The 43,356-nt window shown below is 72.8% G+C and carries 35 protein-coding genes and 2 pseudogenes; 9 read left to right on the top strand and 28 right to left on the bottom strand.

Going from position 1 to position 43,356, the window contains the following annotated elements; genetic code table 11:
- Positions 1 to 186 precede the first annotated feature (186 nt).
- Complete coding sequence (locus ACWC94_RS40450) at positions 187 to 2,154, top strand: N-acetylmuramoyl-L-alanine amidase (protein WP_450802553.1); 1,968 nt, start codon at positions 187 to 189, stop codon at positions 2,152 to 2,154.
- A gap of 16 nt (positions 2,155 to 2,170) precedes the next feature.
- On the opposite strand, the gene ACWC94_RS40445 is transcribed toward ACWC94_RS40450, so the two are convergent.
- From ACWC94_RS40445 to ACWC94_RS40405, 9 genes and pseudogenes are all read right to left on the bottom strand, one after another.
- On the bottom strand, positions 2,171 to 2,668 hold the full coding sequence (locus tag ACWC94_RS40445) for a hypothetical protein (protein WP_449197099.1): 498 nt from the start codon (positions 2,666 to 2,668) through the stop codon (positions 2,171 to 2,173).
- Between the two features lie 86 nt (positions 2,669 to 2,754).
- A pseudogene (locus ACWC94_RS40440) lies at positions 2,755 to 4,194 on the bottom strand (3-hydroxybutyrate oligomer hydrolase family protein); the annotation flags it as partial.
- A gap of 134 nt (positions 4,195 to 4,328) precedes the next feature.
- On the bottom strand, positions 4,329 to 5,483 hold the full coding sequence (locus ACWC94_RS40435; protein WP_450802552.1) for an extracellular catalytic domain type 1 short-chain-length polyhydroxyalkanoate depolymerase: 1,155 nt from the start codon (positions 5,481 to 5,483) through the stop codon (positions 4,329 to 4,331).
- Positions 5,484 to 5,690: 207 nt separating this feature from the next.
- Complete coding sequence (locus ACWC94_RS40430; protein WP_450802550.1) at positions 5,691 to 6,593, bottom strand: universal stress protein; 903 nt, start codon at positions 6,591 to 6,593, stop codon at positions 5,691 to 5,693.
- Between the two features lie 138 nt (positions 6,594 to 6,731).
- Entirely contained in the window at positions 6,732 to 6,974 is a 243-nt protein-coding gene (locus ACWC94_RS40425; protein ID WP_450802549.1) for a DUF397 domain-containing protein, read from the bottom strand.
- 82 nt (positions 6,975 to 7,056) lie between these two features.
- On the bottom strand, positions 7,057 to 8,223 hold the full coding sequence (locus ACWC94_RS40420; RefSeq protein ID WP_450802548.1) for a thiolase domain-containing protein: 1,167 nt from the start codon (positions 8,221 to 8,223) through the stop codon (positions 7,057 to 7,059).
- Entirely contained in the window at positions 8,220 to 9,269 is a 1,050-nt protein-coding gene (locus tag ACWC94_RS40415; protein ID WP_450802546.1) for a thiolase domain-containing protein, read from the bottom strand. The genes ACWC94_RS40420 and ACWC94_RS40415 overlap by 4 nt, the downstream gene beginning before the upstream one ends.
- A complete protein-coding gene (locus ACWC94_RS40410; protein ID WP_450802544.1) occupies positions 9,266 to 10,207 on the bottom strand; it encodes a Zn-ribbon domain-containing OB-fold protein in 942 nt (313 codons plus the stop codon). The genes ACWC94_RS40415 and ACWC94_RS40410 overlap by 4 nt, the downstream gene beginning before the upstream one ends.
- A gap of 151 nt (positions 10,208 to 10,358) precedes the next feature.
- Positions 10,359 to 11,159 (bottom strand): crotonase/enoyl-CoA hydratase family protein, encoded by an 801-nt coding sequence (locus tag ACWC94_RS40405; protein WP_450802542.1) that lies wholly within the window; start codon positions 11,157 to 11,159, stop codon positions 10,359 to 10,361.
- Positions 11,160 to 11,357: 198 nt separating this feature from the next.
- On the opposite strand from ACWC94_RS40405, the gene ACWC94_RS40400 reads away from it, so the two are divergent.
- Positions 11,358 to 12,974: an acyl-CoA synthetase gene (locus ACWC94_RS40400; RefSeq protein WP_450802541.1), complete on the top strand. Its 1,617-nt coding sequence runs from the start codon at positions 11,358 to 11,360 to the stop codon at positions 12,972 to 12,974.
- 178 nt (positions 12,975 to 13,152) lie between these two features.
- Here the strand turns inward: ACWC94_RS40400 and ACWC94_RS40395 are convergent.
- Together ACWC94_RS40395 and ACWC94_RS40390 are read right to left on the bottom strand one after the other, a co-directional pair.
- A pseudogene (locus ACWC94_RS40395) lies at positions 13,153 to 13,857 on the bottom strand (alpha/beta fold hydrolase); the annotation flags it as partial.
- 38 nt (positions 13,858 to 13,895) lie between these two features.
- Positions 13,896 to 14,762 carry an alpha/beta fold hydrolase gene (locus tag ACWC94_RS40390; protein ID WP_450802540.1) on the bottom strand — a complete coding sequence of 289 codons (867 nt, stop codon included), beginning with the start codon at positions 14,760 to 14,762 and terminating at the stop codon, positions 13,896 to 13,898.
- Positions 14,763 to 14,971: 209 nt separating this feature from the next.
- Here ACWC94_RS40390 and paaK point away from each other — a divergent pair, with 209 nt between their 5' ends.
- The 3 genes from paaK (at position 14,972) to ACWC94_RS40375 (ending at position 17,663) form a co-directional block, all read left to right on the top strand.
- Entirely contained in the window at positions 14,972 to 16,276 is a 1,305-nt protein-coding gene (paaK, locus tag ACWC94_RS40385; protein ID WP_450802538.1) for a phenylacetate--CoA ligase PaaK, read from the top strand.
- Between the two features lie 81 nt (positions 16,277 to 16,357).
- On the top strand, positions 16,358 to 16,690 hold the full coding sequence (locus ACWC94_RS40380; RefSeq protein ID WP_450802537.1) for an ArsR/SmtB family transcription factor: 333 nt from the start codon (positions 16,358 to 16,360) through the stop codon (positions 16,688 to 16,690).
- 97 nt (positions 16,691 to 16,787) lie between these two features.
- Positions 16,788 to 17,663: a TIGR03620 family F420-dependent LLM class oxidoreductase gene (locus ACWC94_RS40375; protein WP_450802535.1), complete on the top strand. Its 876-nt coding sequence runs from the start codon at positions 16,788 to 16,790 to the stop codon at positions 17,661 to 17,663.
- On the opposite strand, the gene ACWC94_RS40370 is transcribed toward ACWC94_RS40375, so the two are convergent.
- Positions 17,660 to 19,156 (bottom strand): acyl-CoA synthetase, encoded by a 1,497-nt coding sequence (locus ACWC94_RS40370; protein WP_450802534.1) that lies wholly within the window; start codon positions 19,154 to 19,156, stop codon positions 17,660 to 17,662. The genes ACWC94_RS40375 and ACWC94_RS40370 overlap by 4 nt on opposite strands.
- A gap of 209 nt (positions 19,157 to 19,365) precedes the next feature.
- Here ACWC94_RS40370 and ACWC94_RS40365 point away from each other — a divergent pair, with 209 nt between their 5' ends.
- The 3 genes from ACWC94_RS40365 to ACWC94_RS40355 all read left to right on the top strand — a co-directional run bounded on the left by ACWC94_RS40365 (position 19,366) and on the right by ACWC94_RS40355 (position 24,899).
- On the top strand, positions 19,366 to 20,799 hold the full coding sequence (locus ACWC94_RS40365) for a cytochrome P450 (RefSeq protein WP_450802532.1): 1,434 nt from the start codon (positions 19,366 to 19,368) through the stop codon (positions 20,797 to 20,799).
- A complete protein-coding gene (locus ACWC94_RS40360) occupies positions 20,774 to 21,790 on the top strand; it encodes a (-)-alpha-amorphene synthase (protein WP_450802531.1) in 1,017 nt (338 codons plus the stop codon). Before ACWC94_RS40365 ends, ACWC94_RS40360 begins: the two co-directional genes overlap by 26 nt.
- A gap of 199 nt (positions 21,791 to 21,989) precedes the next feature.
- Positions 21,990 to 24,899, top strand: coding sequence for an ATP-binding protein (locus ACWC94_RS40355; RefSeq protein ID WP_450802530.1), 2,910 nt, complete (start codon positions 21,990 to 21,992; stop codon positions 24,897 to 24,899).
- 32 nt (positions 24,900 to 24,931) lie between these two features.
- Here the strand turns inward: ACWC94_RS40355 and ACWC94_RS40350 are convergent, their stop codons facing one another.
- The 9 genes from ACWC94_RS40350 to ACWC94_RS40310 all read right to left on the bottom strand — a co-directional run bounded on the left by ACWC94_RS40350 (position 24,932) and on the right by ACWC94_RS40310 (position 36,094).
- Positions 24,932 to 26,482: an acyl-CoA synthetase gene (locus ACWC94_RS40350; RefSeq protein WP_450802528.1), complete on the bottom strand. Its 1,551-nt coding sequence runs from the start codon at positions 26,480 to 26,482 to the stop codon at positions 24,932 to 24,934.
- Positions 26,479 to 27,591 (bottom strand): nitronate monooxygenase, encoded by a 1,113-nt coding sequence (locus ACWC94_RS40345; protein WP_450802527.1) that lies wholly within the window; start codon positions 27,589 to 27,591, stop codon positions 26,479 to 26,481. Before ACWC94_RS40345 ends, ACWC94_RS40350 begins: the two co-directional genes overlap by 4 nt.
- 77 nt (positions 27,592 to 27,668) lie before the next feature.
- Positions 27,669 to 29,234 carry a phytoene desaturase family protein gene (locus ACWC94_RS40340; protein ID WP_450802526.1) on the bottom strand — a complete coding sequence of 522 codons (1,566 nt, stop codon included), beginning with the start codon at positions 29,232 to 29,234 and terminating at the stop codon, positions 27,669 to 27,671.
- Between the two features lie 133 nt (positions 29,235 to 29,367).
- Positions 29,368 to 29,649 carry a hypothetical protein gene (locus tag ACWC94_RS40335; RefSeq protein ID WP_450802524.1) on the bottom strand — a complete coding sequence of 94 codons (282 nt, stop codon included), beginning with the start codon at positions 29,647 to 29,649 and terminating at the stop codon, positions 29,368 to 29,370.
- Between the two features lie 9 nt (positions 29,650 to 29,658).
- A complete protein-coding gene (locus tag ACWC94_RS40330) occupies positions 29,659 to 30,996 on the bottom strand; it encodes a S8 family serine peptidase (protein ID WP_450802554.1) in 1,338 nt (445 codons plus the stop codon).
- 248 nt (positions 30,997 to 31,244) lie between these two features.
- Positions 31,245 to 33,434 carry a protein kinase domain-containing protein gene (locus ACWC94_RS40325; RefSeq protein WP_450802523.1) on the bottom strand — a complete coding sequence of 730 codons (2,190 nt, stop codon included), beginning with the start codon at positions 33,432 to 33,434 and terminating at the stop codon, positions 31,245 to 31,247.
- Between the two features lie 119 nt (positions 33,435 to 33,553).
- Positions 33,554 to 34,417 carry an oxygenase MpaB family protein gene (locus tag ACWC94_RS40320; protein ID WP_450802522.1) on the bottom strand — a complete coding sequence of 288 codons (864 nt, stop codon included), beginning with the start codon at positions 34,415 to 34,417 and terminating at the stop codon, positions 33,554 to 33,556.
- A gap of 9 nt (positions 34,418 to 34,426) precedes the next feature.
- Positions 34,427 to 35,605 carry an acyl-CoA dehydrogenase family protein gene (locus tag ACWC94_RS40315; RefSeq protein ID WP_450802521.1) on the bottom strand — a complete coding sequence of 393 codons (1,179 nt, stop codon included), beginning with the start codon at positions 35,603 to 35,605 and terminating at the stop codon, positions 34,427 to 34,429.
- 117 nt (positions 35,606 to 35,722) lie between these two features.
- Positions 35,723 to 36,094 carry a ferredoxin gene (locus ACWC94_RS40310; RefSeq protein ID WP_450802520.1) on the bottom strand — a complete coding sequence of 124 codons (372 nt, stop codon included), beginning with the start codon at positions 36,092 to 36,094 and terminating at the stop codon, positions 35,723 to 35,725.
- A gap of 188 nt (positions 36,095 to 36,282) precedes the next feature.
- Here ACWC94_RS40310 and ACWC94_RS40305 point away from each other — a divergent pair, with 188 nt between their 5' ends.
- Entirely contained in the window at positions 36,283 to 36,648 is a 366-nt protein-coding gene (locus ACWC94_RS40305; protein ID WP_450802518.1) for a DUF6479 family protein, read from the top strand.
- Positions 36,649 to 36,713: 65 nt separating this feature from the next.
- Here ACWC94_RS40305 and ACWC94_RS40300 read toward each other — a convergent pair whose 3' ends face one another.
- The 7 genes from ACWC94_RS40300 to ACWC94_RS40270 all read right to left on the bottom strand — a co-directional run.
- Positions 36,714 to 37,169, bottom strand: a complete 456-nt coding sequence (locus tag ACWC94_RS40300) for an RpiB/LacA/LacB family sugar-phosphate isomerase (RefSeq protein ID WP_450802516.1) — start codon at positions 37,167 to 37,169, stop codon at positions 36,714 to 36,716.
- A gap of 228 nt (positions 37,170 to 37,397) precedes the next feature.
- Positions 37,398 to 38,933: an ANTAR domain-containing protein gene (locus tag ACWC94_RS40295; protein WP_450802514.1), complete on the bottom strand. Its 1,536-nt coding sequence runs from the start codon at positions 38,931 to 38,933 to the stop codon at positions 37,398 to 37,400.
- Between the two features lie 122 nt (positions 38,934 to 39,055).
- Complete coding sequence (locus ACWC94_RS40290) at positions 39,056 to 39,520, bottom strand: STAS domain-containing protein (protein ID WP_450802513.1); 465 nt, start codon at positions 39,518 to 39,520, stop codon at positions 39,056 to 39,058.
- 127 nt (positions 39,521 to 39,647) lie between these two features.
- Positions 39,648 to 40,556, bottom strand: a complete 909-nt coding sequence (locus ACWC94_RS40285; RefSeq protein ID WP_450802511.1) for a glycosyltransferase family 2 protein — start codon at positions 40,554 to 40,556, stop codon at positions 39,648 to 39,650.
- Positions 40,553 to 41,494, bottom strand: coding sequence for a glycosyltransferase family 2 protein (locus tag ACWC94_RS40280; protein ID WP_450802510.1), 942 nt, complete (start codon positions 41,492 to 41,494; stop codon positions 40,553 to 40,555). Before ACWC94_RS40280 ends, ACWC94_RS40285 begins: the two co-directional genes overlap by 4 nt.
- Positions 41,484 to 42,482 carry a glycosyltransferase family 9 protein gene (locus tag ACWC94_RS40275; protein WP_450802509.1) on the bottom strand — a complete coding sequence of 333 codons (999 nt, stop codon included), beginning with the start codon at positions 42,480 to 42,482 and terminating at the stop codon, positions 41,484 to 41,486. The genes ACWC94_RS40280 and ACWC94_RS40275 overlap by 11 nt, the downstream gene beginning before the upstream one ends.
- A gap of 274 nt (positions 42,483 to 42,756) precedes the next feature.
- On the bottom strand, positions 42,757 to 43,356 hold a 600-nt coding region (locus tag ACWC94_RS40270; RefSeq protein ID WP_450802507.1), incomplete at its 5' end, for an adenylyltransferase/cytidyltransferase family protein.

Genomic DNA, 43,356 nt, shown 5'->3' with positions numbered 1-43,356 from the left:
CACTGGTGTACGCCAGTGACGCCCCGCAGGCCCGTGCACCGCCGCCGCGAAACTCGCCGAAACCCCTCCGTGACAAGGCAAATCGCCGCGGTGACGGCATCATTGACGGATCGTCGGCAAGCCGGTACCACTGACCCAGCTCGGCGCCGCACGCCCCGCCACGCCCGCCCGTCACAGGAGGCCGCTTTGCGAGGTTCCGCCACCGACCCCACGTCCACCCCCGGCCACAGACACCTGCGGCGGGCAGCCGTCCCCCTGGCCTCCGCGGCTCTGCTGCTGCCACTGCTCGGCGCGGCTCCCGCCCCGGGCGCCCCGGGCCCCACCGACCAGTTGCAGCAGGCGTTCGCCGCCGCGGCGGCCGACTACCACGTGCCGCAGAGCGTCCTGCTGGCCGTTTCCTACCTCCAGTCCCGCTGGGACTGGCACGCGGGCGCGCCGAGCGTGACCGGCGGCTACGGCCCGATGCACCTCACGGACGCCCGGACCGCGCTCGCCACCACGGAGCACCTCGCCGAGGGCACGGGGGACGCCCGTGGCGACACCGCCCGCGCCGCCCTGCACCCCGACGTCAGGGTGCCGGCTGCCTCGACGCTCCCGCCCCGCCTGAAGACGCTTCCGAAGGCGGCGGAGCTGACCGGTCTCCCGGCCGAGAAGCTGCGCACCGATCCGGCGGCGAACGTGGCCGGCGGTGCCGCCCTGCTCGCGGCCGCGCAGAAGGAGCTGGGCGAGCCGCTGAGCGCGGACCCGGCCGACTGGTACGGCGCGGTGGCCCGTTTCTCGGGCGCCGACGACACGGCGACCGCGGCGGCGTACGCGAACGACGTGTACGACGTCCTGCGCACCGGCGAGGAGCGCACCACGGACGACGGCCAGTTGGTCGCACTCGTCGCCGAACCGGGGCTGACCGCCGACACCGCCCAGCTGAACCGGGCTGGCCTGGGCACGCTGCCCACGGACGGCGTCGAGTGTCCGCGGTCGGTGTCCTGCGAGGCGGTCTGGGCGCCGTACGCGCAGTTCGGAAACGACGACTACGGCAACCACGACCTCGGCGACCGTCCGGTGTCCCAACGCATCAAGTACATCGTCATCCACGACACGGAGGGAGCCTGGGACGGGGTGCTGAACCTGATCCAGGACCCCACCTATGTGTCGTGGAACTACACCGTGCGCTCGACGGACGGTCTGATCGCCCAGCACGTCAAGGCGAAGGACGTGGCCTGGCACGCGGGCAACTGGGACGTCAACGCCCGGTCCGTCGGCATCGAGCATGAAGGTTTCCTCGCCGACCCGGACGCCTGGTACACGGAGGCGATGTACCGGTCCTCGGCCCGGCTGGTGAAGTACCTGAGCCAGAAGTACGACGTCCCGTTGGACCGGCAGCACATCCTGGGCCATGACAACGTGCCCGGTCCGACCGCGTCCACCATCCCCGGTATGCACACGGACCCGGGTCCGTACTGGGACTGGCGGCACTACTTCCAGTTGCTGGGACACCCGTTCAAGCGCACGGCCGGCCGGTCGGCCGGGCTGGTGACGATCCTGCCGGACTACGCGGCGAACCAGCCGGCGTACACGGGCTGCACCCCCGGCGGTGCCGTGTGCCCGGCGCACGGCTCCAGCGAGGTGCGCCTGTACACGGACCACGACGTGAACGCGCCGCTGGTCAGGGACATCGGTCTGAAGAAGGACCCGACCACCGACGTGAACGACTTGTCCTCCCGGGTGTCCACGGGCCAGCAGTACGTGGTGGCCGACCGCTGGGGCGACTGGACCGCGATCTGGTACCTGGGCCAGAAGGCCTGGTTCGAGAATCCGGGCAAGGCACCGGCGGCGGTGCCCGCCTGGGGCCTGGTGATCACGCCGAAGGACGGCCTGGCGAGCGTCCCGGTGTACGGCCGCGCCTACCCGGAGAAGGAGGCGTACCCGGTGGATGTCCCCGCCCAGTCGGTCGTCCCGCTGCCGTACACGATCCCGGCCGGGCAGAAGTACGTGGTCGGTGACGCGGTGCCGGGCGAGTACTACTACTCGGTCACCTTCACCACCGACTCACACCGGGTCGTGGTGGGCAAGGACCTGTACTACGAGATCCAGTACGGTCACCGGGTCGGGTTCGTGCGTGCCGCGGACGTGACCGTGGAGGGCTCGATGGGGTAGCCGCGCGCCGCCGGCGTCAGCCCTGCTGGAAAAGCTCCGCCGGGAGCGGCTTCAGCAGGGCGTACAGGTCGTCGGTGATCGGACGGTCCCAGGCGGCGATGGTGACGAGGACGCCGTCGCTGCGGTCGAACTGGACGCAGGAGATCCGGGACTCGGACAGCTTCAGCCGCCGCACGATCAGGAGGTTGTCACCCTGGAGGACGGGGGTGTCCTCGACACCGACGACGGTGACCTCCTCGTCGTTCTCCAGCGCCAGCAGCAGCTGGCCCACTTCGAAGGGGATCTCGTCCTCGGCGACCTCGCGGGCCGGGGAGCCTTCCGGCAGATTGCCGATGATCATGGCGGGGCCGCGGCCGCCGAAGAGGTCGTAGCGCAGGAAGACACCCTGGCAGGTGCCGTCGGGGGCGGGCAGAAGGCCCGCGCCGAGGTTGCCCGGCCAGTCGCCCGGGTCCATGGCCAGCACGTCGAAGTCGGGTCCGGCGGGAGTGGCGCTGCGGCGGCGGAGGAACGACATGCGGCCATGGTACGTGGGCTCCGCCGGAAGTGCGGTGCGGGTCCCGGTGGGCGCCGGGGCGGGTCGTCGTTCGACTGCGCAGCCTCGTGTCGGCCCGGCTCCGCTGTCGGTCGGCTCAGGGGGCACCCGGCGAGGAGCGTGGCCGGGGTGGCGTCGGGCGGGCGCGGGACGGTGTGGTCGGCGGGCGGGAGCGCATCCCCGTCGATCCAGCGCTCCAGGGCCTCGAAGGCCGAGCGGTGGCAGGGCACCATCGGACGCAGCCGGTCGGGGAAGGCGTCGACGAGGGAGTCGGTGTGGGTGCCGTCCTCGATGCGGTAGTAGCGCAGCAGGGAGCCCCGTCCGGCCGCGTGGACCATGTGGGCGTAGACGTCGGAGTCCTCGCTGATCGGCAGCAGCACGTCGAGGGTGCCCTGGAGGGTGATCAGTGGCTTGCCGATGCGTCCGGTCAGGGCGATCCGGTCGACCGCGCGGTGGACGGCGGCGGGCCGGGTCGCGTAGTCGTAGTCGGCGTCGCAGGCGGGTGCGCCGGAGGCGCAGAAGGGGGAGCCGGCCTCGGTGGCGCCGTCGTAGCCCGGGTCGAGTTCCTCCCGGTAGATGCGCTGGGTGAGGTCCCAGTAGACCTGGTGGTGGTACGGCCACAGGAATTCCGAGCCGGCCGGGAAGCCCGCCCTGTGCAGGGCGTCCTCGGCGTCGGCGGCCGCGGGGCCGCCGGCGGCGTAGGCGGGGTAGTGGCGCAGCGCGGGCGGCAGGAAGGTGAGCGGGTTGGGTCCGGCCGTACGCCAGAGGGTGCCCTCCCAGTCGACTCCGCCGGCGTAGAGCTCGGGGTGGTTCTCCAGCTGCCAGCGGACCAGGTAGCCGCCGTTGGACAGGCCGGTGGCGAGGGTGCGGGCCGTGGGCCGGTGGTAGCGCTGGGTGACCACGGTGCGGGCCGCACGGGTGAGCTGGGTGAGGCGGGTGTTCCATTCGGCGATGGCGTCGCCGGGCCGCCGGCCGTCGCGGTAGAAGGCGGTGCCGGTGTTGCCCTTGTCGGTGGCGGCGTAGGCGTAGCCGCGGGCCAGCACCCAGTCGGCGATGGCCTTGTCGTTGGCGTACTGCTCACGGTTGCCGGGGGTTCCTGCGACGACCAGGCCGCCGTTCCAGTGGTCGGGAAGGCGGATGACGAACTGGGAGTCGTGGTTCCAGCCGTGGTCGGTGTTGGTGGAGGAGGTGTCGGGGAAGTAGCCGTCGATCTGGATGCCGGGGACGCCGCGGGGTGTGGGCAGGTCCTTGGGTGTGAGACCGGCGTAGTCGGCGGGGTCGGTGTGGCCGGAGGCAACGGTGTCCGCGGTGGTCAGTTCGTCCAGGCAGTCGGCCTGTTGGCGGGCGGCGCCGGGGACCCGTAGGTGGGTGCGGCCGGCGCAGTGGTCGCCGGGGGTGCCGGTGGATGCGGCCGTGGCCGGTGTGGTCAGGAGCAGCCACGCCGCGGTGAGCGACAGCGCGTGGAGAAGGGTTCGGCGTGGGGGCCGTCCGGGCGGTGCGATGGGCATGGGGTTCCTCCGGCTGTGTGTGGACGCGCTGGAGGTTAGGGGTGGCGTGGGCGTGCCGGACATGTGTGGGGCCGCCATGAAGGCGGCCCCCAAAGCGTTGTCGTCCCCCATCGTCGAGCGGGGCTGACCCTCTGTCAGGGGCAGCCGTGGTCGGCGATGGTGTAGTAACCCGTGGGTGACTCCTTCAGTGTGTGGGTGATGAAGGTGTTGTACAGGCCCATGTTCTGCTGGGATCCCTTGGCGTAGGTGTAGCCGCCGCTGGTGGTGGCCCGTCCGGCTTGCACGTGGGCGTGGTTGGTCGCCGTGGAGCAGATCGACTCCGGGAAGTAGGGGGCTGTGGTACTGCCGCACTGCTCGGTGCCGGTGCCCGGGTCGACCGGGGTGCCGTGGCCGATGCCGGGGACCCGGTCGACCTCGACGGCGACCGTGCCGTCGGCGGCGAGGTACTGGTCCTGCCGCGTGGCGTCGGGGCCGATGGTCGTGGTGCGGCTCGGGGTCTGGGAGAGGCCGTGCAGGGCCGTCCACTGGTCGCGCAGCTCCGTGGCGTCGCGCGGGACGACGGTGGTGTCCTGGTCGCCGTACCAGACGGCGGTGCGTGGCCACGGCCCGGTGTACGACGGATAGGCGTCCCGCGCTCGCTGGGCCCACTGGTCCGGGCTGAGGTCGACACCCGGGTTCATGCACGTGTAGGGGCTGTTGCCCTTGGTGCAGTCGTAGGGCAGGCCGGCGACGACCGCACCGGCGGAGAAGACGTCGGGGTAGGTGGCGAGCAGGACGGCGGTCATGGCGCCGCCCGCGGACAGACCGGTGACATAGACCCGCCGGGGGTCGGCGCCGTAGGAGGTCACGGCCCGGCTCACCATCTGCCGGACGGACAGCGCCTCGCCCTGTCCGCGCCGGTTGTCCGTGGTCTGGAACCAGTTGAAGCACTGGCCCGGGTTGTTGGCCGAGCTGGTCTGCGCGAGCACCAGCAGGAAGCCGTCGCGGTCGGCGAGCCGGGGCAGTCCGGAGTTGTCGGCGTAGACCTGTGCGTTCTGGGTGCAGCCGTGCAGGGCCACGACGACCGGCGGGTGCGCGGGCAGGGAGGCGGGCCGGTACACGTACATGGTGAGGGCGCCCGGATCGGACCCGAAGTCACTCACCTCGGTGAGCGTCACGGAGGCCCGGGCGGCGGGCACGGGCCCGGCGATCGCGGTGCCGAGGACGACGGCGGCGACGGCGAGGAGACGGGACAGGAGACGGGCGCGGGGCGGCGCTCCGGGCGCCCTTCTGAACGGTGGCAGCGGCATGGGCGGCTCCTTCGCAAGGACATGTGTCCCGGCCGCTCGTGCGCGGGGCGGCGCACGCAGCGCCGGGCGTGGCGGAACCGTATGTACGTGTGTGGGTCGCCACCATGGCGCGGGACACCACAGCCGGGTCCGTGCCGGTCGGCGCCGCACGGATTGCGGAGTGCCGTGCGCTCTGGTACGCCGATTCGGCCCGCGTCGCTGCCGGGCTCACCCCTGCGGCGGTCCCGGCGGCACCACCGCGATCGGGCTCGCGGCGTGCAGCAGGACGGCCTGGGTGACCGAGCCCATCATGCGGGCCGGTGCGAGCAGGCGCCGCCGGTGCCGGCCGACGACGACCAGATCGGCGTCCTTGGAGGCGGCGACGAGGTGGCCGGCCGCGTCGCCGGGCAGCGCCTCGGCGTCGGCGCGGACGTCGGGGTGCCGCTTGCGGTGCGGGGCGAGGAAGCCCTCGGCGAGGGCCCGGGTCTCGTGCTCGACGGCGTCCCGGTCGGCCTGGGGCGGCACCAGCTGGCCGGGGACGGACCAGGTCTGCACCGGCCACGGGTAGGCGGCGATCACCTGGACGCGGGCCGCTCGCAGGGCGGCCTCGGCGAAGGCGAAGGCGAGGGTGGCCTCGTCGGGGCTGTCGGCGTGCAGGCCGACGACCACCCGCGGCCCGGGCTCGGCCGGGCCGCCGCCGTGCACCTGACGGCCGGGCCGGGGTACGACGACCACCGGGCACCCGGAGTCCCGGGCGGCGGCCAGTCCGTTGGAACCGAGCAGCAGGCTGGCGAAGCCGCCACGCCCCCGGGAGCCGAGGACCAACAGCTGGGCGTCGGCGCCGAGTTCCGGCAGCACGGCGCCCGGTACGCCCTCCAGGGCGACGTACTCCACGGAGGGCTGTGCGGCACGGTCCGCGAGCCGGCTGTGCACGTCGTCCAGGACCGGATCGCCCTCCGCCTCGGGCGGCCCGGCGACCAGCACGTCGGCCTGGCCCCAGGCGGCGTACTGCCGTACGTGCACCACCCGCAGCGGCGCGGCGCGGCGGCGGGCCGCGTCGAAGGCCCACTCCAGCGCGCGCAGGCTGTCGTCCGAGCCGTCGACCGCGGCGATGACCGGTGCAGTGCTCATCGTCCCTCACCTTCCGGAACACGGCCTTCCCCGTGCTGGGGCCAGCCTGACGCAGGCTGCGGTTCCAGCGGGGTCCTGCTGGTCGCGTGTCCGGAAATCGGCTCGGAACACCCCCGGTTCAGTTCATGTGGATCCGGGTCAGGTGAGGTCGAACTCCCCTTCACGGGCTCCGGTGACGAAGGCACCCCATTCCGCCGGTGTGAAGATCAGGGACGGGCTTTCCGGACGGCCGCTGTTGCGCATCGCGATGAAGCCCTCGACAAACGCGATCTGGACATCGCCCAGACCCCGGCTGCTGGACTGCCACTCCGCCCTGCTGAGGTCCAGCTCCGGCTTGTCCCAGCCCGTGAGCGGCTGCTGCTGGATCGTGCTCTCGGCCACGTCCGTGCTCCTCCCGGTTCGTCGTCCGCGGGTCAGCCTAGCGACCGCTCACGATGCCCGACAGGCCACGTGGGGAGGACTTTCAGGACTCCGGTGGACGCGCTCCCACGAGCCACATGGAGAAGAACTGGGAGCCGCCGCCGTAGGCGTGTCCGAGCACCCGGCGGGCGCCGTCCACCTGGTGTTCCCCGGCCTGGCCGCGCACCTGGAGGGCGGCCTCGGCGAAGCGGATCATGCCGGAGGCGCCGATGGGGTTGGTGGACAGCACACCGCCCGACATGTTGACGGGCAGGTCCCCGTCGAGTTCGGTCACCCCGGACTCGGTGAGCTTCCAGCCCTCCCCTTCCTCGGCGAAGCCCAGGTTCTCCAGCCACATGGGCTCGTACCACGAGAAGGGCACGTACATCTCGACGGCGTCGATGTCCCGGCGGGGGTCGGCGATGCCGGCCTGCCGGAAGACGTCGGCGGCGCAGTCCTTGCCGGCCTGCGGGGAGACGAAGTCCTTGCCGGCGAACAGGGTCGGCTCGCTGCGCATGGCGCCGCCGAGCATCCAGGCGGGTGGGCGGGGCGCGCGGGCCGCTCCGGCGCGGTCGGTGAGGACCATGGCGCAGGCGCCGTCGGAGGACGGACAGGTCTCGGAGTAGCGAATGGGGTCCCACAACATGGGCGAGGCCTGGACCTTCTCCAGCGTGATGTCGTGCTCGTGGAGGTGGGCCCAGGGGTTCTTGAGGGCGTTGCGCCGGTCCTTGTAGGCGACGAGGGAGCCGATGGTGTCGGGGGCACCGCTGCGCCGCATGTAGGCGCGCACATGCGGGGCGAAGAAGCCGCCGGCGCCGGCGAGCAGGGGCTGCTGGAAGGGGATCGGCAGGGACAGGCCCCACATGGCGTTCGACTCGGACTGCTTCTCGAAGGCGAGGGTGAGGACGGTGCCGTGGACCCGGGCGGCGACCAGGTTCGCGGCCACGAGTGCGGTGGAGCCGCCGACGGAGCCGGCGGTGTGCACCCGCAGCATGGGCTTGCCCACGGCGCCCAGCGCGTCCGCCAGGTACAGCTCGGGCATCATCACGCCCTCGAAGAAGTCGGGCGCCTTTCCGATGACGACGGCGTCGATGTCGGCCCAGGTCAACTCCGCGTCGTCCAGGGCCCGCCGGGCCGCCTCACGGACGAGTCCGGCGATCGACACGTCCCGGCGGGCGGCCACGTGCTTGGTCTGGCCGACGCCTATCACGGCCACGGGCTCCTTGCTCATCGTGGATCCCCTTCGAGTACGGCGACCAGGTTCTGCTGGAGGCAGGGGCCGGAGGTGGCGTGGGCGAGGGCGCGGTCGGACGCGCCGCGGTGGATGCGGGCGGCGGCCTCGCCGATGCGGATCAGGCCGGCGGCCATGACGGGGTGGGCGGCCGGCGCCCCGCCGGAGGGGTTGACGCGCACGTCGTCACCGAGGCGGAGCGCCCTGCGCAGGACCACTTCCTGGGAGGTGAACGGCGCGTGCAACTCGGCGGTGTCGACGGGCCGTTCGAAGGCACCGGCGTGCTCGGCGGCGAGCCGGGCGGAGGGCGAGTCGGTGAGGTCGCGCACGCCCAGGCCGTGCGCCTCGATGCGGTGGTCGATGCCGCGGATCCAGGCGGGCCGCTCGCACAGCCGGCGGGCCCGCTCCCCCGCCGCGAGGACCACCGCGGCGGCGCCGTCGGACACGGGCGGGCAGTCACCGGTGCGCAGGGGCCGTACGACGTAGTCGCCGTGCGGGACCGGTCCCTTGAGCTGGGCGTGCGGGTTGGCGGTGGCGTCGGCACGGCTGCGGGCGCCGACGGCGGCGAGGGCCGGTTCGTCGGTGTGGCCGGCGTCCATGAGCGCCTGGGCCTGGAGTGCGGCGAGGGCTATGGAGTCGGGCCACAGGGGTGCGACGTAGTACGGGTCCAGCTGGCGGGTGAGGACGTCCCGCACCGAGCCGGGCGAGCACTTGCCGTAGGAGTAGACGAGCGCGGTGTCGGCGTCGCCGGTGCGCAGCTTGGTCCAGGCCTCGTACAGCGCCCAGGCGCCGTCCATCTCGACGTGGGACTCGGAGATCGGCGGCCAGGCGCCGACGCCGTCCAGGGCGAGGGTGAAGGAGAAGGCGCGGCCGGCGAGGTAGTCGCTGGAGCCGGAGCAGGTGAAGCCGATGTCGGCGGCCCTCAGTCCGGTCTGCGCGAGGACCTGGTGCAGCACCGGCATGAGCATCTCGACCTCGGAGGACTCCTCGGTGGAGCGCCGGTGGTCGGTCTGGGCGAAGGCGACGACCGCGATCTCCCGGGTCACAGCAGCTCCTTGAAGGTGTCGTAGTCGGCGTCGGGTTCCCCGGTGGGCCGGTAGTGGTCGGGGTAGTGGGCGCCGTCGGTCCACACGGGCTCGACGCGCAGGCCCATGCGCACCTGGTCGTAGGGGATGCCGCCGATCCGGGCGTGCAGGGCGAGGTCGGCGCCGTCGAGGGCGATGTGCGCGTAGACGTAGGGCACCTCGATGTCGAGGTTCTTCGCCTTGATGTTGACGATGCAGAAGGTGGTGACTGTGCCGCGCGGCCCTACCTCGACCCGTTCCGCTGTGGCGACGCCACATGTGGGGCACGCACCCCTGGGCGGGACGTACACCTTGTGGCAGGAGGGGCAGCGTTCGCCGACGGTCCGCCGGTCGGCAAGGGCGTGGATGTAGTCGGACTGGGCGCGGCCGGGTGAGTAGGTGTAGTCGAGGCGGGCGGGGGCGACGATCCCGGTGAGGGGGTCGGCGAATTCCCCGCTGCGGCCGCCCGGTTGCTCCGGCTCGCCGTCGTACGGCTCGAAGCAGGCGATGTCGGTGATGTCGCCGGTGCGGTCCCCGGCCCAGCGGACGCGGACCCGCATGCCGGTGCGGACGGCGTCGGGGCCGGGGGCGTCGAGGGCGTGGAGCAGGGCGGTGTCGGCACCGTCGAGCCGGACCAGGACCCAGGCGAAGGGAGTGCCGAGGGGCTGGCCGCGGCGGGGTTCGTGGTTCCAGGCCCAGGTGGTCACCGTACCCGTGGGGGCGACCTCCACCAGGTCGCGGATCTCCTCGGCGGTGACGGGGTCGTACTCGACGGGCGGGACGAGGACGCGTCCGTCGGTGGTCCGCACGCCGAGGACGACGCGTTCGCGCAGGCCGGTGAGGAAGGCGCTCTGGACGGGGCCGAGGGAGCGGGTGAAGGGGAACTCGACGACGAGGGGGGCTTTGAGGACTTCGGGCATCGGCTGCCTCCTTGGGAGGTCGGCGGTGAAGGCGTGCCCCGTGCGGGGCGCGGGGCGGTGGCGTGTGCGGCTCCGCCGCGTGGGCACGACCGGTCCACGGCGGCCCGCGGCCTGCGAACGGCGTCTGCCGCCCGGCTCACCCCGCGGAGCGTCATGCGCGCTTGTAGACGGGGGGCCGCTTCTCCGCGAAGGCGCGGGCGCCTTCCTTGGCGTCGGCGGTGTCGAAGACCGGCCAGCCGCGCGTGAGTTCGGCCGCGAGTCCGTCGGTCTCCGTCATCTCGGCGGTCTCGTACACCGACGCCTTGACGGCCTCGACGGCGAGCGGGCCGCAGGCGTTGATCTGCCCGGCGATCTCCAGGGCCTTGTCGAGGGCGGTTCCGTCGGGGACGACGTGGCCGATCAGACCGATGTCCGCGGCCTCCCGTGCGCTGTACGGCCGTCCGGTGAGCAGCATCTCCAGGGCGTGGGTGCGCGGGATCTGGCGTTGCAGCCGGACGGTGGAGCCGCCGATCGGGAACAGCCCGCGCCTGACCTCGAACAGGCCGAAGGTGGCGGACTCGCCCGCGACCCGGACGTCGGTGCCCTGGAGGATCTCGGTGCCGCCCGCGACGCAGTACCCCTCGACGGCGGCGATGACCGGTTTGCGCGGGCGGTGGTGGCGCAGCATCGCCTTCCAGTGCAGGTCCGGGTCGGCCTTGAGCCGGTCGCGGTAGTGCTCCCCCTCCATGCCGTTCCCGGCGAGCGCCTTGAGGTCCATGCCGGCGCAGAAGGAGCCACCGGACCCCGTCAGCACGACGGAGCGGATCTCGTCGTCCGCGTCGGCCTCGAGCCAGCCGTCGTACAGGCCGACGAGCATCGGGAGCGAGAGCGCGTTCCTCGCGTCGGGCCTGTTGAGCGTGAGCACCAGTGTGGCGCCCTCGCGCCGCACGGTGAGGTGTTCCGTCCCGCCCATCGGCTTTCTCCCCTCGGTGAGAACGAGAACAGGTTGCAGGAGGCGGTGAGGCACTTCAAGGGATCTCCCAGGGTTTTCTGACAGCCAGTCAGATTTATGGGCGCGGGGCCTTCACAGTTGCCGCGCGCTTTGCTCTGATGACCGGCGAACCGACCGATGCGCCTTTGGTCGTCAGGACTGCCGGGGTCAGGAGGAGCGGTGGAGTACAACCTTGCCGACCTGTTCGAGTCGGTCGTCGACGTGGTCCCGGACCGCGAGGCGCTCGTGTACGCCGACCATCCCGGCACCGGCGCGGAGCGCCGCCTGACGTACGCGGAGCTGGACGCGGCGGCCAACCGCATCGCCCACCACCTCACCGACACCGGGATACGCCCCGGCGAACACCTGGGCCTGCACCTGTACAACGGCGTCGAGTACCTGCAGACGGCGCTGGCCTGCCTGAAGGCGCGGATCGTCCCGGTCAACGTGAACTACCGCTATGTCGAAGACGAGTTGGTGTACCTGTACCGGGACGCCGATCTGGTCGCGCTGGTCTTCGACGCGGAGTTCGCGGACCGGGTGGCGGGTGCGTTGCCGCGGGTGCCGAAGCTGCGGCATCTCCTGCGGGTCGGTCCGCAGACGGCCGGGGTGCCGGGCGCGGTGGCGTTCGCCGGCGCGGAGGCCGCCGGGTCGGCCGGCCGGGACTTCCCGGTCCGCTCCGGTGACGACCAGTTCATCATCTACACCGGCGGCACGACCGGCATGCCCAAGGGTGTGATGTGGCGCCAGGAGGACCTGTTCTTCGCCGGGCTGGGCGGCGGGGCGCCGACCGGGGAGCCGGTGAAGACGCCTCAGGAGCTGGCCGAGCGGGTCGCCGCGGGCGGCTCCGGGATCACCTTCTTCCCCACTCCCCCGCTGATGCACGGCACCTCCACGCTGACGGCGTTCATCGGCTTCAACTTCGGCCAACGTGTGGTCCTGCACCGCAAGTTCGTCCCGGAGGAGGTGCTGCGGACCGTCGAGAAGGAGAGGGTCACCAGCATGTCGCTGGTCGGCGACGCGATGCTCCGGCCGCTGATCGACGCGCTGAGCGGACCGATGAAGGGCACGGACTGCTCGGCCCTGTTCAGCGTGTCCTCGTCGGGCGCGATCATGTCGGAGACGGTGCGCCGGCAGTTCCGGGAGCTGGTCCCGAACGCCGTGCTGCTCAACAACTTCGGCTCCTCCGAGTCCGGTTTCAACGGTACGGCGACGGAGGACTCGGGGCCGGAGCGCGGTTTCCGCATCCGGGTCAACTCCCGGACCCGCGTGGTGGACCCGGCGACGCACGAGATGGTCACCCCGGGCGAGATCGGCCGGGTCGCCCAGTGCGGCCATGTGCCGCTGGGCTACTACAACGACCCGCGGAAGACGGCCGAGACCTTCTTCGAGAAGGACGGACAGCGCTGGGTCCTGCTGGGCGACATGGCGACGGTCGACGAGGACGGCGTGGTCACCGTGCTCGGCCGGGGCTCGCAGTGCATCAACACCGGGGGCGAGAAGGTGTACCCGGAGGAGGTCGAACAGGCGCTCAAGGCGCATCCGGATGTGTACGACGCCCTGGTCGCCGGGGTACCGGACGCCACCTGGGGCACTCATGTGGCGGCCGTGGTGCAGTTGCGCGAGGGGGCGGCGCGGCCCTCGCTCGCGGACATCCAGAGCCACTGCCGTACCCGGCTGGCCGGTTACAAGGTCCCCCGCCAGCTGGTCGTCACGGAGTCCATCCAGCGGTCCCCGAGCGGCAAGGCCGACTACCGGTGGGCCCGGGAGGTGGCGGTCGCGGCCGACCAGCCGTAGCCCGCCGGGGTGTCCGGCACGCGCACCGGCCGACCGGATGACTCTCCGCGTACGACCGACGCCCGCACTGCCGGAGGCCCGCGTCGCACGCCACCCCGTCCGGGCGATGGACGGCTTCCATGACCGGTTCCTGACGGCGTTCGGGCCGCGGGCCTGCCGAACCCGGCGGTGTCGGTGATCACGGGTCGAGGAACTCCCGCAGCACGGCGAGGAATTCCTCCGGGCAGGACTCGTGCACCAGGTGCCCCGCGTCCAGGGTCACCAGCGAGGCGTCCGGGATCAGCCGGGCGAGCTGGGCGACCTGGTCCTGCGGGATGAGGCTGGTGGGGCCACCCCCGATGACAAGCGTCGGCATGGTGATCCGGTCCATGTGGTCCCACCACACAGGATCGGGGGCGTTGCGTTGCGCGTCGGTGGCCCGCACCATCGCCCAGTCGAACGGCAGCTCCCCCGCGGGCCGTTCGGCGGGCGGGCGGGGCGGGTCGAGCGGCACGGGTGCGCAGACATCCTCCAGCACCAGGCGTCGTACGGCCCCGGGGTGGCGCTGCGCCAGCAGGTAGGCGACGATCCCGCCCAGCGAATGGCCCACGACATCGACGCCGTCGAGGCCGAGGGCGGACAGCAGGGCGTGGACGTCGTCGCTCATCGCCTCGGCCGGGTAGTCCCCCGGCCAGTCGCTGTGTCCGTGGCCGCGCAGATCGGGGGCGTACACCCGGCGGGGGCGCGGGGGCGCCGCGAGCCGTTCGGCGATGTGCGTCCAGTCCCCGCCGTCGGCGCCCCGGCAGTGCAGCAGCACGACGGGCGGGGCGTCCGCCGGCCCCCAGGCCCGCCAGGCCAGGGTGATGCCGTTCGCCTCGACGGTGTGCGGCGTCGCGGTGTCCATGCCGGACACGCTAACCGGGCCCGTCCGTCCCCGGCCGCCTACTCTGCCGAGGGCAGAAGGGCGCCCGCGGGCCCGTCCAGGAAGGCGAGGATTCGCTGGACGAACCACTCCGGGTCGTCCAGCCAGGGGTAGTGGCCGGCACCGGGCTGGACGGCGAGCCGGGCCCGCGTGAAGGCCTCGGCGGCGCGGCGGGCGAGGCTCGGGTTCGGACCGCCGTCGAGTTCCCCGGCGTGGACGAGGACCGGCACGGTCAGCGCGGCGAGGGCGGTACGGGTCGCGTCCGGCGTGAAGGCGCCGTCGGCGAAGTAGCGCTCCGCCGCCTCCTCGTTGGTCTGCTCCGGTTCCTCGTCGGTGTGCGCACGGGCGGCGTCGTCCCAGCGGCCGTGGAAGAACGGCAGGAACGCGTCGTCGAAGTCCGCGTCGCCCGCCAGCCAGGCCCGGAAGGCGGGGAAGGCCTGCCCGAACCACGGCTCGTCCGCGCGCAGCCGGGCCGCGGCCAGCCGGTCCTCGGGGGTCGCCCGCAGACCCAGGGCGGAGGGGTTGGGCGTGATGAGCAGCAGCCGCCGGATCCGCTGCGGATGACGGGCCGCGTAGAGCATCGCGAGGGCCGCGCCCGCCGAGTGGGCGAGCAGATCCATGTGCTCCAGGCCCATGTGTGCGCGCCATACCTCCACGTCCTCGACCATCCGGTCGCAACGGTAGGTCGCCGGGTCCGACGGCAGCGCGGAGTCACCGGTGCCCCGCAGGTCCAGCAGGGCCAGGCGCCGGTGCGCGGCCAGCCCGCCGAGGTCGCCGAGGTAGGCGGAGGCACGCATGGGCCCGCCGGGCAGGACGGCGAGAGGCTCACCGGCACCCCGCAGGTGGTAGGCGAGCCGGGTTCCGTCGGACGCGGTGAAGGTCGGCATGGGCATGATCATGTCGGTCCTCCCCGAGCGGCGCAACGCCGAAGGTCCCCGTGCCCGTCACAGCTGCCCGTGCCCGGTTTCCGGCGCGGCCGGCGCAGAAAATCCTCGCAGCCCTCTTGCCTGGAGTCGCATGGCCTGAATTACTGGCCCCGATGGAGCGACCGAATGATCGGTCGTCCGGAATGTGAGGACGCGAGGGAGAGGGCTCGATGGCGGACGCGACGGATCTGCTCGACGCGGGCGAACGGCTCGGAAGCGAGGAACTGCGGGAGCTCCAGCTGGAGCGCCTGCGCACCTCGCTGCGGCACGCCTACGACAACGTCCCGTTCTACCGGCGGTCCTTCGACAAGGCCGGCGTCCGCCCCGAGGACTGCCGCTCCCTCGCCGATCTGGCCCGTTTCCCGTTCACGGCCAAGGCCGACCTCAGGGAGAACTACCCGTACGGGATGTTCGCCGTGCCACGCGAGCGGATCCGCCGGCTGCATGCCTCCAGCGGCACCACCGGCCGCCCCACGGTGGTCGGCTACACGGACAACGACCTTTCCCTGTGGGCCGACATGGTGGCGCGGTCGATCCGGGCGGCCGGCGGGCGGCCCGGCGACCTCGTGCATGTGGCGTACGGCTATGGACTGTTCACCGGCGGCCTGGGCGCCCACTACGGCGCCGAGCGCCTGGGCTGTACGGTCGTACCGGCCTCCGGCGGTATGACGGCCCGGCAGGTGCAGCTGATCCAGGATCTGGAGCCGGCCGTCATCATGGTGACCCCGTCCTACATGCTCACACTGCTGGACGAGTTCGAGCGGCAGGGCGTGGACCCGCGCGCCACCTCGCTGCGCGTGGGCATCTTCGGGGCCGAGCCCTGGACCGAGCAGATGCGGCGCGAGATCGAGGAGCGGTTCGCGATCGACGCCGTCGACATCTACGGCCTGTCCGAGGTGATCGGCCCGGGGGTGGCCCAGGAGTGCGTGGAGACCAAGGACGGGCTGACCGTGTGGGAGGACCACTTCTATCCGGAGGTGGTCGATCCGATCACGGGTGAGGTGCTGCCGGAGGGCGAGCGGGGCGAGCTGGTGTTCACCTCGCTGACCAAGGAGGCCATGCCGATCATCCGGTACCGCACCCGCGACCTCACCCGGCTGCTGCCCGGCACGGCGCGGGCGTTCCGGCGGATGGAGAAGATCACCGGGCGCAGTGACGACATGGTGATCCTGCGCGGGGTCAACCTGTTCCCGACCCAGATCGAGGAGATCGTGCTGCGCACGCCCGGCGTGGCGCCCCACTTCCAGCTCCGGCTGACGAGGGAGGGCCGGCTGGACCGGCTGACCGTCCGCGCCGAGGCCCGCCCGGACGCGGGCCCGGAGACACGGGACGCGGCGGCCCGGTCGATCGTCGCGGCCGTGAAGGACGGGATCGGGGTGTCCGTCGACGTGGAGATCGTGGAGCCGGAGTCACTGGAGCGGTCGGTCGGCAAGATCCGGCGGATCGCGGACCTGCGGCCCAAGGACGCCGGGTAGGGCCTCGACGCGGCGTGACGGACGGAGGGCGGTCGTATCGACGTACCTCGAAACGTCGCCGTCGGCCTATACTTCCGAGCCATGACGGACAGCACCCCCGCCCCGGACCCGGACCTCGTCAACGCGCTGCGGGCGCTGTCCAACCCGATGCGCCTGCAGATGCTGCGCTGGCTGCGGGAACCCGAGCGGCACTTCCCGATGGAGACAGCCATAGCCGATCCCGCCGAGGTCGGTGTGTGCGTGAGCCACATTCAGGCCAAGGCGGGGCTGGCCCAGTCCACCGTGTCCGCCTATATGGCCGAGCTCCAGCGCTCGGGTCTCGTCCGTGCCACCCGCGTCGGCAAGTGGACCCATTACAAGCGGGACGAACAGCGCATCGCCGACCTGGTCGCGGAGCTCGGGCAGACGCTCTGACCGCACACCTCCGCCGCCCGCCACCCCTCCCTTGTCAAACATATCGAGAATCTGCGATATTACGATCCGACGATGTCATCTTTGAAGGAGCGCATCGATGGACCTCGGCACGTTCGGGATCTACACCTTCGACTTCGAGTACCAGCCGGCCGCGCGGATCCGGGACTCCGTCCAGGAGCTGGAGGATCTGGGCTGGCGGGCCGTCTGGATCCCGGAGCTGCTCGGCCGGGACGCGTTCACGCACGCCGGGTTTCTACTCGCTTCGACGCGGCGGCTCGGCGTCGTGAACGGCATCGCCCGGATCTGGTCCCGGGAGGCGACCTGGACGCACGGTGCCGCCCTGCTGCTCGCAGACGCCTATCCAGGGCGGCACGTGCTCGGCCTGGGTTTCGGCGGGCAGCCTCGTCCGGGAGTCAAGCCCCTCGCCGCGATGGCCGGGTACCTCGACGAGATGGATGCCCTGGAGACGCCCAACCCCCGCCCCGCACGGCCCGTCCGGCGCCTGCTGGCCGCGTACGGTCCCAGGATGCTCGAGCTGGCCCGCGACCGCGCCGAGGGGGCCCAGACCTACCACGTGAACACGGCCCACACCGAGCAGGCGCGGGAGATCCTGGGGCCGGACGCCTTCCTGGCCGTCGAGCACGCCGTGCTGTTCGAGAGCGACCCGGACCGGGCCCGCGCCCTCGCCCGCGACCACCTGCGCGGCTACCTCGCAACCCCTTACAACATCGCCAAGTTCCGCCGGCTCGGATACACCGATGACGACCTTTCCGGCGGTGGCAGCGACCGGTTCGTGGACGACCTGGTGTTCTGGGGCGATCCGGACACGGTCGCAGGCAAGCTGCAGGGGCATGTGGAGGCGGGCGCCGATCACGTCGCCGTACAGGTGATCGGCGTCGGGCCGGGCGAATCGGCGCTCCCCGCCTGGCGGTTGCTGGCCGACGCCCTGCTGCCGTCGAAGACCACCCCCTAGCCGCTGAAGCGGTCGCGCAGTTCGCGCTTGAGGATCTTCCCACTGGCATTGCGCGGCAACTCGGCCACGAACTCCACCCGCTTGGGTGCCTTGAAGGGCGCGAGCTTCCCCTTCACGTGCTCGACCAGCTGTTCCTCCGTCACCTCCGCGCGCGGGACGACAACCGCCGTCACGGCTTCGATCCACCGCTCGTCGGGCAGGCCGATCACGGCGGCCTCGGCGACGGCCTCGTGGGTGTAGAGCGCGTCCTCGACCTGGCGTGAAGCCACCAGGACCCCACCGGAGTTGATGACGTCCTTCACCCGGTCCACGATCGTGAGGTAGCCGTCGGCGTCACGCACCGCGAGGTCGCCGGAGTGGAACCAGCCGTCCCGGAAGGCCTCGGCGGTCTCCTCGGGCTTGTCCCAGTAGCCCTCGCACAACTGCGGTGAGCGGTAGACGATCTCGCCGGGCGCGCCGTCGGGCACGTCCTCGCCCTTGTCGTCCACGACCCGGGCGTCCACGAACAGCACGGTACGGCCGCACGAGTCCAGCCGGCCCTCGTGTTCGTCGGGGCCCAGCACCGTGGCCAGCGGGCCGATCTCGCTCTGCCCGAAGCAGTTGTAGAAGGCGAGCCCCGGCAGGCGCTCGCGCAGCCGCCGCAGGACCGGGACGGGCATGACCGACGCGCCGTAGTAGGCCTTGCGCAGGCCGCCGAGGTCCCGGGTGGTGAAGTCGGGCCGGTTCGCCAGGCCGATCCACACCGTGGGCGGCGCGAACAGGCTGTCCGCGCGGCCCGCTTCGACCAGATCGAAGAGCCGGTCCCCGTCCGGCGCGTCCAGGATGATGTTGCTCGCGCCGACGGCGAGGTACGGGAGCAGGAACACGTGCATCTGCGCCGAGTGGTACAGCGGCAGCGCGTGCACCGGCCGGTCCCCGGCACTCAGGTCGAGGGCGGTGATGGCGCTCAGGTACTCGTGCACCAGGGCCCGGTGGGTCATCATCGCGCCCTTGGGCAGGGCGGTCGTACCGGAGGTGTACAGCAGCTGTACCAGGTCCTCGGTACGGGGTTCGGGCCCGCCGTACGGCGGTGTGCCGGCCAGCCGGGCGAGCAGCGAGCCGTCGGCGTCCCGCAGCGGCAGCACGCGTACCCCGTCCGGGAGCCGGCCGGCCAGGCCGGGGTCGGCGAGGACGAGGGTGCTGCCGGACTGGCCGACGAGGTACGCCAGGTCGTCCCCGGTGAGGTTGTGGTTGACCGGCACATGGACCAGGCCCGCGCGGGCACAGGCGAGGAAGCCGATGAGGTAGGCGTCGGAGTTGTGGCCGTAGGCGCCGACCCGGTCCCCGGGCGTGAGGCCCTGCGCGAGGAGTACCGAGGCCGCGCGGGAGACGGCGTCGTCGAGTTCCTCGTACGTCCAGCGGCGTTCGCCGTACTCCACCGCGAGGCGGGCCGGGGTGCGCCGGGCGCTGCGGCGCAGCACCCCGTCGACCGTGCTGCCGTGTCCCTGCGTCATGGCTCAGATCCTCGGCCCGTCACGGAAGCAGGTCAAGCATCGACGGTCGATCACCGAAAGCAACTATTTTGCTTCTGCGTGCTCCCGTGCGCCCCTTTGGAGAAAGGTTTCCGGAAACCGAGCGCCGCTGAACCTGGGCAGGACATTTCTCAAGCCGAGTCCGTAGCACCTTCATACATTTCACGCGTCACGTCGTGCAGGAGGTATCCATGAGCCGTGCCGTGCCTGAACAGAAACGACCGTGGAGGACTGGTACTGCTCCCGGCATATTCCCGCTCTTCGGCCACGGTATCGCCTTCTACCGCCGACCGCTGGCGTTTCTGAATTCTTTGCCCGCGCGCGGGGATCTGGTCGAGATACGACTGGGCCCCCAGCGAGCCTGGATGGTGTGCCACCCGGAACTGACCCACGAGGTGCTCATGGATCCGCACACCTTCGACAAGGGAGGGCCGCTGTACGACCGGCTCGGAAAGCTGATGGGCGACGGTCTCGTCACCTGCCGCCAGCCGACGCACCGCGACAAGCGGGCGCTGCTGCAACCCGGCTTCCGTGCCTCCCACGTCGCCCGCTACACGGACCTCGTCACCGAGGAGGCCGAGGCGGTCTGCCACGGGTGGCAAACGGGCCGGACGGTCCCCGTCAGCGAGGCGATGATGACCCTCACGACCCGCGTGATCAGCCGGGTCCTCCTCTCCGACTCGCTGGACGACACGACGACCGCCGAGGTGCGGGACTGTCTCACCGACGTCGTCCGTGGCCTGTTCGTCCGCACGGTCGTACCGGTCGACGCCCTGTTCCGCCTGCCCACACCCGCCAACCGCCGGTATCGGCGCGCGCTGTCACGCCTGCACGCGATCATCGACACGGTGATCGCGGAGCGTCGCCGGGGCCCCGACCGCGACGACGTACTGGGAAGCCTGCTGGCAGCCGCGCGCGGCGGCGGCGAGGCGGCGGCGATCACCGGCCAGGAGGTCCACGACCACCTGATCACACTGCTGCTCACGGGCGTCGAGACCCAGGCCCTCTCCCTGGCCGCCGCCTTCAGCCTGCTGGCCCGCCATCCGGAGGCGGAGCGCCGCCTGCACGCCGAACTCGACTCCGTCCTCGCCGCAGGCCGGCGGCCCGGCCCCGACGATCTGCCGCACCTCGTCTACACCCGGTGCGTCGTCTCCGAGACACTGCGCCACTCGGCGCCCGGCTGGCTCTTCACCCGTGTCGCCACCAGGGAGACGGAACTCGCCGGGTGCCCTCTGCCCGAGGGAGCCACCGTCCTGTACAGCCCCTACCTACTGCACCACGATCCCTCGTCGTTCCCCGACCCCGAGCGTTTCGACCCCGACCGCTGGCTGCCGGGGAACCCCACCGCCGAACAGCGCCGCGCGATGATGCCGTTCTCCGCGGGCAACCGCAAGTGCCTCGCCGACGAGTTCGCGATGGTGGAGGCCACCCTGGCGCTCGCGACCATCGCCGGCCGCCGGCGCCTGCGCCATCTGCCGGGGTACGTCGACCGGAAACCGCGCCCCGGGATCACGATGGGACCGCGGTCCCTGGTCATGACCTGCGAACCCCGTTCACAAGCAGCACCCGCCCCCCGCGCATCGGATTCCCGGACGGCAGGTGACCCCCTTGTCGACAACGCATGAGGACATCACGGTCTGCGTACCGGACCGGACCCGGGTCCTCACTCTCAAGGACCTGATCGACACCCACCTCCACATGCCCTTCCCGTTCCTGCGCAACCCCCATGAACGCGAGGCCGCGGCCGGCGTCGACGCGTGGCTGAGGGTATGGGGGCTGACCGACGAGCCAGGCGTGGCACTGATGATCGCTCGAACTCGCCCCGCCGAGCTCGCGTCCTACAACAGCCCCACCATGGATGCGGGCCTGCTCCAGATCATGGCCAATCAGATCGCCTACCAGTTCGTCTTCGACGACCTCGCGGAGGACATCGGCCGGCACTCTCCGGGCCGGCTGCTGCCGATGCTGGGTGAGAGCGTCGCGATCCTGCGGGACGGCCGGCCGCCCAGCACCCCCCTCGGAGCAGCCCTGACCGATCTCCACCGACAGGTCCGTGAGCGGTGCACTCCCGCGCAGGCCGCGCGGTGGGCGTGGAAGAGCCGTGAATACGTCCACGGCTTGTTGTACGAGTCGGTGGCGCAGGCCCAGCCCTACCTGCTGCGGACCAGGGAGTGCACCTCCATTCGGTCGCTGACCGCCGGCGTCGAGCCGTTCTACCCGCTGTGCGAGGCCGCCCAGCCACAGGAACTGTCCCCCGCCGAGCTCCACCACCCCGCCGTACAGCGGTTGAGCCGGCTGTCGGCCGACGCGGCGGTGTGGATACCCGACCTGTACTCCGCGGTGAAGGAACAGCGTGCCGGAGGAATGATCAATCTGGCCCTGGCGCACCAGCGTGAACACGGATGCTCCCTGCAAGCCGCCGTCATCCTGGCCATCGAGCAGATCAACGGCACGATCGAGGAGTTCCAGAAGCTCTACGCGGAGATCAAGCCGGAACTGAGCCCCGCGGGCGTCGGCTATGTGGAAGGCATGATCGGCTGGATCCGCGGATGCTACCACTGGGCGCGCGGTGTGCCGCGCTACGCGGATGTGGTTTCGGTGCCCGCTGTGTCGTAGGCGCACCTGACACGCTCCTGCGACATCGCCGTCCTGAGGCGGCCATTCATGCCCCGATACCCGAGGGGCGGACATTATCCCTTCTACAGTTCATCATTCACCCGATAGTGCTCAGTCCGGCCTGCCCGTACCTCTGCGAGGCGTACGCTCGGCCCACCACAGCCCCCTCCGGGCCGAACGACAGAAGGCGGTACGGCACATGGTCATGGAGCCGCGGCACCCGATCACGGAGCAACAGACTTTGATCGAGCGCCGACGGGAACTTCAGGCCCTCGACGCCGCGTTCCAGGAACTGCGGCGCACGAGGGACGGTGTGCCTCGCGCGAGGCGCAGGGGACTGCTCGCCTTCACGGGGTCGGCCGGACTGGGCAAGACCGCACTCATCACGGAAGCGCGCGCCAGGGCCGCGGCGTACGGGATCACGGTGCTGTCGGGCAGGGGAGGGGAGACGGAACAACGGTCGGCGTTCCGCGTGGTACGCCAGTTGATGCAGCCCCCGCTGGCCACCATGGACGAGGCGGAACTCCGCGCCTTCCTGGGAAGTTGGTACGACACCGTCGCCGCCGTGCTCGGTCTCGAGGCGAAGACAGCCGCCCCCGCGCCGGATCCGACCGGGGTCCGCGAAGGCCTGGACTGGGTCATGACGCGCCTCACGGTGAAGAAGGCACCCGTCGCCCTGCTCCTGGACGACCTGCACTGGGCGGACCCCGAGTCCCTGAAGTGGCTCGCCTCCTTCGCGCCACGGGTCGATGACCTCCCCTTGTCGATCGTGGTCGCCTACCGGCCCGACGAGCTCCCTCCGGAAGCCGGCGAACTCCGCACGCTCGTGGGACACCACGGTGAGCGGCCCCATGACCTGGCCCTGCTGACCCCCGACGGCGTGGCGCGGATCGTCAGGAATGAGGTCGGGGAGGCAGCCCAGGACCAGTTCTGCAAGGAATGCTGGTCGGCCACCGGCGGGAGTCCCTTCGAAACGGTGGAGCTCGCCATCGGCCTCGCCGAGCGCAAACGCAGCGGCACCGAGGACGACCTGCCCGTGATGCGTGAGCTGGCCACGGCGATCAAAGGTCCGGGACTGATCGAGCGTCTGCACCAACTCGACACCGCGACCATCCGCTTCGCGCACACGGCCGCCGTCCTGGGCTCGCCGTTCTCACCGCGGCTCGCCGCGACCATCGCGGTGCTCGGTGACGAGGCGGCGGCCGAGGCGATCCAGAGGCTGCGCGCGGCCCGGATCCTGGCCGACGGCCACGGGCCCGAGGGTGAGCTCGACTTCGTTCACTCGCTGATCGCCACGACGATCTACCGGTCCATCGGCAAGGGCTTCCGGGCCGGTCTGCACAACGCCGCCGCGGAGGCCCTGCTGGCGGCGGGGTACGGCCCGACCGCCGCCGCCCGGCATCTGCTGGAGGTCCCGTGCGAGGGCAATCGTGAGGCGGTGGCCTGCTTCCGTGAGGCCGCCCGCGAGTACCTTCGCGCCGGGGCGACCGAGGCCGCCCAGCGTCTGCTGACCCGCGCGCTGCAGGAGCCGCCCCTCCCCGAGGACCGCGCCGCGGTCCTTCACGAACTCGCGTGCTCCACGTTCCTGATCGAGCCCACGGCCACGGTGCGGCATCTGCGCCAGGCGCTCGCGGAGCGCGACGTCGACCCCGATCTGCGCGCCTCCATCGTCTTCCGGCTGACGCAGGCTCTGGCCCACACCGATCAGATGGCGGAGGCCGAGACGGTGGCCACCGAGGAGGCGAAGCGGGCCACGAACCCCCGCGTGAAACTGCGCATGCAGGCGGACCAGTTCGTCTGGGGCATGTTCCGTGCCGACGACCTCGACTCCCCCGCCCGCTCGCGGACATTGGCGCGTCTGGCCGAGCAGTTGCCCGGTCGCAGCCTCGAGGAGCGCTGCATCCTGGGGCTGCGGGCCTGGGATGCCGTCATGCGCGGCGAACCGCGGCAGAACACCCTCGCCTATGCCGAGAGGGCCCTGGACGGCGGCATGAGCTGGACCGACGAGAACCGGGGCTTCGAGGTACCCGTCTCGGTCGCGCTGGTCTTCATGTACGGCGACCAGCCCCGGCGGGCCGAGGAGCTGTTCAGCAAGGGGATCGCCGAATGCGTGGCCAAGGGCTGGCGCGGCTCCCATCTGGCCCTGGGCCAGACCCTCGCCGGCTACATCCGCTACCAGCGCGGCTCCCTGGCCGAAGCCGAGAACCTCGTACGGGAAGGTCTGTGCATCGCCGACAAGGTGGAAGGGGCCGTACCCGCACAGTGGTTCGCCATCGGCATCCTGATCCAGACCCTGCTGGCCCGTGGGCGCGTCAACGAGGCACGCGCGCTCGCCGACGAACACCACTTCGGTGAGATGACCCCGAACGCCGTCATCTATCCCGACCCGCGCACGGTGTACGCGGAACTGCTCCTGGCGGAGGGACGGCACGCGGAGGCGGCGGCGCTGCTGCCGGCGGTCGGGGACTGGCTGGACGGACGGGCGTGGCGCAACCCGGCCTGGTGCCCGTGGCAGCTGCGGCTCGCGAGCGCGCTCGCCCCCACCGCCCCGGACGCGGCGATCGGCCACGCCCAGGACGCCGTCCGTCGCGCCCGGGACTTCGGCGCCGCCTCCATCGTCGGCCAGGCCCTGCACACCCTCGCCGAGGTGACCGGCGGGCCGGCGGCACTCGATCTGTACGCGCAGGCCGTCGACCACCTGGAGCAGTCGCCCGCCGCCTACGAACTCGCCCGCGCCCAGATCGGTCACGGTGCCGCGCTGTCCCGCAACGGGCGGCTGCAGGAAGCCGCCGACCGGCTCTACCAGGGCCTGGAGGGCGCCGTCCACTGCGGAGCCGACGGACTCGCCGCCCGGGCCAGGGCGGAACTCTCGGCGGCCGGTCTGCGCCCGCTGCCGTTGCGCTACGTCCAGGCGGACACCCTGACCACCCAGGAACGCCGTACCGCCGAACTGACCGCCCAGGGGCACCCGGTCGCGGTGATCGCCAAGGAACTGCGCCTGACCGAGCAGGGCGTGCGGCAGTTGCTGTCCAGCGTCTACCGCAAGATCGGCACCGACGCCGCCGGTCTCGCCGGGTTCCTGGCGAGCTGTCCTCGCCACCGCCCTTGAGGCTGTGCGTCCCGGCTGCGCGCGGGGCGCGGTCACACCGGCCGCGTACGGCCCTCCCAGTACGGATCGCGCAACCGCCGCTTGTACAGCTTGCCGTTGGGGTCGCGGGGCATCTCGGCGATGAAGTCGACGCTCCTGGGCCGCTTGTAGCCGGCGAGCCGCTCGGCGCAGTGGCCGAGGAGGGACGCGGCCAGGTCAGGGCCGGGGTCGTGTCCGGGGGCCGGTTCGACCACGGCCTTGACCTCCTCGCCCCAGTCGTCGTGCGGGATGCCGAAGGCGGCGGCGTCGGCGACGGCGGGATGGGAGAGGAGCACGGACTCGATCTCGGCCGGGTAGATGTTGACCCCGCCGGAGATGATCATGTCGATCTTGCGGTCGCGCAGGAAGAGGTAGCCGTCCTCGTCCAGGTAGCCGAGGTCGCCGACGGTGAAGAAGTCGCCGATGCGGTTCTTGCGGGTCTTGGTCTCGTCCTTGTGGTAAGAGAAGCCGCCGGTGCTCATCTTCATGTAGACGGTGCCCAGTCGGCCGGGCGGGAGCCGGTTGCCGTCGTCGTCGAAGACCGCGAGTTCGCTGATGGGCCAGGCCCTGCCGACGGTGCCGGGTTTCTTCAGCCAGTCCTCGGCGGTGGCGAAGGCGCCGCCGCCCTCGCTGGCCGCGTAGTACTCCTCCACACAGTGTCCCCACCAGTCGATCATGGCCCTCTTGACGTGGTCGGGGCAGGGGGCGGCGCCATGGATGGCGTGCCGCATGGACGAGACGTCGTAGCGGGCCTTCACCTCGTCCGGGAGAGCCAGCAGGCGGTGGAACTGGGTGGGCACCATATGGGTGTGGGTGCAGCGGTGGGTGTCGATGCGGCGGAGCATCTCCTCGGGTGTCCACTTGTCCATCAGCACCAGACGGTGGCCGATGTGCAGGGACGCCCCGGCGAACTGCAGGACCGCCGTGTGGTACAGCGGCGAGCAGACCAGGTGGACGTTGTCGTCGAACGGCTTGATGCCGAAAATCCCGAGGAAGCCCCCCAGGTAGGCCTGCTCGGGCGGCTTGCCGGGCAGCGGGCGGCGGATGCCGCGCGGGCGTCCCGTCGTACCGGACGTGTAGTTCATGACCCAGCCGAGTTCGCGGCCGGAGGGGGCCGACTGCGGCTGTCCGGCGAGGAGTTCGGTGTACGGCCGGAAGCCGTCGACCGCGCCGACGCCGTACCGGTGCGTGGCCGGGAGCCCGGCCTCGTCGGCGGCCCGGCGCGCCGCGTCGGCGAACCGCTCGTGGGCGAGGAGCACCTTGGCGCCGGAGTCGGCGACGATCCAGGCGATCTCCGGGCCGACGAGGTGGTGGTTGACCGGGACCAGGTAGAGGCCTGCCTGGGTTGCGGCCAGGTAGGCGGTGAGGAACTCGACGCCGTTGGGCAGGACGACGGCGAAGGCGTCGCCGCGCTCCAGGCCGGCCGCGCGCAGCCCGTGGACGAGCCGGTTGGCGGCGGAGTGCAGACGTCCGGCGGTCCACTCCTCGCCGTCGGGGGCGACCAGGACGGTGCGGTCGGGGTGCTGGGCGGCCTGGGCCCAGAAACCGGCGGGGGGTGTGCTCACGACTGGCCGCTCCTTCCGGCGATGCGGTTGATGCGGTCCACGGCCTCCTCGAAGCCGCGGGTGAGGTCGTCGACGACGGCCTGGACGCTGCGTTCGCTGCTCATCCGGCCGACGATCTGGCCGACCGGGGTGCCGAGCAGCGGTTCGACCTCGTACTTCTGGATGCGGGAGACCGCCTCGGCGACCAGCAGGCCCTGCAGCGGCATGGGCAGGGTGCCGGGTCCGGCCGGGTCGTCCCAGGCGTCGGTCCACTCGGTACGGAGCTGCCGTGCGGGCTTGCCCGTCAGGGCACGGGAGCGGACGGTGTCGCCGGAACCGGCGGCCAGGAGCTTGCGGGTCAGGGCGGCCGAGTGCAGGTCCGCCTCTGTGGTGGTCAGCCATATGGAGCCCAGCCACACCCCTTGGGCACCGAGTGTGAGGGCGGCGGCCACCTGCTGTCCGCTGCCGATGCCTCCCGCGGCGAGCACGGGCAGGGGGGCGACGGCCTCCACGACCTCGGGAGTGAGCACCATGGTGGCGATCTCGCCGGTGTGGCCGCCGGCCTCGTAGCCCTGGGCGACGACGATGTCGATGCCCGCCTCCTGGTGCTTGCGCGCGTGCCGGGCGCTGCCCGCGAGCGCGGCCACGAGGACGTCCCGGTCGTGGGCGCGGGCGACGACGTCGGCGGGCGGGGAGCCGAGGGCGTTGGCGAGGAGCCGGATCGGGTAGTCGAAGGCGACGTCGAGCTGGGTGCGGGCGACCTGCTCCATCCAGCCCGTGATGCGCCACCCGGACGCCTCGCCGCCGGCCAGCTCCGGGACGCCGTACGTGGCGAGGGTCTCGCGCACGAACTGCCGGTGGCCCTCGGGGATCATGGCCTCGACGTCCGCCTCGGTCACGCCCTCGACCTTCTTCGCGGGCATGACGACGTCCAGCCCGTAGGGCCGGCCGCCGGTGTGCGCGTCGAGCCAGTCGAGGTCGCGTTTGAGGTCGTCGGGGGCGGTGTAGCGGACCGCGCCGAGCACCCCGAAGCCGCCGGCCCGGCTGAGGGCCGCGGCGACGGCGGGGAACGGCGTGAAGCCGAAGACGGCGTGCTCGACTCCCAGTTTCCTGCTCAGCTCCGTCTGCATGGGCGCAGGATGCCGCAGAGGACCGCAGGACGGAAGGGCTTTCTGACGTCCCGTCAGATTCCTTTGGCGGTCGGGCGTTACGCGGTGGCCTCCAGCACCGCCATCGCCGCGTTGTGTCCCGGTACGCCGCTCACCCCTCCCCCGCGGACCGCGCCCGCGCCGCACAGCAGGACGTTCCGGTGCCGGGTCTCCACTCCCCAACGGCCTGTGTCCTGCTGGGCGTAGGGCCAGGACAGGGCGCGGTGGAAGATGTTGCCGCCGGGCAGCCGCAGGTCCCGTTCGAGGTCGAGCGGGGTCTTCGCCTCGAGGCAGGGGCGGCCGTCGGCGTCGGTGGCCAGGCAGTCGGCGAGGGGTTCGGCGAGGTGGGCGTCGAGCTGGGCGAGGGTGGACTTCAGCAGTTCCTCGCGTACGGCGTCGTTGTCCCGGTCGAAGAGGCGCGCGGGGGTGTGCAGGCCGAACAGGGTGAGGGTCTGGTAGCCGCGCGCGGCGAGCTCGGGGCCGAGGATGGTGGGGTCGGTCAGGGAGTGGCAGTAGATCTCCGAGGGCGGGACGGCGGGGAGTTCACCGGCGGCGGCCTGGGCGTGGGCGGTGGCCAGCTGCCGGTAGCCCTCGGCGATGTGGAAGGTACCGGCGAAGGCCTCCCGCGGGTCGACGGCCGGGTCACGCAGCTCGGGCAGCCGGGTGAGCAGCATGTTGACCTTGAGCTGGGCGCCCTCGGCGGGTTCGGGCGCCGGGTCGCCGGTGAGTGTGGCCAGGTCCTGTGGGGAGGCGTTCACCAGGACGTGCCGGGCGGCGGCGACGCCCTCACCGTCGGCCGTGCGGTAGGTGACCTCGGCGGTGTGTCCGTCGGTGGCGATCCGGACCGCCTCGTGACCGGTCGCGATGACCGCGCCCGCCGAGCGGGCCGCGGCGGCCAGGGCGTCGGTGAGGGCGCCCATGCCGCCGACGGGCACGTCCCAGGCGCCGGTGCCGCCGCCGATGACGTGGTAGAGGAAGCAGCGGTTCTGGGCGAGGGAGGGGTCGTGGGCGTCCGCGAAGGTGCCGATGAGGGCGTCGGTGAGGACGACTCCGCGCACGAGGTCGTCCGTGAAGTTCTCCTCGACGGCGACGCCGATCGGCTCTTCGAACAGGGTCCGCCAGGCGGTCTCGTCGTCGACGCGGCGGCACAGCTCCTCGCGGGTGGGCAGGGGGTCGGTGAGGGTCGGGAAGACGCGCTCGGCGACGCGCGTGGTCATGCCGTAGAAGCGCTGCCATGCCGTGTACTCGCGGTCGCCGCCGGTCAGCCGCGCGAAGGCCTCCCTGGTGCGCGGTTCGCCGCCGCCGACGAGGAGTCCGGTGGGCCGGCCGTCGCGCTCCGCCGGGGTGTAGGAGGAGATGGTGCGGGAGCGGACGCGGAAGTCCAGGGCGAGGTCGCGCACGATCTTCTGCGGCAACAGGCTGACCAGGTACGAGTAGCGCGACAACCGGGCGTCGACACCGGCGAAGGGGCGGGTGGAGACGGCGGCGCCGCCGGTGTGGTCGAGCCGTTCCAGCACCAGCACCGAACGGCCGGCGCGGGCCAGGTAGGCGGCGGCGACCAGACCGTTGTGGCCGCCGCCGACGATGACGGCGTCGTACGCGCGGGTTCCCTCGTTGGCAGACATGGTTCTTGGTAACACGGGATGATCCCGGTCGGCGAGAGCGCGTTGCGGTCCTCCTCGTCGCCGCTCGGTGGCCCGCTCGCCCCGCGCCGGGGTCCGGTCCCGGTCCCGGCCGGACCGGGCCCCGGCGCGCCGGTCATCGTTCGCGGTCACCCGGCCGGGGCCCCGACCGCGGCGGCCCGTAGGGCTCGATGGGCGGATCGGCGAAGGGGCCCGACACCCCCGTGCTGCCCGTGAGGCGCGTCGCCGCCTCCTCGCTGACCAGCAGGGCGTACAGGTCCTGGGCCGGGTCCACGGAGACGAGTCCGTACGTCTCGTCGACCTGGTCGGGGGTGAGCCCGTACCGGCGCAGGGCGTCCTGCAGTGTCGCCCCGGCGGGCAGGGTCACCGTCACGAGGACGGTCGGGCCGTGGGTCATGGCCCCTCCTCAGCGATGGCGGCCGTTCTTCCTGCGGCGGCGCACCGCCTCGACGATGGCGGCCGTGTCAATCGTGCCGTACCCGAAGTCGAAGTCGAAACCGGCCATTCCGAGGTCGTCCGCCGTACGGCGCAGCAGAGTGCGCATCTCGGCCGGGGACAGCTCGGAGACGGGCAGCTGGGAGCGCACCGCGGCCACCACACCGGACGCGACGGGACAGGACGCGGAGGTCCCGGAGTCGGGCTCGTTCTCCCCGAACGCCTTCGATCCCGCGAAGTGGGTGTACGTGCAGACGTCCGGCTTGCGCCGGCTGAGCCGCCCGGGTCCCTGGGAGGAGTAGCCCACGCGGGCGCCGCGGAGGTCGACGCCGCCGATGGACAGCACGCCGGGGTGCGAGTTGGCGCCGTTGATGGGCCGCTCGGGCCAGGCGCAGCGGACGTCGGGACAGTCCCGTCCACAGTTGCCGGCCGCGAAGAGGATGTCCGCGCCCGCCTGCTCCAGGGCGCTGACGGACAGGTTGAAGGGGTGCGCGGGGTTGTCGGAGTAGTTGCCCGGGTGGCCCGGCGGGAAGTCGCCGCGGGGGTCGAAGGAGCCCCAGCTGTTGTTGACCACGAGCGCACGCCGGTCCTGCGGCATCGCGTCCAGGACGGTCCGCAGGTGGGCGAAGGCCGCGACGGCGTCCGAGAGCAGGGCGAGCAGGGGCTTCGGGCGCAGGATGGGGAGGTCCAGGAGCGTCGCCTTGGGGGCGGTGATCCTGGTGTCGAAGGCGCACATCGTGCCGTGGTCGACCGGGAACTGGCCGAATGTCCCGGTGACGTCGGCGGGCTTCCAGCTGCGGGTCTCGTCCACGGTCACCGGCTCCCCGAGGACCTGGGACGCGTGGGCGACGTTGATGCCCTTGTCGAGGATGGCGAGGGCGACGCCTTCGCCGTCCATGCCTTCCGCCTTCAGGTGGTCGGTCAGCTTGTTGCGGATGTCGTGCCAGTCCCCGACCGGGCCCTCACCGGGGCAGGTCGGCAGCGTCTCGATGACCGGGTCGGAGGAGATGCCGACGATGTCCGGGCGGGCCATGGCCAGCATCGCGTAGCGGCTGGCCACGTCGTAGTCCTGGATCGCGCCGCGTACGAGGACACCGGCGTGCTCCGGTGCCATGGAGAAGGTGACGGACTCCAGCGAGAAGGGGTCCGTGCCGGGGGCCGCGGGCTGCGGCCGGGGCACCGGTACCGGCTCGAAGTCCGGGTCGAGCGCGACTCCGGGGATCTCTCCGGCGACATCGGCGGCGGTGGTGGTCACGCTCGGGTCGATGACGGCTGCGACGACGTCGGGCTGGGGGCGCATGTGGATCATGACACGCACGGTTGACTCCTGAAGCTGTGCGGGCGGCAGCGGCGCCGATGCGTGGATCCGGCGCGGGCGCGGCCTCTGTGGGGGTGGGATCCCACCGGTGGCCGAATGGCCGGTCACCGGGGCTCGCTCCACCGGGGACTGGCCTCACCCTCTCAGGGCGGGGACGGTCGTCGGCACCGCCAAACAGGCGAAATACCAGCGGCACATGCCAAAGGCAGTTTCGTGTCGACGGCCGGGACGCTCGGTCGTCACCGCCCGCCCAAGGGCCGCTGCCGGCTCAGTACGGCGACCCTCCGGTACAGCTCCACCGCTTCGACACCGCGGCCGAGGCGTTCCAGGCAGTGCGCCTCGTCGTTGCGGCCGGCGAGGGTGTCGGGATGGTCCGGGCCGAGGATCTGCTCGCGGATCGCGGTGATCCGCCGGTGCTCCGTGAGGGCCTCCGCCCAGCGGCCCAGCCAGCCCAGGGCCACCGCGACCTCACGGCGGCTGACCAGCGTGTCGGGGTGTGCGGGCCCCAGGGTCTGTTCGCGGAGCAGGCACACGTCCCGGGCCTCGGTCAGGGCGTCCTCCCAGCACCCGAGCCGGCCGAGGTTGACCCCGAGGCCGTGCCGGGCGCGGAGGGTCTCGGGGTGGGTGGGGCCCTGGACGCGGGTGCGGTCCCCGACCAGCTCGCGGTACACGTGCAGGGCGTCCGCGCTGCGGCCGAGGCGGCCGAGGCTGAGGGCGGTCTCGTAGCGGGCGGCGAGGGTGTCGGGGTGGTCGTCGCCGAGGACGCGTGCTCTGGCCTCGGCGACCTCGCGGTAGATGTGCAGAGCCTCCTGCCAGCGGCCCGACTGGCCCTCGGCATAGGCGACTTCGCAGCGCGAGACCAGGGTGTCGGGGTGGTCGGGACCGAGCACCCGAGCCCGGGCGGCGGCCACCTCCAGGGCCGTACGGCAGGCGTCGTCGAGGCGGCCGAGCCGGCCCAGGGTGCAGGCGAGGTTGTGGCGGCAGCGCAGGGTGTCGGGGTGGTCGGGGCCCATGACGCGCACCCGGGCGGCCAGCACCTCCGCGTACACCTGGTGGGCCTCGAAGTGGCGCCCCAGCCGTCCCAGCGCATAGGCCGTCTCCTGACGGGCGGCGAGGGTGTCGGGATGGTCGGTGCCGAGGACACGCGCTCTGGCCTTTGCGAGGTCCGTGTAGGCGGCCAGCGCTTCCGCGACCCGGCCGGCGCTCAGGAGGGCGAAGGCAGCTTCGTAGCGGCCGGCCAGGGTCTCGGGGTGATCGGGGCCGAGGAGCGCGCCGCGCTCCGCGGGGAGTGCGGCGCGCTCCTCGGGAGGTGCCGGTACGGGACGTGGGGCGTCCGCGGGTCCGTTGTGGCCGGGCGCGCCCGCACGGCGGTACTCGCCCGTCGGATCCAGCCCCGCGCCCCCTCGGGGCGCCGCGGGCCACCGGTCCGACAGGGCCACCCCCGGGTCCGGGGGCAGTGCGCCGGGCCCGGGCCCCAGCGCCTTGTGTCCGGTGGTCATGCCTCGGGTCCACGGCGGAAGGCGGAGTTCACGCCGGGCATCCGCGGGCGCGGGCGCCACGGCCGTACGGGCGGCGGCCGTTGTCCGTCCGTCCCGGATCCGGCCGAGCAACTCGCCTGCGCCGCACGGCCGTTCCTCGGGCCGTTTGGCCAGCAGGTCGAGGATGATCCGCTCCAGGTGGCCCGGCAGCTCCGGGCGCTGTTCGCGTGGGGGGCGGGGCGGGGTGTCGCGGTGGCCGACGAGGATCGCCCAGGCGTCCTCCAGGTCGAACGGCGGTGCGCCGGTGGCGATTTCGTACAGCACGCAGCCCAGCGAGTACAGGTCGCTGCGCTGGTCGACCTCATCGCCGGCGATCTGCTCCGGGGACATGTAGTGCGGGGTGCCCAGGGCGACGCCGGTGCCGGTGAGCCGGGCGGTGAAGCCGATGTCGTGGCCGAGGCGGGCGATGCCGAAGTCGCAGATCTTCACGGTGCCGTCGGCCAGCCGCACGATGTTGGCGGGCTTCAAGTCCCGGTGGACGACTCCGTGCTGGTGGGTGTAGGCGAGGGCGGCGGCGACCTGCGCGGCGATGTCCGCCACGTCGTCCACGGGCAGCGGATGGCCTTTGTTGTCCTCCAGCAGCCGGCTCAGGTCGCGGCCCTCCAGCAGTTCCATCACCAGGTACGGGACCCCGTCGGACTCGCCGAAGTCGTGGACGACGGTCACCCCGCGGTGCGAGAGGGCGGCGGCCACCCGGGCCTCGCGGCGGAACCGTTCCCGCAGGGCGCGGGTGAGGGACGGGTCATGACACGGGCCGAGCGGCTTGAGGCACTTCACGGCGACCTGCCGGCCGAGGGACTCGTCCCGGGCCCGCCACACCTCGCCCATCCCGCCCCGCCCGATCAGGTCGAGCAGCTGGTACCGGCCCTGAACCAGCCTGTTCTCCCCCATAGCGATCCGCCGCCCCCGTCGCCGCCCGCCCCGCTGCCGGTGAGCCGCGGCACACCGCACCCGGCCGTACCGGACCGGCCCGCTCCGCGCCACACCCCCTGCTCATCCAGTATGGCGGCCTATCGTCCGACTTTGTACGGTGCCGGACGCGCCTGCGGGCCGAGCCTCGCCATGGCCCGCAGGATGTGTTTGGGCGGCAGTTGCCAGCGCACACGTGCGGGAACGCGGCGCAGCAGCGCGCCCGTGGCCCGCAGCCGGCGGGTGACGACGGCGGGTGCGGGGGCCGGTCTGCCGTACAGCTCGTGGGCGTACGGCGGCAGAGTGGCGTACGCCAACTGCGCCACGCGCCGCCACAGCACCTCGCGCGCCGGGACGAGGAGGGGGTGCGTCGGCGGGCGGAGCAGGAAGTCGTCCACTGCCCGGGCTTCGCGCCCCGCCGCCAACTGGGGCCGCACCACCCCGAAGTACGCGGCGAGTTCGGCCCGGCTCGCCGGGACGGTCGCCGGGTCCAGGCCCACCAGGCGTGCGCTGACCCGGTGTTCGGCCACGTACCGGTCGGCCTGGGCGTCGGTGAGCGGGAAGCCGGAGCGGCGCAGCACGTGCAGATAGGAGTCGATCTCCGCGCAGTGCACCCACAGCAGCAGCCCGGGCTCGTCGACGCCGTAGCGCTCGCCGGTGTCCGGGTCGGTGGCCGTCAGCATGCGGTGGATCCTCCGCACGCGCGCGCCGGCCCGCTCGGCGGCCTCGGTGGTGCCGTACGTCGTGGTACCGACGAAGTCGGCGGTGCGCATCAGCCGGCCCCAGGCGTCGCGCCGGCCACTCTTTTGACGGTCAAGGGCAGTGGAGTTCTGCATGACGCCGCGGACCGCGCGCGGGTGCAGGGCCTGGAGGTAGAGCGCGCGGATGCCGGCGACCCACATCATGGGGTCGCCGTGCATCTGCCAGGTCACGGAGTTCGGCGTGAACAGCCCGGGATCACCCATGCCCGCAGGCTAGCGCCGTACCCTCGGCATCCCCAGACCGATCCACGAGATGATCTCGCGCTGGATCTCGTTGTTGCCGCCGCCGAAGGTGAAGATGACCGCCGAGCGGTAGCCGCGCTCCAGCTCGCCGTGCAGGACGGCACCCGCCGAGCCCTCCTTCAGCGGCCCGGCGGCTGCGACGATCTCCATGAGCCAGGCGTAGGCGTCGCGGCGGGCCTCGGAGCCGTAGACCTTGACGGCGGAGGCGTCCTGGGGGGTGAGCGTGCCGTCCTGGACGGCCGTGACCATCTGCCAGTTCAGGAGCTTGAGCGCGTCGAGCCGGGTGTGGGTGCGGGCGAGCAGCCGGCGCACCCAGCCCAGGTCCACCACGCGGCGGCCGTCGGCGAGCTTGGTCTCCGTCGCCCAGCGCTGGACGTCGTGCAGGGCACGGACGGCCATGGTGCCGTGCGCGGCGAGCGTGACGCGTTCGTGGTTGAGCTGGTTGGTGATCAGCCGCCAGCCCTGGTTCTCCTCGCCGACGCGACGCGAGACCGGGACGCGGACGTTCTCGTAGTAGCTCGCGGTGGTGTCGTGGGAGGCGAGCGTGGTGATGAGCGTGCAGGAGTAGCCGGGGTCGGTGGTCGGCACCAGCAGCATGGTGATGCCCTTGTGCGGCGGGGCGGCGGGATCGGTGCGCACGGCGAGCCACACCCAGTCCGCGGTGTCGCCGTTCGTCGTCCAGATCTTCTGCCCGTTGACGACATACGTGTCGCCGTCGCGTACGGCCCTGGTCTTCAGGGAGGCGAGGTCGGTGCCGGCGTCCGGTTCGCTGTAGCCGATGGCGAAGTCGATCTCCCCGGACAGGATGCGCGGCAGGAAGTACGCCTTCTGCTCCTCGGTGCCGAACCGCATGAGCGTCGGGCCGACCGTGTTGAGCGCCATCAGCGGCAGCGGTACGCCGGCCTGCGCGGCCTCGTCGAAGAAGATGAACTGTTCCATCGCCGTCATGCCGCGCCCGCCGTACTCCTTCGGCCAGCCGACGCCGAGCCAGCCGTCGGTGCCGAGCCGGCGGACGGTGTCGCGGTAGAACCGCTTCTGCGCGGCCGGGTCGGCGTACCGGGCGTAGGCGTTGTCCGGGACCAGGTCCGCGAAGTAGGCGCGCAGTTCGGCGCGCAGTCGCTGCTGCTCGGGCGTGTGGTCGAGATGCACGGCGCCTCCAGGGTCCCCCAGGGTGGTCCTGACGGCGCACACCGTAGAACGTGTTTCAGAAATAGGGAATGAGACGGCCCGGGGAAATCCCCGCCCTCCCGGCTTTCGGCGGGAAGGTCACACGAGGCTCTGCAGAAACTCCGAGCAGGCGTCGGCGCAGGCCCTGCAGGTGGCCGCGGCCGACTCGGCGCCGGACTGGCCGTCGAAGGCGCGGGCGCACTCCAGACAGGTGGAGCGGCACCACTCGAGCCGGACCCGGATCTCGTCCTCGTCCTGCCGGCTCTCCTCGCACAGGACACGGCACGTGGAGTCGCACACCTCGGCGCACATGATGCCCAGCCTGCGCACCCGCTCCTGGCGCTCGGTGCCGTCCGGGTCGACCAGGCTCGCGCGCACCGCACAGGCCCTGGCGCACTCGGTGCACGCCTGCGCACAGGCGAAGCGGTCTTCCAGGAACCGGTACAGCTGCTGCGAAGTGGGCGATGTCACATGGTGCGGGTAGCCGGGGCACAGGACGGCAAACCACCGTACGGGCGGAGCCAACGCCCGTGCCGGCGCGCAGGTGGCGGCACGGGGGCGCCGGGTTGCCGTGCGCCGCGTCCCGGGATCGCGGTACGTGCGCCGCCGTCACCTATTGTGTCCGGTTCGTCCTGATCTGGGTGGGGTATGCCTGTCCTATGAACACCGCATCGATGCAGCTGGCCGCGGCGAGCGGCCTGATGAGCCTCGTCCTGTTCATCGTGGCCATGGGCGTCCTGGCACTGCTCGCCGGCGGCTTCTGGATGAACTCACGCATCAAGTACCGCGAGTCTCCCCGGCCGCGGCCCGAGGAACAGCCCAAGCTGCCGCCGGACGGACCGGTGCGCGAACTACGGGAGAACAGAGAGTCCCAGGAGGTTCCCCAGACCCCCAAGGGCGGCCGCCCCCTCACCCCGTACGAGCTGAGCAACATGGACTCCAAGCCGAGCGCGTCGAAGGACCGGCCGCGCTGGAGCCGGGGTTCCAGCGGCTCGTTCGGCGGCGGCGGACTGGGAGCCCACTGAATCCCGACCCGCACACGGGATCGGGATGACGGCAGGACCGGCCCGCGCAGGCGTGCCGTACGCCTCTAGGAATCCTTCCGGGCGGCGTCCAGGCGGCCGACGCGGGCCACGTTCTGCCGGTCCTCGGGGTCCTGGCTGGGTTCCGCCGCGAACCAGGCGTCGAGGATCTCCTTCAGCAGCGGCTCGGAGGTCAGGCGCAGGCTCAGCGCGAGGACGTTGGCGTCGTTCCAGCGGCGGGCGCCGTCCGAGGTGACGGCGTCCGTGCACAGTGCCGCGCGTACGCCGGGCACCTTGTTGGCCGCGATGGACGCGCCCGTGCCGGTCCAGCAGCACACCACCGCCTGATCGGCGGCGCCCTCGGCGACGTCCCGGGCGGCCGCCTCCGAGCAGACCGCCCACTGCGCGTCGGCGCCCGGCCGCAGCGCTCCGTACGCCCGTGTCTCGTGCCCCCGGCGCTGCAACTCGGCGACCAGGAGACGGGCCACGGGTTCGTCCATGTCGGAGGAGACGGAGATCCGCATACCGGTGAGCTTAGCGCCTGTAACACGCCGCGGGCCGGGGCGCGGAGGCTCCTGGAGGCGGGGCCGGTGGGGGGCCAGGTGCCGGGAGGAGGGGGTGGTTGACGGTCGGTGGTCGCACGGCCGAACACCTGCAGGGGCGCGACCCGGGCGGACGGACCCCGGCGGGCGCCGTTCAAGGGCGCCCGGCCGGGGTCGGGGCGGGGAAGCGAAAGGACGTCAGGGGCCGGGTCAGGGGTGGTCGGGGCGTTGGGACGGGGGTACGCCGCCCCCCTTGCCGCCGCCCTTCTCGCCCTTGTCCGAGCCGTGCGGGCGGGCGCTCCGGTCGCCCGTCTGGCGGGCCTTCAGCTTGCCGCTGTCCTGCGGGGTGGCGCCTCCCTTGTCACTGCGCCGCTGTTCGGGCTGCTGCGGATTGGACATGCGCCGGACTCCCTCCGGATGGTGCGGGATGCGTGCATGCTCCGGGTTCCCAGGGCGGCGCGGGTCACCCGCGCCGCCCTCGACGGGTGCGGCGGGCGAGGGGGCGGAACCGCTCGCCGCCCGGTGGAGGTGTTCGAGCGCGTCGAGGAGCACCGAGCGGTGGTACCAGCTCAGCCAGGCCCCCGTGTCGCAGGCCAGCAGGCCGAGGGCTTCGGTCTGGGCGGCGGTCGGCCGGTGCCCGGCGTCGGGCCAGTGCAGGGTGATCACGCCGGTGCAGGAACCGGCCGAGGACAGCACGGGCACGCTCTGCAGGGCGCCGGTACCCGTGGCCAGCAGGACACGCCGGAACTCGTCGCAGAGCAGCACGTCGGCGGCCACGTCGGGCACGCTCACCCGGCGTCCGCGCAGCCGTGCCACCGCGTCGGCCGTACCCTCGTCCCGGCCGCGCACGAGGTGGTCGACGAACGTGTCCGGGCAGCCGTGGTGAGTCTCCAGCACCAGCGTGTTCGCGGCGGGGTCGACGAAGCGCACGTACCCGGCCGGCGCCCGTCCGATGGCCAGCGCCTCGTGCAGCACGGCGTCGATCATCTGCCGGCGGTAGCGGGGGTCCCGGCCGTCGCGGGCCAGGATCCGCAGCTGCGGCACCGGCAGGGAGCACCGGCCCGGGAACCACGTCCCGCCGTCCGGGGGCCGGGCCACCACGACCGCGGAGACGAGGACGCGCAGCGGCACGTTGAACCGCTGCGAGGCCTCGCGCAGCAGCCGGAAGGCGCTGCCCGAGTCGGGCAGGCCGTAGCGGACCATGAGCACGCCCTGCGCCATGCCGATGACCGGCGCGGTGCGCACCCGGGCGCGCAGTGCGCGCACCTCCTTGCGCAGATCCTCGTAGCTGGGCCGCAGCGGGTCCGCCATCTGCGACCGCCAGGCGGGCAGGTCCTCGACGCGGGAGGCGGCGCGGGCGAGCTCCCGCAGCGCCTCGTCGAGGGTGGCGTAGAGCCGGACGCCGTTCAGGCGGGCCAGGTGCACCGCCTCGCGCACTCCGGGCCGCGCGCGGACGATGATCAGGTCCGGGCGTCCGGTGCGTGAGCGGGTCGTCTCGCTGAGCGTGTGCAGCACGGCGGCGCCGCCGAGCTGCACATGGGCCATGTCGAGGACGGGCCGCAGGCCCGCACGGTCCGCCTTCTCGAGGTGGGCGCGCAGCTCCGCCGACCAGGCCTCGGCTCCCTCGGCGTCGAGGCTGCCCGACATGCGCAGCAGCAGCGCTCCCTCGGCGGGCAGGCCCTCCACCACGGACGACTCGACGACGAGCGGGGCCGGGGCGGAGAGCGGGTCGGAAGAGGATTTCATGGCATCACCGGGATCAGACGTCGCAGAAGACTCGAAAGACCTCTTCCTGACCACTGTGCACGGTAGGTGTCCGACCCGCTATCGCGCCATCCACCGCGCCGGAGGCGTGCCGGCCGGTGCACTCAGCACGTGGTGCCACCGGGCCGCCGGCTCGCGCGTCGTGCGGCCTCCAGCGGTTCCTGCAGGGAGTTCAGGGCGGACGCCATCGTGGCGTGGGCCCGCACGCCCGGCAGCCCCGCCCCGCGCAGCGCCTCCCGTACGTGCGGCCGGGGCTGTACGACGGGCAGGGCGCGGCCGGAGAAGGCGAGAACGCCGGTCGCCCGGTCGACGGCGCGCACCGCGGCGGCGCAGGCGAGGTACAGCTCGGTCATGTCCAGCACGGGGTGTTCGCCGGCTCTGTCGGCCTGGGCGATGTGCTCGGCGAGCGCCTCGGAGAACTCCCCGGCGTTGGAGGCGTCGACCGTGCCCCGGGCCTTCAGGACGCTGACCGCGCCGAGCTCGGGGCGGTGCTCGTGCACGGTCTGCAGGAGCAGCGGGGCCGGGCCGCCGGGGCGGATCCGGACACGGGGGCGCTGACCGTCATCCATGGGGATCGGGCTTCCTCGGTGGGGAAGGATCAGGATCAGCCAGCCGCGTCTTGACCGGGGAGTTCACTGTGCCTGCGTCCCGCGCCCCGCGCAACGACTCGGGCCGGGCGTGTCGCGCCGTGTGCGGTCAGCCGACATACCGCCGTGCGGGTGAATTCCGGCGGGCCCGCTCCAGCGCCGCGATCCGGCGTTCCAGGTCCGGGGGTACGGGGTCGCGCTGGCGCAGCACCCATGGCAGTCCGGCGGTGGCGCGGGCGAAGGCGCGCGCGGAGGCGGCGTCGCGGGGCACGGTCCGCAACAGGTGTCCGGTGCGGCGCAGCGCCGGTAGCAGCGGGCGGCGCAGCCAGGTGAACCACAGGGTGTTGCGCAGGCCGAGGACGCGGCGGGCCGTGCTGTCGCGAAGCCGGGAGGCGTGGTGGTGGACGGTGAGGTCCTCGGCGTAGGCGAGCCACCAGCCCTGCCGCAGCAGGTCGCAGGCGAGCAGTTCCTCCTCGCCGCCGAGCCACAGGCCGGGGTGGAAGCCGCCGCCCGCGCGGAAGGCCTCGGTTCGCAGCACGGTGGCGGCGGCGAGGAAGGAGCCGAGGGCGGGGCCCGGAAGCCAGTCGGGTCCGGGCAGCGGGGACTCGCGCAGTTCGCGTACGACGGGGTCCTCGGTGCCGTCGGGTTCCACGACGATCCGCGCGGTGACGGCCGCGAGCAGGGGCCGGGCGTCGAGCAGGTCGGCGGCGCGGCGCAGACTGCCGGGCTCCCACCAGGTGTCGTCGTCGCAGAAGGCGACGTAGGGCGTGCGTACCTGCCGGACGGCGAGGTTGCGGCCGACGGCCCCCAGGTTGCGGTCCGGCCGCAGGAGCGTCACCTGGGGGAAGTCGCGGGCGACCGCTTCGGCGGTGCCGTCGGTCGAGGCGTTGTCGGTGACGATCACGTGGGGGCGTTCGGGCAGCCGGTGCAGCAGGGCGAGGGTGTGCAGCAGTTCCTCGCGGCGGTTGTGGGTGATCACGACGACGGTCGTACGGTCGTCGGCGGCGGTCCGGGTCATCGCGCGGGGTCTTCCTGCGGGCGTACGGCCGCCTGCCGGTCGAGCAGGCGGGCGGCGTGTTCGACGTGCGGGGGCAGGGTGCGGCGGCGGGCCAGGGCGGCCGGGAAGCGTACGAGGGTCTCCTTCAGGGCGCGGCGCGCACCGGGGCGGCCGGCCGCGGCGGCCACGGCGAGGTGGGTGCCGGCCCGCAGGGCCACGGGCCAGGGGCGGCGCAGGCAGGTGGTCAGCACGTGGTTGCGGCGGACGAGGAAGGGGCGGCCGGTGCGGCCGTGGTCCTCGGGGAGGTGGCGGGCGCGCAGCGTGGGTTCGTAGGCGACGCCCCAGCCCCCGGCGGCCAGGTCGTAGGCGAGCAGGGTCTCCTCGCCGCCGAAGAAGAGCAGCGGGTGGAAGCCGCCGGCGTCGAGGAAGGCCTCCCGGCGCACCACACAGGCGCAGCCGAGGAAGCCGAGCACCGGGCGGCCGGGCAGGTCGGGTTCGAGGGGCAGGGGCGAGGCGGCGAGGACGGCGTTGAGGGGGTCGTCGGCTGCCTCTTCGCCGACCAGGGTGCGGGCGGCGAGCAGACCGAGCCGGGGGTGGTGGTCGAGGAGGTCGGCGGCGCGGCGCAGGCTGCCCGGCTCCCACCAGGAGTCGTCGTCGCTGAAGGCGACGTAGGGGGTGCGGGCGTGCCGGACGGCCAGGTTGCGGCCGAGGGCACCGGTGTTGGTCGCGGGCCGCAGCAGGCGGGTGAGGGCCGGGTGGTCGCGCACGGCCCTGCGGGTGGTGTCGTCACGGGAGTTGTCGACGACGATGACGGACGGCCGCTCGGGCAGCTCGGCCAGCGCGTCGAGCGTACGCAGCAGGCTGGCGGTCCGGTCGCGGGTGATGACGGCGACGGTGATCCGCGGGTCCCGTGCGGCGGCCGGCGGGCGGGTGAGGCCGGGGGCGGGCTCAGTGGACATGCGCGACCTCCGGTCCGGGCCGCCGGGAGCCGCTGCCGGTCTGGTCCAGCAGCGTCAGACAGGCCGCGGCGGCCTCGCCGGAGCGGATGCGCAGCAGGCGGGCGTCGGGGGTGCGGCCGTGCGGGTCGCCGGGCGGGCCTGGCTTCCACAGGGCCAGGTGGGCCGGGCTCGGCGGCGGGCCCCACAGATGGGGGGACACGGGGCCGAAGAGGGTGACGGAGCGGGTGCCGTGGGCGACCGCGAGATGCGCCAGGCCGGTGTCTCCGCTGAGCACCAGGGACGCCTCGGCGACCAGCGCGGACAGTTCCGCGTACGGCAGGCCGCCGGCGAGCACGTCGTGGGCCCGCTGCCCGCTGCGCTCGGCCACCGAACGCACGAGGGCGTCCTCGCCGGGCCCGCCGGTGACCACGACGTGGTGTCCGGCCGCGCGCAGGCACCGTACGACGGCGGCGAACCGCTCCCCCGGCCAGCGGCGGGAGCCGGAGGCCGCGCCGGGGTGGACGACCACCGCGCCCGGCGCCGGTGACGGCGTCCGGGGCCGGGGCAGACGCAGGTCCAGGGGGTCGGCCGGGATGCCGTAGGCGTGCAGGAAGGCGCACCAGCGGTCCCGTTCGTGGCGGTGGGCCTGCCAGGGCGGGCCGTCCGGGCCGGCGTGGGCGAGCAGCCTGCGCGGGTGTACGGCCGCGAGGGCGTCGCGGCTCTCGGGGCCGTTGCCGTGCAGGTCGATCGCCACGTCGGGCGGCCCGCCGGTCCAGTGTACGAGGGAGGGCACCGCACGCTCGGGGGCCTCGGCGGCGAACACGGCGTCGATCGCCCCGGTGGCAAGCGCCGGTTCGGCGAGGCCGGCCGGCAGGGCGAGGACGATGCGGTGGCCGGGGAACGCCCGCCGGATGCCGCGCAGCGCGGGCACACCGGCCAGCAGATCACCGAGCCCCAGCGCGCGCAGCACCAGGACGGCCGGGGGGTGGGACGAGGTCGTGCGGGTCACCGGGTGCCTCCTCCGAAAGGTGCGGCTGCCCTGGGGTGACGGCGGGCGGGCGGCGCGTCGCGTGCGGTGGACGCGTACCGGATGGCGGAGCGGGCCGGGCGGGGGCCCGCGACCGCACCGTTGCCGTGCGCCGGACGCCGGGTGCCGGCCCCCTGCCGGCCGGGCACCGCCCAGGGCCCGCCCACCGGTGTACGGCCCACGCCCGGCGCCGCCGCTCCGGGACGACCGGGCAGGGCGGTGTGCCGGGGTGTGCGGCGTGCCGGGTGTTCGGAGGTCACCTGTGGGGCCCTCCGGTGGGGGCCGGGGCCTGGGCCGCGCGGTGGGCCAGGGCGGTGGTGGAGCGGCCGTCCAGGTAGGGCAGCAGCAGGACCTGGCCGTCCCAGCTCTCCACCAGGGGCTGTTCGGGCAGCTCGGTGCGGGCGTAGTCGCCGCCCTTGGCCCAGATGTGCGGGCGGAGTTCGCCGAGGATGCGTTCGGGTGTGTCCTCGTCGAAGACGGCGACCGCGTCGACGCACTCCAGGGCCCGTAGCACCCGGACCCGGTCGGGGGCCGGGACCAGGGGGCGGCCGGTGCCCTTGCGGCGGCGTACCGAGGCGTCGGAGTTGACGCAGACGATCAGGCAGTCACCGGCCCGGCGGGCTGCCTGGAGGAGGGCGACGTGCCCGGCGTGCAGCAGGTCGAAGCAGCCGCCCGCGGCGACGACGGTGCCGCCCGCGGCCCGGACCCGGGCGGCCGTGCGCACGGCGTCCGCCGTGGTGTCCCCGGAGCCGGGGGCCGCCTCCGGGGGGAGATCGTGCGCGGCGAGGCCGCCGGCACGGGCCGTACGGACGTGATCTCGACGGGTCTGCGCTACCCGAAGCCCGAGAGCGACGAC

This window comes from Streptomyces sp. NPDC001135 (assembly GCF_053598395.1).
Note: the sequence above shows the minus strand (reverse complement) of the source record. Positions and strands in the feature narration are given on the sequence as shown.

Excerpts from the sequence above, each read along its gene's own strand:
- ACWC94_RS40445 (WP_449197099.1), bottom strand. The coding sequence starts at position 2,668 with ATGTCGTTCCTCCGCCGCCGCAGCGCCACTCCCGCCGGACCCGACTTC.
- ACWC94_RS40435 (WP_450802552.1), bottom strand. The coding sequence starts at position 5,483 with ATGCCGCTGCCACCGTTCAGAAGGGCGCCCGGAGCGCCGCCCCGCGCC.
- ACWC94_RS40430 (WP_450802550.1), bottom strand. The coding sequence starts at position 6,593 with ATGAGCACTGCACCGGTCATCGCCGCGGTCGACGGCTCGGACGACAGC.
- ACWC94_RS40420 (WP_450802548.1), bottom strand. The coding sequence starts at position 8,223 with ATGAGCAAGGAGCCCGTGGCCGTGATAGGCGTCGGCCAGACCAAGCAC.
- ACWC94_RS40410 (WP_450802544.1), bottom strand. The coding sequence starts at position 10,207 with ATGCCCGAAGTCCTCAAAGCCCCCCTCGTCGTCGAGTTCCCCTTCACC.
- ACWC94_RS40405 (WP_450802542.1), bottom strand. The coding sequence starts at position 11,159 with ATGGGCGGGACGGAACACCTCACCGTGCGGCGCGAGGGCGCCACACTG.
- ACWC94_RS40390 (WP_450802540.1), bottom strand. The coding sequence starts at position 14,762 with ATGCCGACCTTCACCGCGTCCGACGGAACCCGGCTCGCCTACCACCTG.
- paaK (WP_450802538.1), top strand. The coding sequence starts at position 14,972 with ATGGCGGACGCGACGGATCTGCTCGACGCGGGCGAACGGCTCGGAAGC.
- ACWC94_RS40380 (WP_450802537.1), top strand. The coding sequence starts at position 16,358 with ATGACGGACAGCACCCCCGCCCCGGACCCGGACCTCGTCAACGCGCTG.
- ACWC94_RS40375 (WP_450802535.1), top strand. The coding sequence starts at position 16,788 with ATGGACCTCGGCACGTTCGGGATCTACACCTTCGACTTCGAGTACCAG.
- ACWC94_RS40370 (WP_450802534.1), bottom strand. The coding sequence starts at position 19,156 with ATGACGCAGGGACACGGCAGCACGGTCGACGGGGTGCTGCGCCGCAGC.
- ACWC94_RS40365 (WP_450802532.1), top strand. The coding sequence starts at position 19,366 with ATGAGCCGTGCCGTGCCTGAACAGAAACGACCGTGGAGGACTGGTACT.
- ACWC94_RS40355 (WP_450802530.1), top strand. The coding sequence starts at position 21,990 with ATGGTCATGGAGCCGCGGCACCCGATCACGGAGCAACAGACTTTGATC.
- ACWC94_RS40345 (WP_450802527.1), bottom strand. The coding sequence starts at position 27,591 with ATGCAGACGGAGCTGAGCAGGAAACTGGGAGTCGAGCACGCCGTCTTC.
- ACWC94_RS40340 (WP_450802526.1), bottom strand. The coding sequence starts at position 29,234 with ATGTCTGCCAACGAGGGAACCCGCGCGTACGACGCCGTCATCGTCGGC.
- ACWC94_RS40335 (WP_450802524.1), bottom strand. The coding sequence starts at position 29,649 with ATGACCCACGGCCCGACCGTCCTCGTGACGGTGACCCTGCCCGCCGGG.
- ACWC94_RS40330 (WP_450802554.1), bottom strand. The coding sequence starts at position 30,996 with ATGATCCACATGCGCCCCCAGCCCGACGTCGTCGCAGCCGTCATCGAC.
- ACWC94_RS40325 (WP_450802523.1), bottom strand. The coding sequence starts at position 33,434 with ATGGGGGAGAACAGGCTGGTTCAGGGCCGGTACCAGCTGCTCGACCTG.
- ACWC94_RS40320 (WP_450802522.1), bottom strand. The coding sequence starts at position 34,417 with ATGGGTGATCCCGGGCTGTTCACGCCGAACTCCGTGACCTGGCAGATG.
- ACWC94_RS40305 (WP_450802518.1), top strand. The coding sequence starts at position 36,283 with ATGAACACCGCATCGATGCAGCTGGCCGCGGCGAGCGGCCTGATGAGC.
- ACWC94_RS40300 (WP_450802516.1), bottom strand. The coding sequence starts at position 37,169 with ATGCGGATCTCCGTCTCCTCCGACATGGACGAACCCGTGGCCCGTCTC.
- ACWC94_RS40295 (WP_450802514.1), bottom strand. The coding sequence starts at position 38,933 with ATGAAATCCTCTTCCGACCCGCTCTCCGCCCCGGCCCCGCTCGTCGTC.
- ACWC94_RS40290 (WP_450802513.1), bottom strand. The coding sequence starts at position 39,520 with ATGGATGACGGTCAGCGCCCCCGTGTCCGGATCCGCCCCGGCGGCCCG.
- ACWC94_RS40285 (WP_450802511.1), bottom strand. The coding sequence starts at position 40,556 with ATGACCCGGACCGCCGCCGACGACCGTACGACCGTCGTCGTGATCACC.
- ACWC94_RS40280 (WP_450802510.1), bottom strand. The coding sequence starts at position 41,494 with ATGTCCACTGAGCCCGCCCCCGGCCTCACCCGCCCGCCGGCCGCCGCA.